Genomic DNA, 57,671 nt, shown 5'->3' on the forward strand with positions numbered 1-57,671 from the left:
GGGCGGGCCCGCGGCGCGTGCCGACGCGGCCAGGGCGGGGATGAGGGCGGCGAAGTCGGGCCGTCCCATGCGTGCGTGGGTGAGTCCGGCGCCGAGCAGGGCGTGGCCGTCCTGGTAGTGCCAGCCGCGCAGCTCGCTGATCCGGCCCAGGCCGACCAGGCCCGAGGGGCGCAGCAGCCCCTTGTTGACGGCTGACATGAGGTCCGTGCCGCCTGCCACGGGAACGGCGGCGGGCATGGCGCCGAGCGCCGCCACGGCCTCGTCGAGCGAGGCCGGCAACGTCACGGACTGCGTCGCCTGCGGTGCGTGCGTGGTCAACCCAGCTGCCCCTTCCCGGTGTCCCGGCTGTCCGGCTGTTTCGCCGTACGGTACGTGCTCAAAGCCTGGACGTGGCAACTCTGGCACATCTTCGGATCGGACCGACGCGAGGGTCCACGAAGGACGTATCCATCCCTGATCAGGGGAATGTTCCTGTTTCGGAATGCTTCGACCTGCTTCGGCATCGAGTGTGAATTGCGACTCTTCACCATGCCTTGCCGTCGATTGTTCCTCTTGTTCCTCCTGCTCCTCCGTGCTGCTCTGCCGCGCGGCGGACGCGGCCGGACGACACGGCCTGGTGCGGCGGCCGTTGCGGCAGGGCGAGTTCCGGACAAAAAACCGCCGGCCGGCACGCCCGTTTCGGGACGTGCCGGCCGGTGTCCGGTGCGGTCGGGATCACACGTTCGGGGGCACTCCGTCGATGGGCCGGCCCAGCACACCGGGGCGCTGCTGCCGGGGCAACGGGCCGCCCGGCGGCCGGTAGTCGACGCCGAGGGCGTCAAGTCGGGCGTAGTGCGTGGTCATCCGGCGCTCGAAGTCGGCGAAGTCCCGCTCGGCGGAGGCCGGCAGCGGTGACCAGGCGACCTCCGCGAACGCCGCCAGGCGCGGGAAGACCTGGTAGTCGATGCGGGCCCGGTTCTGCATCACCTCGGTCCAGACATTGGCCTGGGTGCCCAGGATGTGACGGGCCGCCTCCTCGGAGAGGCCCGCCGGTACGGGTTCGAAGCGGTAGACGTCCTCCAGGGTGCGGACGAAGCCGATGGGCATCGGCTCGTCGGGGCCGCCGTCCTGACGGTGGTCCAGGTACACATGCTGTTCGGGGCACATGACGACGTCGTGGCCGGCCTCGGCGGCGGCGATGCCTCCGCCGTAACCCCGCCAGGAGGACACGGCGGCGCCCGCCGGGAGGCCGCCCTCCAGGATCTCGTCCCAGCCGATCAGCCGGCGTCCGCGTGCGGTGAGCCAGGCGTCGAAGTGCCGGATGATCCAGGACTGCAGTGCGTCCTCGTTGGCCAGGCCGAATTCCTCGATCCGGGCCTGGGCGACCGGCGACTCCTTCCACTGCTCCTTGCGGCATTCGTCGCCGCCGATGTGGATGAACGGCGAGGTGGCGGCGGGGAAGAGGTCGAGGACCTCTTCGAGGACGTCCTCGAAGAAGCGCAGGGTGTTGTCGGTGGGGGCGAGTACGTTCGCGTTGATGCCCCAGGTGTCCCAGACGGAGAGGGCGGTGGTGTCGACGACGTCGGTGTTGCCCAGTTCGGGGTACGCGGCGATGGCGGCCTGCGAGTGGCCCGGGATGTCGATCTCGGGGACGACGCGGATGTGCCGCTCGGCGGCGTACGCGACGATCTCGCGGATGTCGTCCTGTGTGTAGTAGCCGCCGTGCGGGGTCTCGTCCCACAGCTCGGAGGCCCGGTGGCCGTGCTTCGTACGGGACCGCCAGGAGCCGATCTCGGTGAGCCGCGGGTAGCGCTTGATCTCGATGCGCCAGCCCTGGTCGTCGGTGAGGTGGAAGTGGAAGACGTTCAGCTTGTGCGCGGCGAGGAGGTCGAGATAGCGCAGGACGTCGTCCTTGGCCGTGAAGTGCCGCGCCACGTCGAGCATCATGCCGCGCCAGGCGAAGCGGGGGCCGTCCTCGATGTCCGTGGAGGGGATCGCGCGCCGCGCGCCGCGAGTGACGGGTGCGCGGCGGAAGGCCTCGGGGCCCAGGAGCTGACGGAGGGTCTGCGCGCCCCAGAAGACCCCGGCGGGGCTGCCGCCGGTGATCTCGACGCTTGTGCCGGTCCCGGTGCTCAGCCGGTAGCCCTCCGGCTCCAGTGCCGGGTCGATGCCGAGCCGGACGGTGTTCGTGGCGTGTTCGCCGCCCTCGGCGGCCGGCCGCGGGGCGAGCGGCAGGCCGAAGGCGGCGCCGAGCGTGGTGCGCAGCCAGCGTTCGGTGTTCTCCGTGCCGGGGGCCGCCGTGATGGTGGTGGACGGGTCGAACAGGAAGCCGGGCCGCCCTTCACCGCCCGCGCGCACGGGTGCCGGGACGAGGTGTGCGGGCGCCGGGGCCGGGGTCGGGTCCATGTCTTTGGCCGTGTCCATGGCGTCAGTCCTTTACCGCTCCGCCGAGTCCCGAGACCAGGCGGCGCTGTACGAGTACGAAGAAGACCAGTACGGGGATGGTCATCACCGTCGAGGCTGCCATGATCCCTCCCCAGTCGTTCTCATCGGGTTTGAAGAAGACCAGCAGCGCCATGGGAAGCGTCGACTGGGAGGTGTCGCTGATGATGAACGACTTCGCGAACAGGAAGTCGTTCCAGGTCGAGATGAACGAGAAGACGCTGGTCGCCACGAGGCCGGGGAAGACCAGCGGGAAGAGGATCTGCCACAGGAATCGGGTGCGGCTCGCCCCGTCGATGTACGCGGCCTCCTCCAGCGCCTCCGGGACGGCCTTCACGAAGCCGCGCAGCATCCAGATCGCGAAGGGCAGCGAGAAGGCGAGGTGCGGCAGGATCAGCGAGCCGAGCGTGTTCAGCTGGCCGAAGTCCCGCATGAGGAAGAACAGCGGGATGGTCAGTGCCTCGACCGGCACCATCTGCGCGACCAGGAACATGATCAGCAGTGTGGTGCGGAAGCGGAACCTGAACCGGGTGACCGCCGTCGCCGCCAGGAAGGCGATCAGCGCGGAGAGGACGACGACCGTTCCGGCGACGAGCAGGCTGTTGAGGAAGTACCGCCCGAAGTCGTTCTGTTCGAAGACCCTGCGGAACGAGTCGAGGGACGGCGACAGCGTCCACGGGCGGGGTTCGGCGGACTGGATCTCGCCCGCCGGTTTGAGGGCGGAGAGCACCATCCAGTAGAGCGGGAAGGCGACCGCGGCGGCGATCAGCAGGGCCGCGGCCTCGGCGGCCAGCCGGCCGGGCCGGCGGATGCGCAGCATGGTCCGTGCGCTCACAGTTCCTCCCCCTGGCGCCGCACCAGGCGCAGATAGACGAGCGTGACGGCCAGCAGGATCACCAGCATCACGACGCCGATCGCCGAGCCGAGGCTGTACTGCGAGGACGCGAACGCCTTCTGGTACGCGTACACGTTGAGCACCAGGTTCTGGCCGGCGATGCCGCCGCCGTTGGTCATGACGTAGATCTGGGTGAAGACCTTGAAGTCCCAGATGATCGACTGGATGGTCACGACGACGAGGATCGGCCGCAGCATCGGGGCCATGACCGACCGCCAGATCCGCCACTGCGAGGCACCGTCCAGCGCGGCCGCCTCCAGGACCTCGGTCGGGATCGCCCGGATGCCCGCGTACACCGTCACCATGACGAACGGGAACGAGCACCACAGGACTTCCAGGAGCACCAGCGCGAAGGCGCTGTAGCGCCCGTACGTCCAGGAGAAGTCGCCGAGCCCGAGCACCCGGTTGACCGGTCCGAAGTCCGGGTCGAAGAGGAACACCCAGACGGTGGACCCGGTGATCGCCGGGGTCGCCCAGGCGCCGAGCGCGGCCAGCATCAGCACGAGCCTCGGCAGGGCCCGGACACGGGTCAGCAGGACGGCGAGCGCGCAGCCGACCAGCAGGGTGGCCAGTACGCAGGCCGCGGCGAAGACCACGGTCGCCAGGAGCACCTGCCAGAACTGGCCGTCACCGAAGAGCGTCGCGTAGTTCCCGAAGCCCTGGAAGGTGGTCGGTTCACCGCCGCTGACCTGGGCCTGGGTGTACTCCAGGAAGGAGATCAGGCCGAGTTGGTAGATCGGGTAGACGAGCAGCCCGCCGAGGAGGACGAGTGCGGGCAGGAGATAGAGCCAGGGGGTCCAGCCGGAGCGGCGGGCGGACGGGGCCGGGCGGCGCCGCCGGAGCGGGCGGGTGGACGTACCGCCCGCTCCGGATGTGCCGGGCGCTTTGTACGCCGTACTGTTCGCGGCCATGATCAGCCCGCGTCGGCGAACGCGGCGTCCATCTTCTTCGCCGCGTCGTCCGAGGCCTTCGCCACGTCCTTGCGGCCGCTGACGATCTCCTGGAACATCGTCGGCAGGATCAGTGAGGAGTCGATCCCGCCCCAGCCCGGCGAGGCGGGGACGAACCTGGCGCCCGCGCCGAGCGTCCTGACGAACGGCTCGACGAACGGCTCCTTCTTCGCGGTCGCGGCCCGCACGTCGGTGTACGTCGGCAGGAAGCCCATCGCGTCGAACATCTTCGTCTGTGTCTGCTTGCCGGTCAGCGACTTCATCAGGTCCACGGCGAGGGTGCGGTGCGAACTGCTCTTCAGTACGCCGATGTTGTTCCCGCCCGCGAACGCGGGGGCGACCGAGCCCTCGGTGACACCGGGCAGCGGCACCACGGCGTACTTGCCCTTCACCGAACCCGCCTCGACGGCCGCGTGGCTGAAGTCGCCGCCGATCGCCATGGCGGCCTTGCCCGAGGCGAAGGCGGTGACGGTCGCGTTGCCGCCCATGGCCGCGCACTTGGCGGCCGGGCAGTTGTCGTCGCCGAAGAGCGAGGTGTATGCCTCGATGCCCTTGCGGGCCTTGTCGCTGTTGATGGCCGCCTTGTACGTACCGCCGTTCTCGTCGGCGAGTTCGCCGCCGGCCGCCCAGATGAAGGGCATCGCGCCGTAGGTGTACGCGCCGCCGACCGCCAGGCCGTACAGGTCCGGCTTCTTCTTGTGGATCTTCTTCGCGGTGGAGATCAGCTCGGCCTGGGTCTTGGGGGTCCCGATCCCCAGCTCCTCGAAGACGTCCGTGCGGTAGTACAGCGCCCGTACGCCGACGAAGAGCGGGGCTCCGTAGATCCTGCCGTCGACCGTCACGGACTGCTTGGCGGTCGGGTCGGTGTCCTTGGCCTCGTCCCAGGCGGCGAACTCGGCGCTCACATCGGCGAGTCCGCCGTCCTTGACGTATCCGGCGGTGTCGGTGTTGCCGTACTCGATGAGGTCCGGGGCGCTCTTCGGGTCGTTGAACGCCGCCTTGATGCGCTGGGCACGGGTGTCGACCGGTATGTACTCGATCTCGACCTCCGCGTCCTTGTGGGCCTTCTCGAAGTCGGCGACCGCCGCGTCGACGACCTGTTCCTTGGGCTTGTTGCCGACTTCCTGGAACAACCAGACCCTCAGCGTGCCGGTCTTCTCGTCCCCCTTGGCTCCGGTGTCGGAGGTCTGCGGCGCACAGCCGGTGGCGGTGAGACCCGCCAGCACAAGCGCCGCGGCCGGGGCGGCAATTCGGGCAGACAGCTTCATCCGGGATTCCCTACCGGTAGGCGTTGCAACATACGCAACGTGCGTTTCGTTCTGCACAACTGGCAGGAGAGTAGGTGCGCACGCAGACGCCGACAAGTGGTCTCTACCACTCTGTGACCCGGCGGAGCAGTCCGTGCAACGCGAAGGGCCCCTGGGGCGCGTGTCGAACGCGCGCCCCAGGGGCCCCGAGCAATGGTCGCCGGACGGCTCCGGCCCGCTTCCCGCTACTTCTTGTCCTTGCCGCCCTTGCCCTTGTCCTTGTCGCCACCGGCGCCCATGGACTCGTAGATCTCCTTGCACATGGGACAGACCGGGTACTTCTTGGGGTCGCGCCCCGGTACCCAGACCTTTCCGCACAGTGCGACCACGGGAGTGCCCTCCAGGGCACTCGCCATGATCTTGTCCTTCTGGACGTAGTGGGCGTAGCGCTCGTGGTCGCCGTCGCCGTTCGACACCTGCGGCGTCGGCTCCACGAGGGTTCCGGTACCTGCCCCGCGCTCGGGCTCGAGAGTGCTCATAACCGCCAAGGGTACCGACAGCCCGGAGCTTCAGTTCAGCGAAGGGTCGTCCGGATACGTGGCGATCATCGCCAGTTCGCTGCGCTGGCGGCGCAGGACCGCGCGCCAGAGGTGTTCCGGGCGCGGGGAGGAGACGTCCCCGGGTTCGGACTCGACCACGTACCAGGCGCCCTCGGTCAGTTCGGCCTCCAGCTGGCCGGGGCCCCAGCCCGCGTACCCGGCGAAGATCCGCAGCGAGCCGAGCGCCGCGGCCAGCAGCTCCGGCGGCGCCTCCAGGTCCACCAGGCCGATCGCCCCGTACACCCGGCGCCAGCCGAGCGGCCCCTCGTCGCCGGGGATGACGGCCACGCCGAGCGCCGAGTCGAGCGAGACCGGGCCGCCCTGGAAGACGACGTCCGGTTCGCCGGCCAGGCCCGCCCAGGGCATGAGGATGTCGCGGACGCCGACCGGGGTCGGGCGGTTCAGGACCACGCCGAGTGAGCCCTCCTCGTCGTGGTCGAGGAGCAGCACCACCGCGCGGTCGAAATTCGGGTCCGCGAGCGCGGGTGTGGCCACGAGCAGTCGCCCTGTGAGCGAGGACACCTCGGTCATGGCAGAAATGATCCCGCATCTTCGCTCCTCGCGGGGACCAAGTGGGCCGCCCGGTCGCCGGACGGGCCGCGGCGCAGCTCAGGGCGCACGGGTGCACGGGGAGCGCGCCTTGCGGAGGACCATGCGGACGGTAACCCTCCGCAAGACCGGGGAAGCAGAGCGTGTTGTGGCGGATTCATGACGTTCGTACACCCCCTCTTCTCTTACGGAATGGGGGCAGTGGGCCATTACTCTTTCGTTTGGCCCCTGCCCGACCACTCCGGAACGCGAGATTCATGACCGGCACAGACGATGTCCTGCTTGTCCACGGCGGAACCCCGCTGGAGGGCGAGATCCGCGTCAGAGGCGCCAAGAACCTGGTGCCGAAGGCGATGGTCGCCGCGCTGCTCGGCAGCGGGCCCAGCCGGCTGCGCAATGTGCCCGACATCCGCGACGTGCGGGTGGTCCGGGGGCTGCTCCAGCTGCACGGCGTGACGGTCCGGCCCGGTGACGAACCGGGCGAGCTGATTCTGGACCCGACCCATGTGGAGAGCGCGAACGTCGCCGACATCGATGCCCACGCGGGCTCGTCGCGCATCCCGATCCTCTTCTGCGGCCCGTTGCTGCACCGGCTCGGCCACGCCTTCATCCCGGGGCTCGGCGGCTGCGACATCGGCGGCCGGCCGATCGACTTCCACTTCGACGTGCTGCGGCAGTTCGGCGCGACCATCGAGAAGCGGGCGGACGGGCAGTACCTGGAGGCCCCGCAGCGGCTGCGGGGCACCAAGATCCGGCTGCCGTACCCGTCGGTGGGCTCCACCGAGCAGGTGCTGCTGACGGCGGTGCTCGCCGAGGGCGTCACCGAGCTGTCCAACGCGGCCGTGGAGCCGGAGATCGAGGACCTCATCTGCGTACTGCAGAAGATGGGCGCGATCATCTCGATGGACACCGACCGGACGATCCGGATCACCGGTGTCGACCGGCTGGACGGCTACACGCACCGGGCGATCCCGGACCGCCTGGAGGCGGCCTCCTGGGCGTCCGCGGCGCTGGCCACCGAGGGCAACATCTACGTACGCGGCGCACAGCAGCGCTCGATGATGACGTTCCTCAACACCTTCCGCCGGGTCGGCGGCGCCTTCGAGATCGACGACGAGGGCATCCGCTTCTGGCACCCGGGCGGCGCGCTGAACGCCATCGCCCTGGAGACGGACGTGCACCCCGGCTTCCAGACCGACTGGCAGCAGCCGCTGGTGGTGGCCCTGACGCAGGCCTCGGGCCTGTCCATCGTCCACGAGACGGTGTACGAGTCGCGGCTCGGCTTCACCTCCGCGCTGAACCAGATGGGCGCGCACATCCAGCTCTACCGCGAGTGCCTGGGCGGCTCCGACTGCCGCTTCGGCCAGCGCAACTTCCTCCACTCGGCGGTCGTGTCCGGCCCGACGCGGCTCCAGGGCGCGGATCTGGTCATCCCGGACCTGCGCGGCGGTTTCTCGTATCTGATCGCCGCACTGGCGGCGCAGGGCACGTCGCGGGTGCACGGCATCGACCTGATCAACCGCGGCTACGAGAACTTCATGGAGAAGCTGGAGAAGCTGGGCGCGAAGGTCGAGCTGCCGGGCGGGGCGCTGGTCTGAGACCGGGGCGCCGGACGGCTGCTGACGGGGGTTCGGGGCACTGCCCCGGGCCCCCGTTCCGCGTATTCGGGCTCCCGCTCCCCCGCCGGCCGGGGCCAGGTTCTCCCCTACCGGGCCGTAAAGGCCCAGAACGGGGCCTCTCGGGCCGGTACACCGAAGGGCGGTCACCCTGGTGGGGTGACCGCCCTTCGTCGCGCCTGTGGGGCTTACTTGCCCTTGGCGGCTTCCTTGAGCTTGGAGCCCGCGGAGACCTTCACGCTGTAGCCGGCCGGGATGTTGATCGGGTCGCCGGTCTGCGGGTTACGAGCGGTGCGAGCGGCACGGTGGGTGCGCTCGAAGGTCAGGAAGCCGGGGATGGTGACCTTCTCGTCGCCCTTGGCGACGATCTCACCGACGGTCTCGGCGAGCGCGGCCAGCACGGCGTCGGCGTCCTTGCGAGTCACCTCGGCGCGGTCGGCCAGGGCGGCCACCAGCTCACTGCGGTTCATGTTGTTACTCCCGTGTTCTTCTTGCCTGTGAGGCGTGAGATCGAAGCCGATGCTGCCAGGGCCCTCGGACAGTCCCCGGACCCGGGTCTGTCGTCAGACCCTCGCGCCCGATTACGCATCCTGCCCCCACCTGCGGCGGTAACGCCAATCCGGCACCCTCCGGAGTCACACGAAAAGCGCCACTGCCTCTTCGTGGTGACGTTCCGTCGACTCCCCGAAAACGTTCCGCAGCGGATGCGGGCCTTGGCGGGACGCGCCGCCCGCCCACCCTAAAGGGGCGTTTGGGGCACGGCGAACCGCGACGCGCCGTAGTCCGGACCGGCCCTGGTGTCTTTACGTCCGGACCGGGCCGGACCCCGCGGGGCCCGGCCCGGTCCGGACAGGAGGCCTCAGCCCTTCACGCCGCCGGCGGCCGCCTTCGCGGCGTCCCGGACGGCGCCGGCGACCGCGCCCGCGACCCGGTCGTTGAAGACCGAGGGGATGATGTAGTTCGCGTTCAGCTCGTCCTCGGCCACCACGTCGGCAAGCGCGCCCGCCGCGGCGAGCATCATCTCCGTGTTGACGGTGCGGGACTGGGCGTCCAGCAGACCGCGGAAGACGCCCGGGAAGACCAGCACGTTGTTGATCTGGTTCGGGAAGTCGGAGCGCCCGGTGGCGACAACTGCAGCCGTCTGACGTGCGATTGCCGGGTCCACCTCGGGGTCCGGGTTCGCGAGCGCGAACACGATCGCGCCCTCGGCCATGGCGGCGACATCGGCGCCGTCCAGCACGTTCGGGGCGGAGACGCCGATGAAGACGTCGGCGCCCGCGACGGCCTGCTTGAGGGTGCCGGTGACGGACTCCGGGTTGGTGTTGTCGGCGATCCAGCGCAGCGGCGAGTCGGCGTCGGCGGAGACCAGGTCCTCGCGGCCGGCGTGCACCACGCCGTGGATGTCGGCGACGACGGCGTGCTTGACGCCCGCGGCGATGAGGAGCTTCAGGATGGCCGTACCGGCCGCTCCGGCGCCGGACATGACGACCCGTACGTCCCCGATTCCCTTGCCCACCACGCGGAGCGCGTTGGTCAGCGCCGCCAGCACGACGATCGCGGTGCCGTGCTGGTCGTCGTGGAAGACCGGGATGTCCAGGGCCTCGCGCAGCCGGGCCTCGATCTCGAAGCAGCGCGGCGCGGAGATGTCCTCCAGGTTGATGCCCGCGAAGCCGGGGGCGATCGCCTTGACGATCTCGACGATGGCGTCGGTGTCCTGGGTGTCCAGGCAGATCGGCCAGGCGTCGATGTCGGCGAAGCGCTTGAAGAGGGCCGCCTTGCCCTCCATGACCGGCATGGCGGCCATCGGGCCGATGTTGCCGAGGCCGAGCACGGCGGAGCCGTCCGTCACGACCGCAACGGTGTTGCGCTTGATGGTGAGGCGGCGGGCGTCCTCGGGGTTCTCGGCGATGGCCATGCAGACCCGGGCCACGCCCGGGGTGTAGATCATCGAGAGGTCGTCACGGTTGCGGATGGGGTGCTTGGACGCCATCTCGATCTTGCCGCCGAGGTGCATCAGGAACGTACGGTCGGAGACCTTGCCCAGGACGACGCCCTCGATGTCGCGCAGACCCTCGACGATCTCGTCGGCGTGCGAGGTGGAGGTGGCCGCGATGGTGACGTCGATCCGCAGCTTCTCGTGACCGGAGGCGGTCACATCGAGGCCGGTGACCGATCCGCCGGAGGACTCCACGGCCGTGGTGAGCTGGGAGACCGCTGTGCCGCTCGCGGGCACCTCCAGCCTGACCGTCATCGAGTACGAGACGCTGGGCGCCGTTGCCATGGCCGAGTCCTTCGCTTTCCTTAGCTTCATTGCCGCGCGACCGGGGCGCTCGCCTCGGACACGCTTCCCGATCGTCGCACCTACTGGCCGGTAGCCGGTAATGACTGCCACTCTTCGGAAAGTAGTTTCCACCATACGAGATATGACCGCTTCAGCGGAACCCCCGAGCGGTCCCGGACACATCCGGTACCGGCCAGGTCCGTGAGATGGAGCACCTCCCGCGCGGGAACGGACTCCGCAAACAAGAACAGACCCGCGCCACCTGGAGGTGACGCGGGTCTGTCTTCTGGGTCGAGCGGCACCGACCCGCCATGCTCGCCTCGCGGCAAGTGGTCGCTCGTAGCGACGAAGGTTGGGCCCGGGGGCTTGGATCGAGCCGGTGCCGACACCAGGCTAACAAAGACCCCGAAGAAGTGATTCCCCGCAGCACAGGTTGACCCGGAAATCGGTCCGCCCCGCGGTCACCACCGCTTCCGCCCGGTTCCGGCTCAGTCCCTCAGCAGGTCCGGAACACCGTCCTCGTCGGGCAGGTCCCGCTCCCCCGAGACCACCGTGAGCTGCTGCGTCGCACGCGTCAACGCCACGTACAGCACCCGCAGCCCGGCCGGGGACTCGTCGGCGATCTCCGCGGGCGAGACGACCACCGTGGCGTCGTACTCCAGGCCCTTCGCCTCCAGGCTGCCCAGCGCCACCACCCGCTCGCCGAGCTCCGCGAGCCATTCGCGGGCCTGCGCCCGGCGGTTCATCGCGACGACCACGCCCACGGTGCCGTCGACCTCGGCGAGCAGCCGCCGCGCCTCCTCGCGCACCGAGGCGGCCAGATCGCCGTCCCGTACGGTCTCGAAGCGCGGCTTCACACCCGTGGAGCGGACCGCGGACGGTGACTCCATTCCGGGCATCGCCAGCGCCAGGACCTTCGAGGCCAGCTCAGCGATCTCCGCCGGGTTGCGGTAGTTGACGGTGAGGGTGAAGCGGCGGCGCGGGCGGTTGCCGAGCGCCTCGTCGCGCGCGCGGGCGGCCTCGTCCGGATCGGACCAGGAGGACTGCGCCGGGTCCCCGACGATCGTCCAGGTGGCGTGCCTGCCCCGGCGGCCGACCATCCGCCACTGCATGGGCGTGAGGTCCTGCGCCTCGTCGACGATGACATGGGCGTACTCCGTACGCTCCGCCGCCAGCCGTTCGGCGCGCTCGCGCTGGGTCTCCTCGCGCTGCGGCATCAGTTCCTCCAGACCGGTGAGCTGGTCCAGCGGGTCGAGCTCGCGCTTCTTCTTCGGCCGGTGCGGTGTGCCGAGCAGCGTCTGGAGCTCGTCGAGAACGGCCACGTCGTGCACGGACAGCGGCCCGTTCCCCTCGCGGTCGAGCCGCTTCAGGGAACGGGCGAGGCGGCGCACCTCGCCCTGGTTGAGGACCCGGCGGCCCCAGCGGCCGAGCCGCTTCTCGTCGGCCATCGCGGCGAGCACCCCGCGCGGGGTGAGCTCGGGCCACCAGGCGTTCAGGAAGTCGAGGAAGACCGTCTCGGTGGAGACGTCCTCGTCGAAGGAGGAGCGCAGTTCGGCGGCGAGTTCGGGGTCGGTGTAGCGGCCCCGGCCCGAGGACTTGTTCCACAGGGCGTCCAGGAGCATCCGGCGGGCGCGCGGGCGCAGCAGGTTGACCGGGGCGGTGCCGCCGAGGACGGACTGCCGGATGCGGTGCAGTTCGTCGGCGTTCAGCTCGACGCGGGCGCCGAACGCGACGACCCGCAGGCGGGTCGGGGTGGCCGGGGCTCCGGCTTCGTCCGCTTCGTCGCCGAAGGACAGCTGGCCGTCCCGGTCCGCCGTCCTGCGAGGGGTACCGGGCTGTTCCAGCGCGCCGCGGGAGGCCTTGCGCAGTACCTGGAGCATCCGCGAGGAGCCCTTGATCCGGGCGACGGCGGGCTCGTCGTAGGTGGTGGCGCCCTCCACACCGGCCGCCTCGTCGGAGAGCGAGCCGACGGCGCGGATCGCGACCTGCCCCTCCTCGCCCAGCGAGGGCAGCACGCCCTCGGTGTACGCGACCAGGAGCGGGGTCGGCGAGACGACGAGGATGCCGCCCGCGTAGCGCCGGCGGTCCTGGTAGAGGAGGTACGCGGCGCGGTGCAGGGCGACGGCCGTCTTGCCGGTGCCGGGGCCGCCGGAGACCTCGGTGACGGAGGCGGCGGGGGCCCGGATCACCAGGTCCTGTTCGGCCTGGATGGAGGAGACGATGTCCCGCATGGTGTGACTGCGGGCCTGGCCGAGCGCCGCCATCAGGGCGCCGTCGCCGATGACGGGCAGCTTGTCGCCGCCCAGGTACGCGGTCAGCTCGGGGCGCATCAGGTCGTCCTCGACGCCGAGGACCCGGCGGCCCTTGGAGCGGATGACCCGGCGTCGTACGACCCTGCCGGGCTCCTTCGGCGTCGACCGGTAGAACGGCGCGGCGGCCGGGGCGCGCCAGTCGATGACCAGCGGCGCGTAGTCCGAGTCGAGGACCCCGATCCGGCCGATGTGCAGCGTCTCCGCGATATCGGCCGTCAGGTCCTCGCGCACGGCGTCGTCGGCCGGTTCGACGGAGGTGTAGGCGCCGTCCGGGCCGCGTTCGCCGTCCTTGCCGAGCAGCAGGTCGATCCGTCCGAAGAGGAAGTCCTCGAACTCGCTGTTCAGCCGGTTGAGGTGGATTCCGGCCCGGAAGACCTGGGCGTCGCGCTCGGCGAGCGCTCCCGGGGTCCCGACCTGGCCGCGCTTGACGGCGTCATTCATGAGAAATTCCGCCTCGTGGATCTTCTCCTCAAGGCGGTGGTACACACGGTCGAGATGTTCCTGCTCGACACCGATTTCCCGGTCCCGCAACGAATCGACAGCGGCATCCTGCGCGGCCACCGAGGCCCCCTTCTGACGTGCATTGGGCAGCCGTCAACCTTATGCGAAGGGGGACCCGCCGCGCACCCGGCGCGCGTATCGAAATGGTCAGCCGCCGATCCCGGTCAGGCATCCACCTCGACCAGCCGCCTCCCGTCGGACGTACGCACCTCGAAGTGGTCGATGTCGCCCCGGTCCATGGCCGTGCCGCCCTGGACGTGGAGGGGGTGACGCGCGCCCGGGTACCGGGAGTCCTCGACGCCGTATCCCCCCTGCGGCACGGACCAGGAGGTGACGACTTCCTCCTCGCCGGTCTTCGACACCGCGATCAGGCTGCATTTCCGCGGGCCCGTGACGTTCCTGAGCTCCAGCACGGTGCTGGTGCCCCAGGGTTTTCCCGCCATGCCGATCGTGGCGTCGACCCCGGTGAGGGGGTCAGTGGCCCGCACCTCTTCGGGCATGCGGTCGGGGAGGGCGTCCTCGGCGGATCCGGTGGGGTACGGGCCGGCCGCCCGCGTCGACGGGCCGTCGTCGCCGCTCGCCAGGACCGCGAACACCGGGCCGCCGATGATCACCGCCACCGCCGCCGCCACCAGATACCCGGCCCGGCGCCTGCGCCGGGCCCGCGCGGCCGCCACCTCGCCGACCAGCCGCTCCAGCACGCGGGGGCCGGGCTGGTCCGGTACGTGCGGGACGAGGCGGGCGGCGGGCACGGCGGCCGGGGGCTCGGCGAGCGCCGCGAGCAGGGGTTCCAGGCCGGCCAGCTCGTCGAGCCGGCCGGCGCACGGCTCGCACTCGGCCAGGTGCGCCTCGAAGCCGGAGGCCTCGTCCTCGTCGAGGACCCCGAGGAGGTAGGCACCCGCGGCGTCGTGCCCGGAGGGGTCGTCGACGCGGTGGCGGCGGTGGGGGCCGCGGGGACGACGGGGCTCGCCGGGGCTGCGGGGGCGATCGGGGTCGCCTGGGCCGGAGGAGCCGAAGGGGTCGGCCGGGTCTGCGGGGCCGGAGCGGCCGGTCGGCCGGAGGCCGAAGGGCTCCCACTCGTGGTCGTCGTTCATGCCGTGATCCCCCTCTCCTCCAATGCGAGTTTCATCGAACGCAGTGCGTAGAAGACCCGGGACCGCACCGTCCCGCTCGGTATGCCCAGCACATCGGCCGCCTCACCGACCGTACGGCCCTTGAAGTACGTCTCGACCAGGGCTTCCCGGTGCGCGGGGGTCAGTTCGTCGAGCGCGTCGGAGAGCGTCATCAGCCAGAGCGCCCGGTCCATCTCGTCCTCGGCGGGCATGGCCTCCAGCGGCGACGGATCGACCTCGGGCGGCCGGGCCCGCCGGCTGCGGTGGCCGTCGATGACGATGCGCCGGGCGACCGTCACCAGCCAGGGGCGGACCGACCCGGTGGCGCCGCCCAGCCGCCCGGCGTTCTTCCAGGCGCGGATGAGCGTCTCCTGCACCACGTCCTCGGCGCGCTGACGGTCGCCGGCGACCAGGCGGAGCACGTACGCGAACAACGGCCCGGCGTGTTCGCGGTAGAGCGCCCGCATCAGCTCCTCGTCCGGGGCGCCGGAAGGCTCCGGCGGGGGTGCCGGGGGCGCGGGCGCCGGCGCCGACGGGGGCGGCCCGCCGCGATGCCGAGCCCTGTGCGGACGGTCGTCGGCCACGGCCGCATCCTTGCGCACCCGCACCTCCCGGTCGGCCCTGTGGAGCTCCTCGGTCATCGAATACGCGGGCGGACCGCGATCCGTTCAAACCGGCCCCGGATTCTTTACGACAGGCTCGCGTCCGGGACCGCGACGGCGCCCGCGACCGACACGGCCGCCACCCGGCGCCGGTGCCTGGCCACCCGCTCGCGGTTCCCGCACACCTCGCTGGAGCACCAGCGCCGCCGGTGTCCGCGTGAGGTGTCCAGGTAGAAGCGGCGGCAGTTGTCGGCCTCGCAGCGGCGGAGTCCGGCGCGTGCCACGGGGTCGGTGAGCAGCTCCACGGCATCGCGGGCGACGGCGGCGAGCAGCGCCCCGCACTCGGGGTCGGCGCTCAGCGCCCGCACCAGCTTGCCGCCCCTGCCCCGCACGGCCCGCAGCCCCGGTGGCGCCCCGGCGGCGAGCTCGTTGACCCGGTCCAGGGCGTTCCCGGCCCCGCCGCCGCCGAGCTCGGCCGTCAGCAGCCGGTCGACACCGCTCCGCAGCTGCCGGAAGCGCGCCACCCAGGTCTCGTCCACGGCGTCGAGCCGGGTGCCGCCCGGTACGAGTCCGGTGGCGAGCAGCCAGTCGGCGAGCCGCTCGGCACCGTCGAGCAGTTCGCATGCGCCGGTGGTCCCGATCCCCGTCGCCACCAAATCGAGGCAGGGCCGACCGGAGTCGAACCGCCAGTCGCACGAGCTCCTGTCGGCCGCCATGTGCATGTCACCGCCTCGGGGTCACCGGTGGGGTCTCCCCCAGGGTGCCCCTCACGGGCCCGGCCCGGAACCCCTGCTGCCCCACGGGTCGTCGCGCACGGCGGAGCCGTACGGTGTCCGGATGAACGACGCTCTCGCCACCACCACCCTCTCGGCCGGACCGCTGCTGCTCCGGCCCTGCGCTGATCGAGGCGTACCGCGATCCCGGGATGCGCGCCATGCTGCGGTCGCAGGTCACGGACGAGGCGGAGGCGGAGCAGTGGCTGCGGGTGCGGCAGGAGGGCCGGGAGTCCGGCAGTTACGTCAGCTTCGCGGTGGTGGACCGCGATCGCGGGGGCGAACTGGTCGGCAACGTGGCGCTCAAGCACTCCGCACCGGGCTCCGGGAGCGCGGAGGTCGGCTACTGGACCGCGGCGCACGCCCGCGGCCGCGGAGTCGCGGTCCAGGCGCTCGGGGCGCTCGGCGACTGGGCGTTCGAGGCGTTCGCCGGGGACGGGCTGACACGGCTGGACCTGCTGCACCGGATGGACAACGAGGCGTCCTGCCGGGTCGCGGAGAAGAGCGGATACGGCTTCGTGGAGGTGCTTCCGGCGCGGCCGCCGTGGCCGCTGGACGGGCACCGGCACGTGCGGCCGCGCGCCGGGGACGTGCCGCGTGCCCGCACTCTCCGCCCGTAGCCGTCCCTCCCCGGCCGGCCGGTCGCTCAGCCCGTGGGCGGGTTGTCGTGCAGGATCCGCTGGAAGATTCGGTGGTCGCGCCACTCGCCGTTGATGTGGAGGTAGCGCGGGGCCGTCCCGTACTGCTCGAAGCCGCACTTGGCGAGCACTCGCTGCGAGGCGAGGTTGTCCGTCATCGTCCCCGCCTCGACCCGGTGCAGACCCAGCCCGTCCCTGGCCACCTCGCAGATCCGCCGCACGGCGGCCGTGGCCAGGCCGCGGCCCGCGTACTCGACGTCGACCCAGTAGCCGAGCGTGGCGCTGCGGAACGGCCCGAGCACGATGGCGTTCAGGTTGAACCCGCCGATCGCGCGGTCCTCCTCGTCGGCCAGCACCCAGGGCATCGCCCGCCCCGCGTCGCGGTCCGCGAGCAGCCCGGCCAGCCGCTCCCGCTGCCCCTGCTCGGTGTAGAAGAAGTCGGGCCGCACGGGCTCCCAGGGCTGCATGTACGCGCGGCTGCGGGTCAGTGCGACGGCGAGGGAGGCGGCGTCGGCCCGGGTGACGGGGCGGAGCCGTACCTCCGCGTCGAGGCGGTGGATGTCTTGGGTCATCCGGGCACGCTATCCCGGCGCCCGTCCGGCCCCCTCACCGGCCCGCGCCCCCCTCACCGCTCCTCGTGCCGCTGCTTCGCCAGGACCACCAGCCGGTCGAAGGTGCGGATCAGCTCCACGCGTCTGTCCTTCTTGTAGCCCCGCTCGGGCTCCAGGCCGTCGATGGTCCGCTCCCACACGTCCATGAACGTCTTCTTCCAGCCCTCGGCCACCGCCGGCTCCGGCACGCTCGCGCCGACGTGGTTCTGCTCCGCGATCAGGCAGAGCAGCTCGATGTTGCACGGCACGGTGACGCCGTCGTACTCGTCGGGCTCCAGGCCGACCGGGTCGCCGGCCATCGCCTCCTCGATCTCCGAGACGAGCCGTCCGGTGACGCCCGACAGATGGTCCGCGGCCGTGTCGCTGTCGAAATTCCCGCTGCCCCAGGTACCCACGGGACCCCCTTCCGCTGGTCTTGCCCTGCCTCCCCCGTTCTACCAAGGGGCACTGACATTGATGCTGATACTCAGGTTCCGGTGGCAGCGGGTGCGGCAGCGGGCTCAGCGCCGGTCCCCGCCGTCCTCTGCCGTATCCAGGGCCAGCCGGTAGCCGCGTTTGACGACCGTCTGGATGAGGCCGGGCGCGCCCAGCGCCGTGCGCAGTCTCGCCATGGCCGTCTCCACCGCGTGCTCGTCGGTGCCGCCGCCGGGCAGTGCGCGCAGCAGGTCGGCGCGGGCCACCACCCAGCCCGGCCGGCGGGCCAGGGCGTGCAGCAGCGCCATTCCGGCGGGCTGCGCGGGGCGCGGCTCGCCGTCGACGAGCACGGCATGCCCCCGGATCTCGACCCGGTGTCCGGCGACCGGCAACACGGGTGCCCTGGCGGGGAGTTCCTGGCACAGCAGCTGGACGAGCGGCGCGATCCGGAAGCGTTCCGGCTGGACGGTGCCGATGCCGCGGGCCCGCAACGGCTGGGCGGTGACCGGTCCGACGCAGGCCACGAGGACGTCTTCGCGCAGCGCGCTCAGGAGTTCCGGGAGCAGCCCGCGTTCCTCGGCCCGGCCCAGCAGCGAGGCGGCGGCCGGGGCGCTGGTGAAGGTGAGCGCGTCCAGACCGCGGGCCAGGGTGGTGTCGAGCAGCCGGTCGAGCGGGGCGATGTCCTCGGGTCCCGTCCAGCGGTAGACGGGTACGGGGACGACCTCGGCGCCCGCGGCGCGCAGCGACTCGATGAAGCCGGGGAGGGGCTCGCCGTGCAGCTGGAGGGCGATGCGGCGGCCCGTCACACCCTCGGCCAGGAGCCGGTCCAGCACCTCGGCCATGGACTCGGAGGCGGGCGACCAGCTCTCGGTCAGCCCGGCGGCCCGGACGGCGCCCTTGACCTTGGGGCCACGGGCCAGCAGTTCGGCGCCACGCAGGACCGCCGGCAGCCGGTCGCCGAGGCCCCAGCCCGCGGCGGCCTCGATCCAGCCGCGAAAACCGACGGCGGTGGTGACGACGACCGTGTCGGGGACGGAATCGATGATTTCGCGGGTGGCGGCGAGGAGCTCGCCGTCGTCGGCGAGCGGCACGATCCGCAGGGCGGGTGCGTGCAGGACCGTGGCACCCCGTCGTTCGAGCAGCGCGCCGAACTCCTCCGCGCGCCGTGCGGCGGTCACCCCGACGGTGAATCCCGCGAGGGGCCCGTGCTCTTCGTCCTCGTGCGTGTCGCGCATATGGTCTTCCCGGCTCCCGTACCGCTGCTGCCCGATGATGCCGAGGGGCGAGCCTGCCAATGATGCGTGACAGGGCTGGTTCACCCGTATTTCCCGCCCGTTACGTCACCCGGCACCGGACGGCCACAATCCGGCCCCGGCACCGCCGGGCGGCGGCTTCCCCGCACGTGCCCGGCGGGACCCGTTCCGGCGAGAAGGTATACGCACGGTGCGCGGTCAGCCGGACTTCAGCATCAGCGCCACGTCCGGACCGGGAAGCCAGCTGTCACTCGGACGCACCATCCAGCCCTCCTGCGCACCCAACTGGTCCGCGGCCGCGCGCAGGGCGTCCAGGCCGGGGTGGCGCAGCCCCTTGCGCCAGACCAGCAGGAGCGGCGAAAGCGGCACGGGCCGTACCAGCGGACGCACCACGGTGCCCTGCACCGGAGGGAAATCGACCACGGCGAGCACCGGGTTCCGGTCCTTGGCCATGACCCGCTGGAATTCGGCCACGCCTATCGCGAGCGGGACGGGCGGCGCCAGTGCGATGCCCCACTCGGCGAAGAGCAGCCGGGCGAAGTCCGTCCACTCCTTCGTGCGCGGGTTCCCGTCGCCCGCGTAGACGGTCTCCCCGGCCAGGTCGTCGAGTGCGACGGCCTCGCGCGAGGCGAGCGGGTGGTCGTCGGGGAGCAGCACGGCCATCGGCTCGTACCGCACCGGCTGCACGCCGAGCCGTGCCCGTACCGCGGGGTCGAGTCCGGCGGCGCGGCCGAAGGAGACATCGAGCCGCCCGGCGAGGATCTCGTCCGCCGCCCAGGTCAGGCCGCTCTCGAAGCGCGCCATGAGCTCGCACTGCGGGGCCAGCTCGCGGGCGCGGGCGAGCACCCGGGCGGCCGCCATGCCGTCGGTGTTGAGGTCGACGAAGAGCGGCCGGGCCGCGGGGTCGGCGAAGGCCTCGACGAGCTCGGCGTGCGCGTCGAGCACCCGTCGCGCGTACGGCAGCAGCCGCTCGCCGTCGGCGGTGAGGGCGACCTGCCGGGTGGTCCGTACGAACAGCTCCGCGCCCAGCTCGCGCTCCAGCCGGCGGATGTCGCGGCTCAGTGCCTGCTGGGCGATGTAGAGCCGGGCGGCGGCGCGGGTGAAGTGCAGTTCCTCGGCGACCGCGACGAAGGCGCGGAGCAGCCGGGGGTCGGTGTGGGTGTCGGCGGTGTGCGTCTGGGTGCCGGGACCGGCAGCGGAGAAGGCCACACCAGAATTTACAACACAGATGCGTCAATCGGTACGGAGCAGGTGTTGGACCGCGGACACCGTGCGCCCCGACGCTTGATCCATGCCGTACGAGAGAACCCCCGCCGACCGTCCCCTGTTCACCGTCTCCGGTGACCTGCTGGTCATCGCCCCGCGCACCGCACCCGCCCGGCGGGCGTCCACCAACCCGTACCGCAGGCTGCTCGCCACTCCCGGCGCCCGCGCCTTCACCGCGGGCAACCTCCTGGCCAGGCTGCCCATGGGGATGTTCAGCGTCAGCGCGGTCATCATGATCGCCGGCTCGCGCGGCTCGTACGCCCTGGCCGGGGCCGTCACCGCGACCGGCCTCGCCGCCACGGCGGTGGTCGCCCCCTGGACGGCCCGGCTCGTCGACCGGTACGGACAGGCCAGGGTCGCGGTGCCCGCCACCGCGCTCGCCGCGCTCGGCTCGCTGGCCCTGCTGCTCTGCGTGCACTACGGGGCCCCGTCCTGGACCCTCTTCGCCTCCTACGCCGCCACCGCCACCACTCCCAACACGGGCGGGATGTCCCGGGCCCGCTGGGCCCATCTGCACCGGGGCGACCCGGCCGCCCTGCACACCGCGAACTCCTTCGAACAGGCCGCGGACGAACTCTGTTTCATGCTCGGCCCGGCCCTCGCCGCACTCCTGTGCGCGGCGCTCTTCCCGGAGGCCGGAACGCTCGTCGGGGCGGTCCTGCTGATGACCGGCGTACTGATCTTCGCCGCCCAGCGCGCCACCGAACCCCCCGTGGCCCCCCGCACCCACGCGGGCACCCCGCTGCGCACCCCGGGCATGCCGGCACTGCTCGCCGCCTTCCTCGCCACCGGCGCGGTCTTCGGCGCGATGGAGGTCGTCACGATCGCCCACGCCGGGGGCGCGATCCTGGCACTCCAGGCGGCCGGCTCGTGCGTGGCCGGACTGCTGTACGGATCGCTGCGCCCGGCCGCGGACATCCGGCGCCGACTGCTGGTCTGCCTGGCGGGAATGACGACACTGATGTCCCTGCCGCTGCTCGCCGCCGCCTCGACCGATTCCCCGCTCGCCCTCGCCGGCGCACTCCTGCTGGCCGGCGCGGCGACGGCCCCGACCATGGTGACCGGGATGACCCTGGTGCAACGCCTCACCCCGGAGAGCCAGTTGAACGAGGGCATGACGCTGGCCGTGACGGCACTGCTGGGCGGCATCGCGGCGGGTTCGGCGACCGGCGGCTGGATGGTGGAGCACACCGGACAGGTGACGGGCTATGTCGTACCGATCTGCGCGGCGGGCCTGGCCCTGACCGTCGCGACCATCGGGGTCCGGGTTCCCCGGGGCCGTTGACGGGCGTGGCCTCGGACGCGAGCAGACCCGGCCCATGCAGCCCAAGGCCACCTCATCGGCTTCCGCGTACTCCGGTTCGACGCGCGAGGTCGATGACCTCGGCGTGTCCATGGCCGTCGGCGTAGTCGATGACCGAGATGCGACCCGCGGCGGCGGCCGTGCGGATGGCGGGGTGGGAGAAGTCGTGTTGCAGGGCGGCTACGACGGCGGCCGGCAGCGCTCCGCTCGGGTCGCGGTAGCCGAGCGGCGGCAAACGGATCTTGCCGGCGTCGGGCAGCCGCAGCGCTGTGGCGATCCGGGCGTCGGCGTCGGCGTCGATGTGCTTGAAGCCCGCGCAGATGCACTGGTTGGCGTCGCCCGGCAGGATGCGCTGGAGTGCGACAGGACAGCAGGTCGCGCCTGTACCTCGTTCGCGTTGAGACCCGAAGCCTGAAGGCCACGGCTGCGTCGGGAACAGCCGGTCCGGTCGTCACGGTTGCATCGACCGAGGGACCGGCGCCGCACGGGCGGGGACACGGAGACCACGAGGTCGTCCGCCCCACCAGCATCCGGCCCCCGGGATCGCGGTACGCCCGCCGCGCGCTCGGACCAAAGCGTATTTCTGTGGAGGAATGTTTCATGGCTGACCGGCCCTTGACGCTCATGGCAGTGCACGCCCACCCCGACGACGAGGCCACCGGAACCGGAGGGGTCCTCGCGCGGTACGCGGCGGAAGGCATCCGCACCGTTCTCGTGACATGCACCGACGGCGGTTGCGGTGACGGACCGGGGGGTGTCAAGCCGGGCGCTCCCGGGCACGATCCGGCGGCCGTCGCCTTGATACGCCGTCAAGAACTTGAGGCGAGCTGTGACGTCCTGAAGGTCAGCGATCTGGAGATGCTGGACTATGCCGACTCCGGGATGATGGGCTGGCCGAGCAACGACGCCCCCGGATCCTTCTGGCAGACCCCCGTGGAGGAAGGCGCCGGCCGACTTGCGGAACTCATGCGGCACTACCGGCCCGATGTGGTCGTCACCTACGACGAGAACGGCTTCTACGGCCACCCCGACCACATCCAGGCCCACCGCATCACGATGGCGGCGCTGGAGATGACCGCGCTGACACCGAAGGTGTACTGGACGACGATGCCCCGCTCGATGATGCAGCGGTTCGGGGAGACCGTGCGCGAGTTTCATGAGGACATGCCGGAGCCGGATCCTGCCGAGGCCGCCGCGATGGCCGAGATCGGCCTCCCCGACGATGAGATCACCACGTGGGTGGACACCATCGCATTCAGCGGTCAGAAGTTCGATGCCTTGGCCGCGCACGCCAGTCAGGGCGAGAACATCTTCTTCCTCAGGATGGGCAAGGAAAGGTTCGGCGAATTGATGGGCATGGAGACCTTCGTACGTGTCAAGGACGCCACCGGCGCCGCCGTACCCGAGAACGATCTCTTCGCCGGACTGCGCTGATCCGCCCGTCCGCCCGGGGCCCGTCCGCCCGGGCCCCGGGCCCCGGGCCCCGGGGAAAGCTCATCGGCCGCACGGCGCGATCGAGCGGGTCACACACCCGGAGGCTTGTCCACGCGAGTTCCGCTCCGGCAGCCCGCGTCCAGGCACTCGCCGACGGCGTCGACGCGTGCCCGCACTACTGACCCGACACCGCAAACCACCCAGCACCCGCACAGGGGGGAGACCTGCGGGCTGCCGACTCGGAAGGCGCGCGACAGCCCAGATCACAGGACCGGCGGTCCGCTCCGATCAAGACGGACCGCCGAGGAAGCGACACGAAGCTGAGGCTCCGATGTCCGACACGCCATGAGACAGCGGAAGAAGCAGCAGGTCACAGCCCTGGCCCGATCCTCTGGATCAGCACCGGCACCTGTGCCCTCGGCCCCTGCCGGCCCGATCTCGTGGAGACGTACGGGCGGTGGGAACAGGACCCCTCGTTCCCGGTCGGGTACGGCCGGCAGAGCCCGGAGTCGCTGGAGGCCCGCACCGAGGGCATGGCGACGAGATCATCATCGACGCGATCGGAGTTCAGCGGGCCGTCTGCCGTGAAGAACCTGCTCGCCCCGCAGGCCGGGCAGACGACCGGGGGCCGGGCATGAAAAAGCCTCTGCCCTGCGAATGCTTCGCAGGGCAGAGGCTCACATGGGAATTGTGGAGATGGCGGGAATCGAACCCGCGTCCAACGGTGCAGAATCAGGGCTTCTCCGTGTGCAGTTCGCTGCGATTTTCTCGGCCCCGGAGATCACGCGAACAAGTCTCCGACGGGCTCAGCCACTGTTTGATTTCCTTCCAGGCCCCGTGACCGGGTCTAGAAGTTTAGATCCCTTGATGATGCCAGGATCCGGGTCGGGATCACCCCCGGGCTGACACTTCGCAAGTCGCTACTTAGGCAGCGAGGGCGAAGGAATCGCGCTTGGTGTTGGCGATTATTGGTTGCGACATATGGTTTACGAGATCATTGCCGCTTCCTCGACACGCTTCCCCTGCTTCGACATCCGCTGTCGAAACCGATCATCCCCATGTTGTTTTTTCAAATGCGCGCACCCGCTGTGGAGTGCAGTGCCATCGTACGTGACCAACGCGCGACGATGCCAGCCTATTCCTGCCGACGCCCGGCGGAGCCGGGTGCTACGCGCTCCGCTGGCGCCTGCGCGCCGCCGAGATCGCGCGGTTGGTCTCCCTCGTGTCCTGCTTCTCGCGGAGGGTCTGACGCTTGTCGTACTCCTTCTTGCCCTTGGCGAGCGCGATCTCGACCTTGACCCGGCCGTCCTTGAAGTAGAGCGCGAGCGGCACGATCGTGTGGCCCGTCTCGCCCGACTTCGACTCCAGCTTGTCAATCTCGGCCCGGTGCATCAGCAGCTTGCGCTTCCGCTTGGCCGAGTGGTTGGTCCAGGTCCCCTGCACGTACTCGGGCACATGGATGTTGTGCAGCCATGCCTCGCCGCGGTCGATCTGGACGAAGCCGTCCACCAGGGAGGCCCGGCCCAGCCGGAGCGACTTGACCTCGGTGCCCATGAGTACGAGGCCGCACTCGTAGGTGTCGAGGATGTGGTAGTCGTGCCGCGCCTTCTTGTTCTGCGCGATGAGCTTGCGCCCTGTGTCCTTTTCCTTAGCCATAGTGCGGCCATTTTCGCACTACGACCCACCCCCGAGGCCACTCAATACTGTCTCGGCCCGCTGCTCGGCCCCGGAGCCGACCGTGAGGTCCGGGGTGATGCCCCGACCGTCGACTCCCCTGCCCGCCGGGGTGCGGTAGTGGCCGACGGTCAGCTCGGCCACCGAGCCGCCCGGGAGCTTGCTGGGCATCTGGACCGAGCCCTTGCCGAAGGTCCGCGAGCCGACGGTGACGGCGCGGCCACGGTCCTGGAGGGCGCCGGTGAGGAGCTCGGCGGCGCTCATCGTGCCGCCGTCGACCAGGACGACGAGGGGACGGTCGGTGTCGCCGCCCGGCTGTGCGTACAGGGCGCGCTGCTCGCCGTGGACGTCGTACGTGGCGACCAGGCCGCCGTCCAGGAAGGCGGAGGCTGCGGTGACGGCCTCGGTGACCAGTCCGCCGGAGTTGCCTCGGAGGTCGAGGAGCACACCGGCGTCGGACGGGGCGGCCCGGACCGCGTCACGGACCTTGGTGCCCGAGCCCCTGGTGAACGAGTCGACCTCGATCAGGACGGCCCCGGAGGCGTCGGAGGAACCGGAAGGGGTGGAGGAGCCGGCACGGGGGTGGTCGATACGCCGCACGGTCACGGCCTCGGTGGTCAGTCTGGCCCGGCGCAGCGTCTCGGTCCGCAGGCCGGTGCCGCGCCCGATCCCCAGGACGACGGTGCTGCCCGCGGCGGCCTCCGTACGGTCTCCGCGCAGCAGGGCGACGACCTCCGCGACGGGGCGTCCGTCGACCCGGTGGCCGTCGACCGTACGGATCAGGTCGCCGGGCTCGATGCCGGCCCGGTCGGCGGGGCCACCGGGCTGGACCCGGGCCACCTCGACCCGTCCGTCGGCGGAGCGCCTCGCGGAGATCCCGACGCCGGTGTACGAGCCGTCCAGGGCCTGCTCGAACTCCTCGTACTGCCGCTCGTCGTACACCGCGCCCCAGCGGTCGCCGCTGCGGCTGACGACCTCCTCGGCCGCCTCCTTGCCGGACTTGCCGTCGGCCACGGCACGGGCGGCGGCGTCGGCCACCTCGTCGCGGTCGACGGTGGAGGCCACGGAACGGGTCGCGAACTCCTCGGACTTCGCGCTGCCGCGCGGCAGCGAACCGGTGACCGCCCCGGTGGCCAGCACACCCGCGAAAACCAATGTCAGGGCCGCCCCGCGGCGCACGCCGCGGGGCCCGAAACACTGCGTGGGGCCCGACATGTCGCCGAGTCTAGGACAACGCCCCCTGGTCGCACGGCCGGTTGGCCGCGCGCCCAGGGGGCGCATGTCACACCTTGAGGTACTTGCGGAGCGCGAAGAGCGCGGCAACGGCGGGCATCAGCAGGCCGATTGCCAGGACCAGGGGCAGCTTGGTGAAGACCGCGTCCCAGCCGATGAAGTCGATCAGATTCAGCTTGCTCTGGAGTTCCAGTCCGCCGTCGATCAGGAAGTACCGGCCGGCCAGCAGCATCACGCAGGCCAGGACGCCGCCGATGAGACCGGCGAACGCGGCCTCCATGATGAACGGCATCTGGATGTAGAACCCGGAGGCGCCGACGAGCCGCATGATGCCCGTCTCGCGCCGCCGGCTGAACGCGGACACCCGGACGGTGTTCACGATCAGCATCAGCGCGATGATCAGCATCAGCGCCATCACGAAGAGGGCGGCCACGTTCATGCCGTTCATCAACTGGAAGAGGTTGTCCAGGATGCTTCTCTGGTCCTGGACGGACTGCACCCCGTCCCGGCCGGCGAAGGCGGTGGCGACGACCTTGTACTTCTTCGGGTCGTGAAGCTTGACCCGGAACGACTCCTGCATCTGGTCCGGCGTGATGTTGCTCGCCATGGGCGAGTCGCCGAACTGGTCCTGGTAGTGCTTGTACGCCTGGTCGGCGGACTCGTAGGTGACCGTGTCGACGACGTCCATCTTGCCGAGGTCGTCCTCGATGTTCTTCTTCTGCTCCGCGGTGACAGCTCCCTTGGCGCACTTGGGCGTCGAGGTCACATCGCTCTTGCTGCAGAGGAAGATCGAGACGTTGACCTTGTCGTACCAGTAGTCCTTCATCGTGCTGACCTGCTCGCGCATGAGCAGCGCGCCGCCGAACAGGGCGAGCGAGAGGGCGACGGAGACGACGACGGCGAAGGTCATCGTGAGGTTGCGACGGAGGCCGACGCCGATCTCCGACAGGACGAACTGGGCGCGCATGGCGTCCTTTCAGTGCTCGATGCTCAGTGCTGGTAGCCGTAGACGCCGCGGGCCTGGTCGCGTACGAGACGGCCCTGCTCCAGCTCGATGACGCGCTTGCGCATCTGGTCGACGATGTTCTGGTCGTGGGTCGCCATGATCACGGTGGTGCCGGTCCGGTTGATCCGGTCCAGCAGCTTCATGATGCCGACGGAGGTCTGCGGGTCGAGGTTGCCGGTCGGCTCGTCCGCGATCAGCAGCATGGGGCGGTTCACGAACGCCCGCGCGATCGCCACGCGCTGCTGCTCACCACCGGAGAGCTCACCGGGCATCCGGTCCTCCTTGCCACCGAGGCCGACCAGGTCGAGAACCTGGGGCACCGCCTTGCGGATCTCACCGCGCGGCTTGCCGATGACCTCCTGCGCGAACGCCACGTTCTCCGCAACGGTCTTGTTGGGGAGGAGCCTGAAGTCCTGGAACACCGTGCCCAGCTGGCGGCGCATGTGCGGCACCTTCCAGTTGGACAGGCGCGCGAGGTCCTTGCCCAGGACGTGGACCGCGCCCTGACTTGCGCGCTCCTCGCGGAGGATGAGTCGCATGAAGGTGGACTTGCCGGAGCCGGATGAGCCCACCAGGAAGACGAACTCGCCCTTCTCGATATCGAGAGACACATCCCGTAGAGCGGGACGGCTCTGCTTCGGGTAGGTCTTGGAGACGTTGTCGAATCGGATCACGGATGCACCACGGTCGGCCGGGAGTAGGTGTGCGTGACCATACGCGAACCGGACTGACGCGTGCAGGCGCGCGTCCGAGGATGGGCGATTTATGGCGGAACGGTACCGGCCGGAAGCGGGGCCGAAGTACGACGGAACGGGTGATGTCCGGCGGGCCGCGCCGAAATCCGCGCGAGCTGGCACAGTGGTAGGGGGAACGGTTGCGTTTCCATGAGCGTTGTGCGGAGAGAAAGCGTATGCGGCTCCGCCGCGCGGGAGGAGGAAAGCGCATGACCTATGACCGATTGGTGTGCGCGAACTGCGCGGCGCCCGTCAACGAGGGCCGTTGCCCCGTGTGCCGGGCCAGCCGCGCGCGGCTGCAGCAGGAACAGGAGCAGGGAATGTTCGCCGGGCTGAATCCGGCGATGCTGGTGGCCCTGCTGGTGGTGCTGGGCGCGCTGGCACTGCTGGCGCACCAGACCGTGTAGCCGCCCGCCCCGTCTGCCGGCCCGCAGGCGCCGGTACGTGTACGCGGAGGGGCCCGGGACGCCGATCGGCGTCCCGGGCCCCTCTGTGTGCCTCTGTGTATCCGTGTGGCTGTGCAGCCGTTACCGCGGGTGACCCTTAGGCGACCGTACGGCCGTTCACGAGGCGCGGCAGCATCCGGAAGCCGATGCCTCCGGCGATCATCGTCGCGGCGCCGACCAGCAGGAACGTGGTCTCGGCGGCACCGGTCTCGGCGAGCTCGTCCTTGCCCTTGCCCTGCTCGACCGGCTGGTTGCCGACGGAGTCGGGGGTGGTGTTGTCCGCGCACTTCGCGCCGTCGAGGTCGACGGTGCAGGTGCCGGCGTCGTCGCCGCCGCCGGTCACGGAGCCGGTGGAGCCGCCGGTGCCGGTGGTGCCGCCGTTGCCAGAGGTGCCGGACGTGCCGGAGGTGCCGGAGGTGCCGGACGTGCCGGAGGTGCCGGAGGTGCCGGTACCGCCGTCGTTCCCGGTACCACCGTCGTTCCCGGTACCACCGTCATTGCCGGTACCACCGTCGTTCCCGGTACCACCGTCATTGCCGGTACCACCGTCATTGCCGGTACCACCGTCATTGCCGGTACCACCGTCGTTCCCGGTACCACCGTCGTTCCCGGTACCACCGTCGTTCCCGGTACCACCGTCGTTCCCGGTACCACCGTCGTTCCCGGTACCACCGTCGTTCCCGGTACCACCGTCATTGCCGGTACCACCATCGTTGCCGGTACCACCGTCATTGCCGGTGCCACCATCGTTGCCACCGGTCTCACCGCAGCGCGGGTCGATCGGGCTGCACTCGCCGTCGCCGTCCCCGTTATCGGCCCCGACCTCGGCCTTGGCCGACAGCCCGGCAACGTTGACATCGACGCCGACGGCCGAAGCCACACCGGCGGCGGTGAGCGAGGCGCCTGCGGCGATGACCGCACCGGCGGCGATCCGCGCGACGCGGACTCGCGTCTTCTTCGTCATGTGCTGCTACCCCCAGTAGCTGTTCTCGTCAGTGGAGCAGCCATATGCGGGCCCCGGCTCTCCGGAGTTCGCTCCGAACGGCGCCACACAGAGCCGTGGTCATGCCGCCCGCCCCCGTTCACACCCGTCCCAGACATACGCATGCTGCCCTAGCACCCTGTCCACAGTTAAGGACTACGTCAAGGCCGTTCCGTGCAATATGAACTGGTTTGTTCGCAGTTGACCTTCATTCGGAATCACGACTGTGACGCACTCGCCACAGCACCCGCGCAACCAGGAGCCCCAACTCCCCTTCGGCGGCGACCTCGTGGCGACTCCGGCCAAAACAGCGGTGCCGGAAACCCCGTGGGGTCTCCGGCACCGTCGTGAACGCTTGTTCCCGCTTACTTCTCCCGCTGCTTGCGCCAGCGGATGCCCGCCTCCAGGAAGCCGTCGATCTCGCCGTTGAAGACCGCTTCCGGGTTGCCCATCTCGAACTCCGTACGCAGGTCCTTGACCATCTGGTACGGGTGCAGGACGTACGACCGCATCTGGTTGCCCCAGGAGTTGCCGCCGTCGCCCTTGAGGGCGTCCATCTTGGCCTGCTCCTCCTGGCGGCGGCGCTCCAGGAGCTTCGCCTGGAGGACGTTCATCGCGGATGCCTTGTTCTGGATCTGCGAGCGCTCGTTCTGGCAGGAGACGACGATGCCGGTCGGGAGGTGGGTCAGACGGACCGCGGAGTCCGTGGTGTTGACGCCCTGACCGCCGGGGCCCGAGGAGCGGTACACGTCCACGCGCAGCTCGGACTCGTCGATCTCGATGTGGTCGGTCTGCTCGACCACCGGCAGCACCTCGACGCCCGCGAAGGACGTCTGGCGGCGGCCCTGGTTGTCGAAGGGCGAGATCCGGACGAGCCGGTGGGTGCCCTGCTCGACGGAGAGCGTGCCGTAGGCGTACGGCACCTGGACGGCGAAGGTGGTCGACTTGATGCCGGCCTCCTCCGCGTACGACGTCTCGTAGACCTCGGTCTTGTAGCCGTGCCGCTCGGCCCAGCGGATGTACATGCGCTGGAGCTTCTCGGCGAAGTCGGCGGCGTCCACGCCACCGGCCTCGGCGCGGATGTTGACCAGGGCCTCGCGGGCGTCGTACTCGCCGGACAGGAGAGTACGGACCTCCATCTCGTCCAGCGCCTTGCGGACGGACTCCAGCTCGGACTCCGCCTCGGCCAGGGCATCGGCGTCGCCCTCGTCCTGGGCGAGCTCGAAGAGGACTTCGAGATCGTCGATCCGGCCGCGGAGCGCCTCGGTCTTGCGGACCTCGGCCTGGAGGTGCGAAAGCTTGCTGGTGATCTTCTGCGCCGCCTCGGGGTCGTCCCAGAGGGAAGGCGCGGCCGCCTGCTCCTCGAGCGCGGCGATGTCCGCCCTCAGCGCATCCAGGTCCAGGACGGCCTCGATCGACCCCATGGTCGAGGAGAGGGACTTCAGCTCTTCGGAAATATCGACGACTGCCACGGGTCCAGCGTAACGGCTGTCGGCACGGACGTTCCTCGGGCCGTCCGATCACGCCCCGGCGAACCGGTGCGCCGGGGCCTCGCGGACCGCACGGGAACAGGGGCTCCGAGGGGTGTCCGAGCCGCCCGCGGACCGCCGGGGCCGTCCTTGCGGGGCCTCGGGTCAGGGCGTCGCCGGCGCCGAGTTCTCCGTGTCCTGCGTAGGTGCGCCCTCGTCGTCGCCGCCCAGTGCCAGCGCGCCGCCCACGCCCAGCGCCGCCACCAGCACCAGAGCGGCGGCGCCCAGGGCGAGGCGGCGCTTGCGGACGGCCGCGGACTTGTTGCGGGCCGAGCCGGGGCGGGGCGTGCCCGGGGAGCGGGGGGCCCTGGCGGTGCCCCGGGGGCCGCCGGAGAGTTCGTCGGGGGCCGGGACACGCATGCTGGTGTGGGTGTCGCGGTTGGAGTCGGCCGACGAGCCGGGGACCAGCGGGACCGCGCCGCGCCGGCGGGGTTCCTCGGGGGCGGGGGTGTACTGCTGCTCGTCGTACGTCTGGGGTTCCGGCTCGGTGTCCGGCTCGTCCACGTCGAGCGGCGGGATGCCGGCCAGCTGCGGGAGCTGCTCGCGCAGCCGGGCCGCGAGCTCGGAGGCGCGCAGCCGGGAGGCGGGGCCCTTGGCCAGGCACTGGACCAGGAGCTGCCAGAGCTCGTCGGGGATGCCGGGGAGCGGTACGACCGTCTCCGTGACGTGGCGGCGCAGGACGGCGCCGGGGTGTCCGCCGCCGAAGGGCGTGAAGCCGGCGAGGAGTTCGTACAGGACCGTGGCGAGGGCGTAGATGTCGACGGCGGCGCGCGGCGGCAGCCCCTCGACTATCTCCGGGGCCAGGTAGTCCGGCGTGCCGATGATCTTGGTGGCCTTGGTGCGGCGCGGGGTGTCGATCAGCTTGGCCACACCGAAGTCGGTGAGCAGCGCCGGGTGCGAGCCGCCGGGGCCGAGCGGGCCCTCCATGTCGAGCAGGATGTTCTCCGGCTTTACGTCGCGGTGGACCACTCCGGCGGCGTGTGCGGCGGCGAGGCCGTCGGCGACGTCCGCGATGATCGCCACGGCGGCCTCGGGGGCGAGACGGCGTTCGCGGTCGAGGCGGCTGCGCAGGTCGGTGCCGCGCACCAGGTCCATGACCAGTGCCAGGTCGTTGCCGTCCACCACGAGGTCGCGGACCGCGACGACATGGGGATGGTCGAGACCGAGCAGGGCGGTGCGCTCCTGTACGAAGCGGCCGACGAGTTCCTGGTCGGACGCCAGGTCCTCGCGGAGCAGCTTGATGGCCACCGGGCCCTCGGGCCCCTCGCCGAGCCAGACCGTGCCGGCGCTGCCGCGCCCCAGGATCTGGTGTGCGGTGTACCGGCTGCCGATATTCCGTGCCAAGACTGCTCCCTCAGCGGCTGGCGATGGACCGTCGCTCATGACCCCCGGTCGACAAAGTTACGCGTCGGCCGGGGGGTTGAGTGCCCGGGATGGTGCCAACCTTCACTTCCGCGGGCGATATGCGGTGGAAACTGGCCCGCGGAAGTCGATATAGCTACAGAGTTGATGGTGTCGCGGCCACTCAGGGGCCGGTGTTGCCGGTGCCGCTGCCGTCGCTGCCGCCGCCCAGTTTCGAGATCCAGTCGCCGACGGTGGAGACCGTGTCGCTGATCGCCTGCCAGTAGCTCTTGCCCTGGCCGATCCAGTCCTGCAGCGGGGTCAGTTCCCAGATCAGCCAGCCCGCGACGAACAGCAGCACCAGGGTGAACAGGCAGCCCTTGAGGCAGCCGAGGCCGGGGATCCTCATCGGGTTGGCGCTGCGCTGCCTCGGCTCGCGGGGCTGACGCGGGGCCGGCTGCTGGGGCGCCACCGGCTGCTGCGGGGGCGCGTACTGCTGGGGCTGGTGCTGCTGTTGGGGCTGGTACTGCTGCTGGCGGCGCTGGGGGTACTGCTGTTGCTGCGGCTGCTGCTGGTACTGCTGATGCTGCGGCGGCGGCTGACGCCGCTGCTGCGGCTGTGGCTGCTGGGGCTGGGCGCGCTGGGGGCGGCGGCGCAGCGGGTCCTGGTTCGGGTCGAGGTACTGGACCTGGGTCTGCTCGTTGCGGTCGCGGGCCGCCTGGAGCTGGGACTGCCAGGGGTGCGGCCCGTCGGGCTGCGGAGGGCCGTCCGGTCGCGGCGGCACGGGCGGCAGGACCGAGGTCGGGTCGGCGTGCCCGGCGGGGCCCTGGCCGGGGGCGTGCTGCATGACGCTGGTGGCGGCGTTCGGGTCGTACGAGCCGGCGTTGCTCGGCAGCACCTGCGTCGGGTCCGCCGCCCCGGGGGTCCCCGGAACGGCCGCGGGCGCCGGATCGGGCGCGAGCAGGGCGCCCACGCCGTCGGCCGCGGCGATCTGGGCGGAGCTGGCGTGCACGCCGATCCCGTCCGCGACGACGCGCAGGCCGCGGGCCAGGTTCTCGGCGCTGGGCCGCCGGTCGGGGTCCTTGCTCAGGCAGCGCTCTATCACCGTCCACAGCGGGGCCGGGACGGTGCTGGGGCGGCGGGGTTCCTCGCTGAGGTGCCGGTGCAGCACTTCGAGCGCGGTGCCGCCGGCGAACGGCGGGCGGCCGGTGACCAGCTCGTACAGCAGGATGCCCGCGCCGTAGATGTCGACGGCGGAGGTCTGCGGACGGCCCTCGGCGGACTCGGGCGCCACATAGGCGGGCGTGCCGACGAACTCGTGGGTGCGGGTGAGGCCCGGGGAGTCGGCCAGGCGCGCGATGCCGAAGTCGGTGAGCATCGGGTGCATCCGGCCGTCGCGCTCGTCGAGCAGGACGTTGGCGGGCTTCAGGTCGCGGTGGACGACGCCGTCGGCGTGGCTGGCGGCGAGCGCGTCGGCGATCTGCGCGGTGAGCAGTGCGGCGGCGACCGGGGTGAGCGGGCCGTTCTCGCGGAGGTAGCGGTGCAGGTCGGGGCCGTCGACCAGATCCATGACGAGGGCGAGGAGGTCGCCCTCGACGACCAGGTCGCGGGTGCGCACGATGTTCTCGTGGGTGAGCCGGAGCAGCACGGAGCGCTCGCGCAGGAACCGCATCACGACGTCCGCGTCGTTGGCGAGCTCCTCCTTCAGGACCTTGATCGCCACGGTCTCGCCGGGCTCGCCGGCGACGGCCGCCTCGGCGCCCGCGGTCTCCCGCTGGCGGGCACGCCAGACGGTGCCCGTGGCGCCGCGTCCCAGCGGCTCCTCCAGGAGGTACTTGCTGCCTACCGGCCGCACGTCATGCGCTCCCTGCAGATCGTGGTGATTGCGGTCCTCCCGGATCCGCCCGGGAGTTTCCGGCCCACTCTAGTGGGGTGGACGGCGGGGCCGGGCGGCTCCGTCCGGTTGCTTTCGCCGCCCTGTCCGCCGTTGGCCGGATGCCGCCCCGAAGGCGGTGGCCGGTTGCGGGACAAGACGCTCACATCGGGCCAATGGTTGCCGCACACATGTGCGACGCGCCGCCCGCGACGCTCTTCCGGAACCGTTCCGTCCTCGCGGACGAGGTTCCAAGCTGGCATTTATGGGCGCACAGCCGACGTTTCATGATCACTTAGCGGTGACCCCCGGGCGTGTTGTCGGTCGCAGGTGCGAGGATGCCTCCAGCACGACTGTGGGGTCGGGAGCCCCGCGGCACGTGACGAACCTGTACCGGACGACGCGTCCGTGTCGGGTGGGGGGAATCACAGGGCGTTTCCCCTGCCCGGCGCCCCGCGCAGAAGGGACCGCTGACGGCGATGCAGATCCGGCTGACCGTCCTCGCGCCGCGCAGCGGCCAGACCCCGGCGCGCGCGTGCGACGTGCTGGTCACCGCCCCGCCCGGAACGGCGCTCGCCACCGTGGCGTCCAACCTGGCCGCGGCAGTCCTGGGGCCCGACGGCTCGCTCGGCAGCGGTGCGGTGGTGCTGTTCGCCGGGCGTGAGCGGCTCGACGCCCAGCGGTGCGCGCTGGGCGAGCCTCCGCTGGTGGACGGCGCGGTGCTCTCGCTCCAGGTCCCGGGCGAGGACGAGGCGGTGGACGACGCCGTCCCGGCCCGGCTGCACGTGGTCGCGGGGCCGGACGCGGGCGGGGTCCATCTGCTGCACGGCGGACAGATCCGGATCGGCCGCTCCGCCGACGCGGACGTCCCGCTCGACGATCCCGACGTGTCCCGGCTGCACTGCGCGGTGACGGTCTCGCCGGACGGCCTGGTCTCGGTGGCGGACCTCGGCTCCACCAACGGCACCCTGCTCGACGGCACGGAGGTCCGCGACCGCCCGGTCCGGCTGAAGCCCGGTGCGCTGCTGCGGCTCGGCGAGTCCACGCTCCGGCTGACCTCCGGGGCGCCCGCGCCGACGCTGGCCACGGCACCGGACGGCGAGGGTCATCTGCGGGTGTCCGGCATGGTCGGCGCGGTGGGTGCCGACGACGGCTCGGGACACGGTTACGCCGCGCCCGCCTCCCACGCGCCCGCCTCCCACGAGGACCCCGGCGCCGGTCACGCGTACGGGGGCGAGGGCGACGGGCGGGCCGACGGGCACCGGCCGTCCGCCCCCGTCCCGGACGACGGGGCGCCCCGGCGGGGCGGGATAGGCGCCTGGGCCCGCAGACTCACGGGCAACCGGGGCGAACCCCTGCACGAGGCCGCGCCCGACGGGGCGGGGGCCGCCAGGCCGCCGTTCCCGGACACCCCCTCGACGGCGTCGGGGTCCGCCGCGCGGAGCGCCTGGCCCGACCCGGCGGCCGTGCTGCTGACCGCGCTCGGCCCGGGCCCCCGGCTGTGGGAGCGCGGCACCGCCCACCCCGAGGCGCTCGTGGTGCGCCTCGGGACGACGGACCGGGCCGAGCTGCCCGCGGTGCCGGTGACGGTGGGGCTGCGGGAGGCCGGCTCGCTCGGGCTCGCCGGACCGCGGACCCGGCTGGCCGGGCTCGCCCGTTCCACGGTGGCGCAGCTCGCCGCACTGCACTCCCCCGCCGATCTGGAGATCGTGCTGATCAGCACGGACCGCGCCCGCGGCGCGGACGAGCGCAGACGCGAGTGGGCCTGGCTCGGCTGGCTTCCCCATCTGCGTCCGACGCACGGCCAGGGCTGCCGGCTGCTTCTCGCGTACGACCGCGAACAGGCCACCGCCCGGGTCACGGAGCTGCTGCGCCGGCTGGACGAGGGCCCGCTCGGGCCCGGCTGGGCGAGCCTGGACCGGTCCACGGTCGCCGAGGCCGCGGAGCGGTACGCGGGTCCGTACACCGTGGTGATCGTCGACGGCGACCCCGGCTCGGCGGCGCTGCGCGAGAACACCGCCCGGCTGGCCGCCGCCGGTGCCGCGGCAGGCATCCATCTGATCTGTCTGGCCGAGACCCCGGCCGCCACGCCCACCTCACCGGTCGCGGCGACGTACGAAGCCGCCTGCCATGCCTCGATCGCGTTCCGCGAGTGCGGGGCGGTGGCGATGCTCAGCGGCGATGTGGCGACGGCCCTGCGGCTGCTGCGGACGGCGGACGGCCGGGCCGCGGGCCGCGGCACGGTCGCCGCGGTGGACGCGGTGTCGGCGCACTGGGCCGAGCGGTTCGGCCGGGCACTGGCCCCCTTGCGTACGGAGGGCTCCGCCACGGCCCACGGCCGGTCGGCGTCGGCCTCGCTCCCGACGACCGCCCGGCTGCTGGACGAGCTGGGCCTGGCCCGTGCCACCCCGGCCTCCCTGATGGCCCGCTGGGCCTCCACCGCGGACGACCAGCCGGGCGCCACGGTGCGCGGCTCGGGCCGCTGGACGGGCGGACCGGCGGGCGGTGGCGCGGGCGACGGCGCCGGGACGGAGAGCCGCGGTTCGGGGCGTACGGAGTACCCGCGCGGCGCGGGCCCCCGTGTGGGCGCCCAGCGCGTGGGCGGTTCGGCGGTTCCGGACGGCTACGTCCCCGGCTCGGGCCGCACCCCGTACCCCGGCAGCGAGAACGCCACCCACATCGGCACCCCGGTCCGCCCCCTCGCCCCCGGCGACGGCGGCCACGGCACCCCCGACCCGGACCGCACCCCGTATCCCGACTCCGGCCGCACCCCATATCCCGACTCCGGGCGCGGCTCGAACCGGGTCAGCGGGCCGCGCGGCGACGCGCCCCGGGTCGCCGCGCGAGGCGCCGGGAGCGCCGCCCCGGCCGGACGCACCGCCGCCGGGACGACCGCGGAGGCGGGCGCCGAGCCGGACACCGGCACATCCGCGGCCGTCGGGCGGCCCGTGGTGGTGCTCGGCGCCGGGCCCCGGGGCGCGGTCAGCGTGGATCTGTCGGAGGAGGGCCCCCACCTCCTCATCGAGGGACCGGCCGGCAGCGGGCGCACGGAGCTGCTGCGGGCCGTCGCCGCCTCGCTCGCCGCGGCCGCCCGGCCCGACCTGCTGGGCATCCTGCTGGTCGACGGCGCGGGCAGCGACCGCGGCGAGGGCCTTCGCCCCTGTACCGAACTGCCGCACGCGTTCACGCACCTGGTGGCCTCCGATCCGGTGCGGATGCGGGAGTTCGCCCAGGCGCTGGGCGGCGAGCTGAAGCGCCGGGCCGAGCTGCTCGGCGCGTACGACTTCACCGAGTGGCACCGCCGGCACGAGGTGGCGCGGCGGATGGTCGGCCAGCGCCCGTCGGCCGCCGCGGAACAGCGCGGTGACGTGGACGCCCCGATGAGCGGGACGCTCCGGCTGCGCCCCGCCGCCCGCTCCTCGGAGCCCGGGCCCTCCCCGCTGCCCCGGCTCGTCGTCCTGGTCGACGACTTCGACGCGCTGGTCGCCCCGGCGCTCGGCAGTCCCGGCCGCCCCGCCGCGGGTTCGGTGGTGCGGGCCCTGGAGGCCGTGGCGCGGGAGGGCGGCCGGCTGGGCGTCCACCTGGTCGCCGCGTCCGCCCGCCCGGACCGTACGGAGGACACGGACCTGGCGCACGGGGCCCGGCTGCGCATCGTGCTGGACGCGCCGGTGGTCCAGCCGTCCCCGGAGGACCCGGCGCCCGGACGGGGCAGGCTCGGGCATCCGGACGGCCGGGTGACCCCGTTCCAGGGCGGCCGGGTGACCGGGCGCATCCCGCGCACCGCCACGCTGCGGCCCACCGTCGTACCACTGGAATGGGAGCGGATGGGCGATCCGCCGACCCGGCGCCCGGTCCGCGAGCTGGGCAACGGACCGACCGATCTGGCCCTGCTGGCCAGTGCGCTGGAGTGGGCGGCCCGGTCGGTGAACGCCGAGCCGATAGCCCCGTTCGGGCCCGTCCACTCCTGAGGGAAACCGGGTCCGGACATCCACTGACATCACGTCACGAGCCCATCACGATCAAGGAGTTGACACGAGAAGCGGTATTGCGGCGCCCGTACACCGGGCGTAGGACTGTGCGCACACAACGATGTGAGAGACGGGGAAGCAATGCGCACAACCCTTCGGATCAGCAGGGCCGCCGCGGTGTTCACCGCCGTCGGTGCCCTGGCCCTCACCGGTTGCAGTGACGACGGCGGAAAAGACAAGTCGGGCAAGGGCTCGGGGAGCGGCAAGGGAAGCCCCTCCAGCGTCGTACTGCCCAAGCTGGACGGCGAGAAGCTCTCGGTCGCGGCCGTCTGGACCGGCGCCGAGCAGGCCAACTTCGTCAAGGTCCTCAAGGAGTTCGAGAACCGCACGGGCGCGAAGGTCACCTTCGTCCCGGCGCAGGACCCGATCGTCAACTTCCTCGGTACGAAGATCGCGGGAGGCCAGCCGCCGGACGTCGCGATGATCCCGCAGGTCGGAGCGATCCAGCAGGCCGCCCAGAAGAAGTGGGCGAAGCCGGTCGGCCCCGAGGCCAAGGCCCAGCTGAGCAAGAACTACTCGCAGGTCTGGCAGGACCTCGGCGCGGTGGACGGCACCCAGTACGGCGTCTATTTCAAGGCCGCCAACAAGTCCCTGATCTGGTACAACACCAAGGCCTTCGAGAACGCGGGCGCGGCCGAGCCGAAGACCTGGAAGGACTTCCTGAAGACGGCCGAGACGATCTCCGCCTCGGGTGTCACCCCGGTCTCCGTCGGCGGCGCCGACGGCTGGACGCTCACCGACTGGTTCGAGAACATCTACCTCTCCCAGGCCGGTCCGGAGAAGTACGACCAGCTGGCCCAGCACAAGATCAAGTGGACGGACCCGTCCGTCAAGGACGCGCTGACCACGCTCGCCGAGCTGTTCGGCAAGCCGTCGCTGATCGCGGGCGGCGCCGACGGCGCCCTGCAGACGGAGTTCCCCGCCTCGGTCACCCAGACCTTCACCGGCGGTGACCAGCCCAAGGCCGCGATGGTCTACGAGGGCGACTTCGTGGGCGTCAACATCGCGCAGACGAAGGCGAAGATCGGAACGGACGCCAAGGTGTTCCCGTTCCCGGCGGTCGGCGCCGAGTCCCCCGTCGTGACCGGTGGCGACGCCGCGGTGGCGCTGAAGGACGGCAAGGGCGCCCAGGCCCTGCTGACCTGGCTGGCCTCGACCGACGCCGCGCAGATCATGGCCGAACAGGGCGGGTTCATCTCCCCGAACAAGGCCCTGGACGCCTCCGCGTACCCGAACGAGGTGCAGCGCACGATGGCGAAGGCGCTGATCTCGGCCGGTGACGCGGTCCGGTTCGACATGTCCGACCAGGCGCCGCAGTCCTTCGGCGGGACGCCCGGCAAGGGCGAGTGGAAGACCCTCCAGGACTTCCTGAAGAGCCCGAAGGGCATCGCGGGGACTCAAGCGAAGCTGGAGTCCGACGCGGCCAAGGCGTACAAGAGCTGACGCGATGACGACAGCCGCAGCGGGGGGCGCCGACGCGGTGCCCCCCGCCGACAAGCAATCGTCCGCGGAGCCGTCGGTGCCCGCGCCCAGGAAGCCGTCCGGCCCGCCGCCCGGCGGCCCGGGGCGCAGCCGCCGGAGCGTGACCGGCACCCGCAGGTTCATCGCGGTCCTCTTCCTGGCACCCGCGCTGGTGCTGCTGGGCGCGCTCGTGGTCTATCCGATCGTGTACTCCGTCTACCGGTCGTTCCTCGACCAGGCGGGTACGGGTTTCGCCGGGCTCGACAACTACAAGGCGCTGTTCACGGACGACACCATCCGTACGGCGGTCAAGAACAACGCGATCTGGGTGGTGCTCGCGCCGACGGTCTCCACGGCCCTCGGGCTGATCTTCGCGGTGCTCACGGAACGGATCCGCTGGGGCACGGCGTTCAAGCTGGTCGTCTTCATGCCGATGGCGATCTCCATGCTCGCCGCCGGCATCATCTTCCGGCTGGTGTACGACGCCGCTCCGGAGCGCGGGGTCGCCAACGCCGTGTGGGTGGGGGTGCACGACACCTTCGCCGAGTCGGCGGGATATCCGAAGGCGCATCCGCTGCCCGTCCACCCGCTCAAGGCGGGCCCCGGCGGTTCGTTCGTCACCAAGGCGCCGGTACGGGCCGGGCAGCCGGTGCGGCTGCCGCTGGTCGGGGTGGTCCCGGCGAACATGCCGAAGGACGCGAAGCCCGCGAAGGCCGCCGCGGCGAAGGACGGCGAGATCGCCGGCACCGCCTGGCTGGACTTCACCAAGGGCGGCGGCGGCCGGCCCAATGTCATCGACGCCGAGGAGCTGGGGCTCAAGGGCCTCCAGGTCGAGGCGGTCAAGGACGGCAAGGTGGTCGCCACGGCGACGGCGGGCGCGGACGGTACGTTCACCCTGCCCGCGTCGGCCGACGGCGCCGGAATCCGGCTGCCCGCCTCGAACTTCGAGGAGCCGTACAACGGGGTCGAGTGGCTCGGCCCGACCCTCGTCACCCCCGGGATCATCGGTTCGTACGTCTGGATGTGGGCCGGGTTCGCGATGGTGCTGATCGCGGCGGGGCTCGCGGGGCTGCCCCGTGAACTCCTCGAAGCGGCCCGGGTGGACGGCGCGAACGAGTGGCAGGTGTTCCGCCGGATCACGGTGCCGATGCTCGCGCCCGTGCTCGTGGTGGTGCTGGTCACCCTGATGATCAATGTGCTGAAGATCTTCGACCTGGTCTTCATCATCGCGCCGGGCTCCTCGCAGGACGACGCGAACGTGCTGGCACTCCAGCTCTACCGGTCCTCGTTCGGCACGGACGCGGACCTCGGGATCGGCAGCGCCATCGCCGTACTCCTGCTGCTGCTGGTACTCCCGGTGATGTACGTCAACATCCGCCGGATCCGGAAGGAGGGGCGCCGATGACGACAGCGCCGACCACGGCCACGAGCACCCCGGCCGAAGACGTTCCGGTGAAGGCGGAGCGGTCCCTCGGCGCACGCGTCGCCGCCCGCGCCGGCGGCGGTGCGATGCGGATCTTCCTCGTCCTGGTGGGCCTGTTCTGGCTGATGCCGACGGTGGGGCTGCTGCTGTCCTCGCTGCGCGGCGCGGACGACATCGCGGCGACCGGCTGGTGGAAGGTCTTCACGGCCCCGTCGCAGCTCACCTTCGACAACTACGCCACGCTGCTGGACAATTCGACCATCACCCACTCCCTCCTCAGCACGGTCATGATCACCGTCCCGGCGACCGTCCTGGTCGTGGTGATCGGTTCACTGGCCGGATACGCCTTCGCGTGGATGGAGTTCCCCGGTCGCGACTGGTGGTTCCTGGTGGTCGTGGGGCTGCTGGTGGTCCCGGTGCAGGTCGCCCTGGTCCCGGTCTCCAAACTCTTCGGCGCGGTCGGGATCTTCGAGACGACCTTCGGCGTGGTCATCTTCCACACGGCCTTCGGCCTGCCCTTCGCGATCTTCCTGCTGCGGAACTTCTTCGCGGAGATCCCGAGGGAGCTGCTGGAGGCGGCCCGGCTGGACGGGGCGGGCGAGATCCGGCTCTTCACCCGGGTCGTGATGCCGCTGGGCGGTCCGGCGATCGCCTCGCTCGGGATCTTCCAGTTCCTCTGGGTGTGGAACGACATGCTGGTCGCGCTGATCTTCGCCGACTCGGACTCACCGCCGATCACGGTGGCCCTCCAGCAGCAGGTACGGCAGTTCGGCAACAACATCGACGTGCTGGCGCCCGGCGCCTTCGTGTCGATGGTGATTCCGCTGGCGGTCTTCTTCGCCTTCCAGCGCCAGTTCGTCTCCGGCGTGATGGCGGGCGCGGTGAAGTGAGCCGCGAACAGTAGCCGGTCGTCGGACGGGCTTGAGGGCAGGCCCGTCCGACGGCGCGGTCAGCGTTGCTGGCCCGCCATCACCGTGACGAGGCCGACGACCACGAGCAGCGAGCCGCCCCAGGTCCACATCGAGGTCCGCTCGTGCAGCACGGTCGCCCCGGCCAGCACGATCAGCAGATACCCGAGGGCGTTGAACGGGTACGCGATGGACAGCGGCACCTTGGCCAGGGTCGCCATCCAGGCGAGGGCGGAGACCGCGAAGACCACCAGGCCCAGGACGACCCAGGGGCTGGTCGCGGCGCGCAGGGCGACGGATCCGCCGCCGTGTCCCGCGGCGGCCGCGGCGCTCTTCATCCCGTGCTTGAGCATGATCTGGCCGCCCGCCGACGAGAACACGGCGAACAGCAGCAGCGTCAGACTGGGGAGGGTCAAGACCTTGCTCCTGACTGCGGCTCCCTGGGACTGCGGCTCCGGGGAGGGGGCGGGACGGGGGACGGCGGCCTCAGACGCCGACCCGGTCGGCAGGGACGTACTGTCGGTTGAGGATGTCCTGTACATCGACGTGCTCTCCAGCGATGATCGTCTCGGCCGCATGCGGGGTGAGCAGTGCGACGTGCTGATAGCCGAACAGCGTCGGCCGGATCCGGGTGAGCAGTTTCGACACTCCGCCCAGGACCGCGGGGAGCGGTCCGCCGCCGAGCAGCGCCCAGAACGGGGCCCCGGTCGACGCGATGTGGAGGACGTCGTAGCCCGACTCCCTGACGGTGCGGCGCAGGCTGGCCCGGGTGAAGAAGCGCAGATGCGTCTCGTCGAGAATGCCGCGCCGGTCGTAGCCGAAGACTCCGAACGCGACCCGCAGCCGTGAGTACCAGTGGCTGAAGTTCGGTACGGAGAGCAGCACACGGCCGCCGGGCCGCAGCACCTCGGCGACCTCGGCGAGCACCCGCTCGGGGCGTGAGAGGTGCTCGATGACATCGCCGGCGACCACGTAGTCGTAGCCGACGCCGATCTCGGCCGGCAGCCCGTCCTCCAGGTTGGCGAGGTGGAAGCGGGTGCACTTCTCGCGTACGCCGGGTACCTCGACGTAGTCCACGCCGGTCACCTCGTGGCCGAGGGCTTCGAGGCGCTGGGCGAACAGGCCGCCGGAGCAGCCGAGGTCGAGGACCCGGCCGGGCGGGAGGCTGCGCATCTTCTCCAGGATGACGGCGTGCGAGGAACCGTCGCCCTCCTTGAACGCGTACTCGACGGGCTTGGGGATCCAGCCGCAGGTGCCGAATCCCTTGACGGCGAGCCGGTATTCGAGGACGTCCTTGACGACGTCCTTCGCGTACTTCATGCCGTTGACGTAGCAGATCTCGTCGCCGTAGTAGGTGGGGACGGGGATCTCCTTGATCCGCATCCCCTCGTTGAGCAGTTGGACGATGATCTGGGTGTCGAAGTCGAACGCGTCGGTGTTCCGGTGGATCGGCAGTTTCTTGAGCGCCGCGACGCTGTAGGCGCGGTACCCGGAGTGGAATTCGGAGAGCTGCGAGCCGAGCAGGGCGTTCTCCAGCCGGGTGAGAATGCGGTTGCCGAGCCATTTGTACATCGGCATGCCGCCCTTGAGCGCGGATCCGGATTTCATCATCCGTGATCCGAAGACGGCCTCGCATTCGCCGCGTTCGATGGGTGCGACCATGTCGGGCAGGAATTCCGGGGCGTACTGTCCGTCGCCGTGCAGCAGCACGATGATGTCGAGTCCGTGCTCGGCGGCCAGTGCGTATCCGGCCTTCTGGTTCCCGCCGTATCCGAGGTTCTTGGTGTGCCGCATCACCACGGTCCGCGGCATTCCTTCCGTCTGCGACCAGCGGCAGCCCGCGGTGAAGGTCGCGTCATGGCTCGCATCGTCGAGAATGAGGATTTCGGCGACCTTGGACCGGAAGTCCTCCGGAATGCGGTCGAGGGTCTTCTCCAGCGTCGTCTCGGCGTTGTACGCGACCACCAGGATGCCGATCCTGGGGCTCGGGCTTTCCTTCACGGGGCGTTCTCCAGTTGCGCTCGGTGCTCGGTACGTGGTGCTTGCTTCTCGGAGGCGGTCAGTTGACGGCGGAACCGGTGGGCTGCGAGGTACGGGGCGCGGTGACCGTGCCGCACCCGGCGGGGGGCTGTCCGGGCGGGCCCGGCCGGGTGGCGAGGATCTTGCGGATCCCGCTGAAGACGCCCACGGCGAGAACCACCCAGCCGGCCTCGGCGAGATGCAGCACCGTTTCGCTCCAGCGCACGGCGGAGCGTCCGTGGTAGCCGAGGACCGCTGTCAGACCGAGCAGGCAGCCGTACGCGGCGCCCTCCCAGAACCCGACGACGAACAGCCCGGCGGCGGCCCAGGTCAGGTACTGGAGCGCGGACGCGGTGGAGAGCAGCAGCAGCAGGCTCATCGTGACGCCGACGACGACCGGCAGCTGCGCGGGCCGCAGCCACGCGAGCCAGACCCCGGCCGCCACACAGGCCAGTACGAACAGGAAGTGGCCGTCGCCCTCGATGAAGGTGATGAAGGACTGCGGCAGGCCTGACAGGTCGGCGAACCGGACGAGCCCCCAGAGCCGGTAGCCGCCGCCCGCGTACTCCAGGACGTTCTCCTTGAGGTTCTCCGGCACGGTCATCAGGACCGGCCCCCAGACGAGGGCGATCAGCGCGGCGAACCCGGCGGAGAAGCGGACGAAGGCCGGCCGGCCGGCCCGCAGCGCGACGAGGAACAGCGCCGGGATCACCACCACGGGGATGAACTTGACGCTGATCGACAGCGCGGCGGCCAGCCCGGCGGCCAGCGGCGCCTTCCGGTCCACCAGCAGATGGGCGGCGGCCAGGGCGAAGGTGATGGCGACCGCGTCGGTGTTGCCGTGATAGCCGGAGGTGGCGATCAGCACGGGGCTGGCGGCCACGCCCACTCCGCAGGCGACGGCGGCGCCGGTCGAGGCGCGCCGCCGCACGATCTCGAAGACGAGGAGCGCGCAGAAGAAGTCGGCGATCGAGGCGGGCGATCTGATCAGCGTCCCGAAGGGGATGCCCATTTCGGAGAGTTTGTTCAGACCGAGCAGCATCCAGCCGGCCAGTGGCGGATGGTTGTAGACGGGAAGTCCGGGAAGCGGCTGCTCATAAATCCGAATGGGCCCGTAACGCACGATCGCCTTTGCGAAACCACGAAAGATTCGCACATCGGCCGGGCCCGGCTTGTTCGCCGCGATCAGCATTCGGGTGACAAGACCCGCGGCCGCGGCAATGAGCACCATCGCTCTTGCGCGTGGCACGTCCCAGGTTTCGCATCGCATTCGGATACCCATGAAAACAGAACGTAGCAACCCGAAGACGTCGAGCGACGCACCGATGGCCACACTTAGAAGGACTATTACTTGAATGCGCCGCACCTGTGCGCAAACACTCGCACCCCTGAACCACTCGAACGGTTCAGGGGTGCTGTGGGGATTCCGGTGTTCTCGCCCGGCCGGCGGCGGTACCGGCCGACGGTGCGGATTACAGCATTCGGTCGACCACGGCCGCCGCCGCGTTCCCGTCGTCCAGGTCGCAGAAGTCCCGGCGGAATGCCTCGTACGCCTGCGCGTGTCCCGCGACGGAGCGTTCCGGGTCGCGCAGCGCCTCGACCAGGCCGGTGGAACCGGGGATCAGCGGGCCGGGGGCGCGGGCCTCGAAGTCGAAGCAGAAGCCGCGGGTGTCGCGGTAGTGCGCCAGGTCGTGGGTGTGGAAGAGCATCGGGCGGCCGGTCCGGGCGAAGTCGAACATCAGCGAGGAGTAGTCGGTGACCAGGGCGTCGCTGATCAGCATCAGCTCGCCGGCGTCCGCGTGGCGCGAGACGTCCCGGACGAAGCCGCTGCCGCTGTCCGGGACGCGGTCGGCCACCAGGTAGTGGCGGCGCACCAGCAGGACGGTGTCCGCGCCGAGTTCGCGTTCGGCGGCGGCCAGGTCGAGTCGCAGGCCGAGGGCGTAGCGGCCGTCGCCGAGCGGCTGGTCCTCGCGCAGGGTCGGCGCGTACAGCACGACCCGCTTGCCCTCGGGGAGCGCGAGCCGTTCCCGTACCGCCGCTGCGACCTTGGCCCGGTCCGGGGCGTGGAAGAGGTCGTTGCGGGGGTGGCCGCACTCCAGGATCTCGCCCCGGTAGCCGAACGAGCGCCTGAGCACGGGGGTGGCGAAGCTGTTCGGGGAGACCAGGAAGCTCCACTGGCGGGCGCGCTGCTCAAGGGCGGCGGTGCGTACGGCGTCGGCCCGGGCGGTGCCCGCGAGGTCGAGGCCGATGCGCTTGAGCGGGCTGCCGTGCCAGGTCTGGACGACGCACTGGCCCTGGCGCCGCTCGAACCACTGGGGGAGCTGGGTGTTGGTGACGACGTACCGGCTGCGGGCCAGCGCCTCGTGCCAGGCGGCGGAGCCGTGCTCGACGGCCGTGGCGCCCGACGGGATCCGGGCCTGCTGGTCGCGCACCACCCACAGGTGCTCCAGCTCGGCGCCCCGCCGGGCCATTTCCTCGTGGATCGCGCGCGGTGAGTCGGAGTACTGGCGGCCGTCGAAGCTGCTGTACAGCACCGTGTCGCGCAGTGGCGCGGTGCGCCGCGTCCGGTACGTCCCGCGCAGCAGCCGTTCGCCGCGCGGGCCGCGTTCCCCGGCGGTGAGCACCGGGGCGCTGTCGATCAGCAGTTGGTCGTGGAAGCGCCGTTCGACGGTGTACGTGCGGCCGGCGAGGGTGCGGGCGGCGGGCAGGGTGCGGTGGGCGGCGGCCGGGATGCGCAGCGGGGCTCCGTCCGTCCCGCCCCGCTCGCGGAGGAGGAGGTACCAGTGCCCCTGGCCCAGCGGCAGGTTCCCGCCGGGGCCCTCGACGGCGTCCGGCCGCAGCGCGGCCCTGAACCGGCGGGCGTCGGCGGGCCCGGAGAAGGTGAGGGGGAATGCGGCCTCCTCGCCGTGGCCGCTGTGCCTGGCCACCAGCTCGACCTGCTGTTCCGGGAGGCCGGGGAAGCTGCCCTCCAGGAGGAGCTGTCCGTCCTCGGTCCAGGTCGCCAGATCGACGGCGGGCTGCACGGTGCGGTCGGTGATCAGCAGATCTCCGCGGGAGCCGGTGGTGAGGCCCAGTTCGCGCCGCTCGTCGCCGTCCCCGGCCAGCGGGTAGCGGCCGGGCAGGACCGGCCCCGGCACGTCGACCGGCGTCCGGCGCCCGTCCGGCCCGACGAGACGCAGGCTGTACGGGATCCGGGCGCGGCCCGGTCCCTGTGCCGTGTCCGGCCGGCCGTCGGCGAAGGCGTCGAGCGGGATGTCCGCGGTGAACCTGCGCCACCCCGCCGCCGAGGGCACGGTCCCCTCGTGCACTGTCACCGGGCGGTCGATGGTGGTGCCGGAGGGCTGGTGGGTGAGGGCGAGTCGCAGCGGCCCCTTGCCGAGGCGGTCGCGGATCATTCCGTCGATGACCACGGCGGCGGCCCCGTCGCCGGTGTCGCCCGCGCGGTGCGTCTCGAAGCGGGCGTCGATCCGCTCGGCGTGCAGCACCAGCCTGCCGCCGTCGAAGGCGGGCACGATCCGGTGGTCGCCGTCGGGACGGTGCACGGGCGGCGGTGCGGCCGCCTCGTCGGTGGCGAGTCCGGAGCGGCGCAGCGTGCCGGATCCGGCGATGCCGATCTCCGGGCGCCAGGTGAGCCGTTCGACGCCGCTGTCCGGGTCGATGCGGAGCCTGGCCGGGTCGACGACGGTCTCGAAGCCCGACCGGTCGTAGTCGTGCAGGCTCTGCCGGGACCGGGCGGTGGCCTCCGGCTCGTCGACCGTGCGCAGCCGCAGCGGCACCACGTGCCGGCGCCCGGCCCGCAGCCAGCCGGCCCGGAACTCGGGGGCGCGCGGGCCGGCGGGCAGGTTGCGGATGTACGCGTACCCCTTGAGGTGCAGCCTGCCGCCCTCCCAGCGGGCGTCCCGCAGCCGGGCGGTGAGCGGCAGGTCCCGCTCGCCCAGCCGCAGCACCGGCCGCGGCACCGGCCGGGTGAGGGCCGGGTAGGAGGCGCTGCGGCGGCGCAGGCCCCGCACCTCGAAGGCGCCCGGCTCGGCCTTGTCGAAGGCGAGCAGGTCCAGCAGCTCGCCGGTCCGCCGTTCGCGCACGAGGTGCCACATCAGCCGCAGCCGCAGCGGCAGCGCGTCGAGGACGGCCGGGTCGACCTGGTCGGTGAACTCGTTGGCGTACGTGAGGAAGGCGCGCCGGTACTCCTCGTCACCGCCGGGCAGCGCCTCCATGAAGTGCCAGAGGTCGTTGGCGAGCACATGCGCCTCGTACTGCCGTTTGTCGGCGGCGTCGCGGTGCTCGTCGAGGAAGGCGGAGACGCCCAGCACGTGCGAGACCCGGTCCTGGACGCCGCGGACGAGGGCGCGGCGGGTGGTGACCGGGCCCGGCCGGTCGCGCCAGTGGTAGACGGGGTCCTTCAGCACGTCGACGGAGCGGGCCAGGAAGTGGGCGGGCAGGACGACGGGGATGTCCTCGTGGAGGGCGCCGACCGGGAAGGCGAAGGCGTGCTCGTCCCAGAAGGACCGGCGGAAGACCTTGTTGCAGGCGGTCCGGTCGGCGGCCAGGTCCCAGTCCCGGGAGATGTGGGTGCGCAGCCGTGTGGTGGCCATGGGTCTGCGGAGGCCGGGCGACTGCTGGAGGCTGCCGGAGGCCCGCAGCCGCAGCACATTGCCGGAGGCGAGGTCCGAGCCCGTCTCGTCCAGGGCGCCGACGAGGAGTTCGTACGCGCGGGGCGGGAGCATGTCGTCGCTGTCGGCGAAGGCGAGATGGCGAGCGCCCGGATCGCAGTTGCGGACCCCGGTGTTGCGGGCGTGCCCGGGCCCGCCGTTCTCCTGGCTCACCAGCCGGAACCTGCCGTCCTGCCCGGCGAAGGCGGCGGCCAGGGCCGCGCTGTCGTCGGTGGACCCGTCGTCGACCATCACCACCTCCAGGTCGCCCATGGTCTGCTCCGCGAGGGACTTCAGGCAGTCCGTCAGATAGAGCTCGACGTTGTGGACGGGTACGACGACACTCAGCCGTGGCGGCATGTTGGGCACGTCCGTTCATCGGGGCCTGGTTGTCCGTAGGTCTCAACCCCGTGACGGGGCGGGGGTCACCGGCAGCGGTCTCTCCCGAACGGGTGAGATCGGCCGCGCCCCGGTTGCCGCCGGGTCCCGATCACGCCGAATCCCGTGTTCATCCGTTCGGGGCAGTCCCGGTGACCCGGGGCCTCCGCCCCGGTTGACCGGTCATGAAGCCGCGCCTCAGTGTCGTCGTCCCGGTCCACAACGCCGAGGACCACCTGGAGGACTGCCTGCGCTCGGTGGCCGAGCAGGCGGTCACCGACATCGAGGTGGTCCTCGTGGACGACGGTTCGACGGACGGCAGTACGGCCATCGCCGAGGACTTCGCCGCCCACGACCGCCGCTTCCGTCTCGTGCGCCGCCCCAACGGCGGGCCGGGCGCGGCCCGCAACACGGGCGTGCGGCACACCATGCCGGGCGTGCCGTACCTGGCGTTCGCCGACAGCGACGACATCGTCGTCCACGACGGCTACGCGCGGATGCTGGCCTCGCTGGAGTCGACCGGCTCCGACCTCGCGACCGGCAATGTGTGGCGGCTGGACGAGCGGGGGCGGCGGCAGGCCTCGCAGTACCGGTGGCTGACCCACACCCGGACGCGCACCCACATCGGCCGCGATCCCCGGCTGCTCGCCGACCGGTTCGTCTGGAACAAGGTGTTCCGGCGCTCCTTCTGGGACCGGCACGCCTTCGCCTTCCCGGAGGGGAGGCTCTACGAGGACGCCCCGGTGGTGATCCCGGCGCACTACCTGGCCGGCTCGGTGGACGTGCTGCACGAGCACGTCCACTACTGGCGGGTGCGGGAGGGTTCGGTCGTCCGGCGGTGTACGGATGTGCAGGACGTACGGGACCGGATCGCGGCGTGCGAGCAGGTCAGCGCGTTCCTGGCGGGCCGGGGCGGGGTGGCGAACGGCGGTGCGCGGCGCCGCTACGACCTCTCGTGCCTGCGCGACGACCTCGTGTGCTTCCTGGAGGGGCTCGCCCCGGGCGGGCCCGGGTACCGGGAGGCGTTCATGGCGGACGCCGGAGCGTTCCTGGACCGGATGGAGCGGATGGACGGGGCGGGCCGCGCGGACCGGGCCGTGGCCCACGATCTGCCGGTGGAGCTGCGGATCAAGTGGCAGCTGGTGAAGGAGCGCCGGCTCCCGGAGCTGCTGGAGGTGCTCGCCTTCGAACGGGCCAACGGCGCGGGGACGTTCACCGTCTGCGGGGTGCCGGGGCGGCGGCAGGCCGGTTTCCCCGGCATCCCGGACACCGCCCGGCTGTCCCGAAGCGATCTGCCGGCCGTGGCACGGCTGCTGGACGCGCGGTGGGGCGAGGACGGGAAGCTGCGGCTGCGCGGTTACGCGTACCTCCGGAATCTGCCGGCCGCGACGCCGCGCCACGCGCTGAAGGTGGGCATGGTGCGCACGGTCCACGGACAGCAGCTGCGGACGGTGCCGGTCCGCGGGGTGTCCGCGCCCGAGGCGACCGTCGACTCCGGTCAGCGGGTGCACGGTTACGACCACTCCGGCTTCGAGATGCTCGTCGACCCGCGCCGGCTGCGGCCCGGCGGCTGGCTGGTGGGCATGATGGTGGCCGCCCAGGGCACGGTCCGCCGGGTGGCGGTGCGCGCCGTGGAGGCGGGGGCCGTCCAGCCGCTCGTCCACGACCTGGGCGACGGACGGCGGGCGGTGCTCGACTTCCGGGGCGGCCGGCTCCGGCTGAACCTGGCGCAGCTGCCCGCCCGTTGCGAGACCCACCGCTTCGGCGAGGACCTGGAGCTGACCGGCAGGCTGTACGGGGACGCCCGGCCCAAGGCCCTGGTGCTGACCTGCGACGGGGTGGCGGACCAGGAGTTCGGCCACCCCGTCGAGTGCCGTCCGGACGGCCGCTTCACGGTACGGGTCCCGCTCGCCGACCTCGCCGGGATGGCGGCCGCGCCACCGGCCCCGCACCGGGCGCCGCGCGAGGTCGAGCCGGAGCCCGGCGGGCGGTGGCGGGCGCTGCTGGTCCTGGCCGACGGGGAGCGGGTGCCGCTCGCGGCGGCCGGGGAGTCGGTGCCGCCGGTCGTGGCCGACGCGGCGGGCGAGCTGGTGCTGGACCTGAGCGGGCAGCCGTTCGTGGACGGGGCCGTGTGGACGCCGGACGGTGCGCTGCGGTTGGAGGGGGTGACCGGCGCCGGTACGGGCCTGCGGCAGGACGCGGGCCCGGACCGGCTCGTTCTGCGGCACGAGGGGCTGCGCGAGACGGTGTCGGTGCCCGTGACCTACGACGAGCGGCGCCCGGGGGTGCGGGCGGGAAGGGGCGCGGGGGCGCGCGGGACGGCGTACGGGGGGTGCCGCTTCTCCGCGTTCCTGGCGCCCTCGGTGGCCGCCGGGCTGCACGAGGGCCGCTGGGAGGCGTATCTGGGCGGCCGGCCGGTCCGGGTGCTGACCGCGCTCGCCGCCCGGCTGCCGCTGCGCGGGAGCGTCCCGGTCGCGGCGGCGCCCGTGCCCGGCCGGGAGTTCGCCCTGGGCCGCCGGTTCGGCGACCGGCTGACCGTGCTGGCCGGGCCGGTGCTGGCGCCCGCCGAACGCGGTGCGTACCGCCGGGCCGAACTGCGCGGCAGCCACTACCCGGCCCGGCGCGCGATGCCGCTGCGGGACGCGGTCCTCTACACGGGCGGCGACTCGCCGCGCGCCGTCCACGCCGAACTCCTGCGCCGGGGCGTGGAGTCGGAGCACCTCTGGGTCACCGACGGCGTCCACGGCCATGTCCCGTCCACCGCCGTCCCGGTCGTCGAGCACAGCGCCGCCTGGTACGAGGCGCTGGCGCGGTCCCGCCGCATCGTCACCGCCGACCAGCTGCCCGAGTGGTTCGAGCGGCGGCCCGGCCAGACCGTCGTGCAGACCTGGCACGGCGCCCCGCTCGGCCGCTTCGGCACGGATCTGGCCGGCACCCTGTACGCCGACCACCAGGAGCTCGCCACGCTGGCGCACCGCTCGGCCCAGTGGTCCGTCCTGGTCTCCCCCAGCCGCCACTCCACCCCGCTGCTGCGGCGCGCGCTCGGGTACGGGGGCGAGGTCCTGGAGGCCGGCTCCCCCGCCAACGACCTGCTCTTCTCGGCCGACCGCGCCAAGACCGCGGAGCGGGTGCGGCGCAGGCTCGGCATCCCGGACGGCCGCCGGATCGCGCTGTACGCGCCGACCTACCGCGAACAGCTGGCCCGCCCCCCGGGCGCCGACGGTGAGCGGCCCCGCTACCGCTGGGACCCGGCGCTCGACCCGGCGGTGCTGGTGCGGTCCGTCGGTGAGGCCCACACGGTGCTGGTGCGCCGCCATCCGCGGGTGACCGGGAGCGTGCCCGAGCGGCCGGGCGTACGCGATGTGTCGGCGCACCCGGACACCGCGGAGCTGCTGCTGATCGCCGATGTGCTGATCACGGACTACGCGGGCCTGATGTTCGACTTCGCGCACACCGGCCGCCCCATGCTCTTCCATACCTACGACCTGGCGCACTACCGCGACACGGTGCGCGGTTTCTGCCTGGACTTCGAGGCCCGGGCGCCGGGCCCGCTGCTCGCCGGCGCGGACGGCATCGCCGCGCTCCTGCGCGACGCCGACACCCTGGCCGCCGCGGCGGCCCGGCACGCGGAGGCGTACGAGAGCTTCCGCCGGGACTTCTGCGACCTGGACGACGGCGGGGCGGCGGCCCGTGTCGCGGACCGGCTGCTGGCCGAGGGGTAGGGCCGGTCGTTCCGATCCGGCATCATCCGAACGAGAGACCCTAGCCCGCCTTGAGGGCGGCGACGGCGGAGGCCGCCAGGTCGTCCAGGTACCTCTTGGGCAGCGGGGCGCGGACGACGGCGAGCCGCCAGTAGAGCGGGCCGACGATCAGGTCCAGTGCCCGGTCCGGATCGCTGCCCCCGGGCAGCTCGCCGCGGGCCACCGCGTCCCGTACGACGACGGCGGCGATGCCCTGCTGCGGGTCCAGCAGGGCGGCCTTGATCGTGTCGGAGATCTCCGGATTGCGGGCCGCCTCGACCAGCAGGTCCGGGATGACCTGCGAGGCGACGGGGTGGCGCAGGGCGTAGGAGGCCAGTTCGAGCACGGCCCGGACGTCCCCGTACAGCGAACCGGTGGCCGGGGCCGGCATGCCCTGGACCGCGACGGCGGACACCAGGTCGAGGACCAGGGCCAGCTTGGACTTCCAGCGGCGGTACACGGCTGTCTTGCCGACGCCCGCGCGCCGCGCGATCCCCTCCATCGACATCCGGGCGAAGCCCACCGCGGCCAGCTCCTCGAAGACGGCGCCCCGAATCGCATCGGTGACGTCCTCGCGCAGCACGGCGGCTCCGGCGGGGACACGGCGGCGGGCTCCCGGGTCGGTGGTCATGGCCGAATCATAGTCCGTAGCGACGGAACGGTTGCGTTGCGACGTAAATGCGTCCTACCCTCGGCGTTGCGACGATACGGTCCCGTTCCGTCGGTCGTCGCTCCCCTGCCCTCCCGTCGAAAGCGATCGTGGTGAGCCAGACAGCAACCCCGCCGGCCCCGGCCGACACCCCAGCCGGTGCGGCCCTCCCGGTGTACGCGCCGGGCGAGCTCGCCGCGCTCGCCGCCCGGCACGGACTGACGATGAGCGGGGCCCGGCCCTCGCTGGTGGCGTACGTGCGGCAGCTGTGGGGGCGCCGGCACTTCATCACGGCGTTCGCCACCGCCAAGCTGACCGCCCAGTACAGCCAGGCGAAACTGGGCCAGATCTGGCAGATCATGACCCCGCTGCTGAACGCGACGGTCTACTACTTCATCTTCGGCGTCCTGATGAACACCAAGCGCAACGTCGAGGACTTCGTGCCCTTCCTCGTCACCGGCGTCTTCATCTGGACCTTCACCAGCAGCTCGATCACCGCGGGCACCCGCGCGATCAGCGGCAACCTGGGGCTCGTCCGGGCGCTGCACTTCCCACGCGCCTCGCTGCCGATCGCCCTGGCCCTGCAACAGCTCCAGCAGCTGCTGTTCTCGCTGGGCGCGCTGGTGCTGATCCTGGTCGGGTTCGGGCAGTTCCCCAAGCCGTCCTGGCTGCTGGCGGTCCCCGCGCTGTTCCTCCAGGCGCTGTTCAACACCGGTGTCTCCATGGTGGTGGCGCGGCTGGCCGCCCGGACACCCGACATCGCCCAGCTGATGCCGTTCGTCCTGCGCACCTGGATGTACGCGTCCGGGGTCATGTGGAGCGTGGACACCATGCTCAAGGGCGACCGGGTTCCGCACTTCGTGATGGTGATGCTGGAGTGCAATCCGGCCGCCGTCTTCATCGACCTGATGCGGTTCGCGCTCATCGACAGCTTCGGCGCGTCCCACCTCCCGCCGCATGTGTGGGCGATCGCCGCGGGCTGGGCGCTGGTGTGCGGCGTGGGCGGATTCGTGTACTTCTGGCAGGCGGAGGAGCGGTACGGACGTGGCTGATCACATGACCGACATCGACGAGCGGGTCCCGACCGTCGTCGTGGACGACGTCCACATCACGTACAAGGTCAACGGCGCCCGCACCGGAAAGGGCAGCGCCACCTCGGCGCTCAGCCGGATCGTCTCGCGCCGGCAGGCCCCCGGGGTGCGCGAGGTGCACGCCGTGAAGGGGGTGAGCTTCGCCGCGTACAAGGGCGAGGCCATCGGCCTGATCGGCTCCAACGGCTCGGGGAAGTCGACCCTGCTCAAGGCCATCGCCGGTCTGCTGCCCGCCACGAAGGGCCGGGTGCACACCCAGGGCCAGCCCTCGCTGCTCGGGGTGAACGCCGCGCTGATGAGCGATCTGACCGGCGAGCGCAACGTGGTGCTCGGCGGTCTCGCGATGGGCATGACCCGCGCCCAGATCCGCGAGCGCTACCAGGGGATCGTCGACTTCTCCGGAATCAACGAGAAGGGCGACTTCATCACCCTGCCGATGCGTACGTACTCCTCCGGCATGGGCGCCCGGCTGCGCTTCTCCATCGCGGCCGCCAAGAGCCATGACGTCCTCCTCATCGACGAGGCGCTGTCCACCGGCGACGCCAGGTTCCAGCGGCGCAGCAAGGAGCGGATCATCGAGCTGCGCAAGGAGGCCGGCACGGTCTTCCTGGTCAGCCACAGCAACAAGTCGATCACCGAGACCTGCGACCGGGCGATCTGGCTGGAGGCCGGGACGCTGCGGATGGACGGTCCGGCGGACGAGGTCGTGGCGGCGTACGAGAAGTTCACCTCCGGCAAGAAGTAGGGCATCGCGGCAGGGGCGACGAACGGCCCGGGGATAAACTCCCCTGCCGCACCACGGGGTTGCGCTCGAACCGCTCAGGGGGGCACATGCAGGACGGTGTACCGGGACCGCTGCGGGCGGACGACCCGCGGGAGATCTCCGGCTATGCCCTGCGGGCCCGGGTGGGCGAGGGCGGGATGGGCACCGTCTGTCTCTCGCACACCCGCGGCGGCCAGGCCGTCGCCCTGAAGGCGATCCGCCGGGAGTACACGCGGGACGCGCAGTTCCGGTTGCGGTTCGCCCGCGAGGTGGCCGCGGCCCGCCGGGTCTCCGGGTACCACCTGCTGCCCGGCGTCCACTGACGCGCGGCCCGCGCATCCCGGCAACGCGAAGGGGAGGCGGCCACCGGAAGACCCGGCGACCGCCTCCCCTCCCGACGGGCTAGGCGTGCGTACGGAGCAGCGTGCGCATCGTCCTCATCGCGACCGACAGGTTCGCCAGGTCGAAGGCGTCCGAGCCCTGGATCTCGTCGAGGGTGGAGCGGGACCGCGTCAGGATCGCCGCGTTCTTCTCCTCCCAGGCCTGGAACCGCTCCTCCGGCGTCGAGGTGCCGTTGCCCACCGCCAGCACGTCCGCGGTGAGCGCGGCGTGCGCGGCGTACAGGTCCTCGCGGATGGAGGCGCGGGCCATGGACTGCCAGCGGTCGGCCCGCGGCAGCTCGATGATCCGGTCCATCAGCTGGGTGATGCCCAGCCGGTCCGCGAGGTCGTAGTACACCTCGGCGACGGAGAGCGGGTCCTTGCCCGTGCGCTCCGCGATCGCCACGATGTCCAGCGCCGGGAAGGCGGAGGAGAACCCGGCGACCCGCTGGGCCAGCTCGCCCGGCACGCCCGCCTCGGTGAGCTCGTCCAGGATCGACTGGTACCACTCCAGGTCGGCGCCCATCAGCATCTTGGGCAGCTCGGCCCAGACCTGGTCGACGCCCGCCTTGAAGAAGTCGATCGTCGCGGCGATCTCCAGCGGCTGCGGCCGGTTGCCGAGCAGCCAGCGCGAACCGCGCTCGACGAGCCGGCGCGAGTGCAGCCGGATCCGGGTCTGCACGTCGGCGGCGACCTCGTTGTCGAGCGCCTCGACGGCGTCCCACACCTGGCCGAGACCGAAGATCTCGCGGGCCACGAACTGCGCCCGCACGATCTCCTCGATCGAGGCGCCGGTCTCTTCCCGCAGCCGGTGCAGGAAGGTCGAACCACCGCTGTTCACGGTGTCGTTGACCAGGACCGTGGTGATGATCTCGCGCCGCAGCGCGTGCCCGTCGACCGCCTCGGGGAACTGCTCGCGCAGTTGCTCCGGGAAGTAGGCGTGCAGCAGCTTCTGCAGGTGCGGGTCGTCCGGCAGGCTGGTCCGGATCAGCTCCCGGGCCGCGGTGATCTTCGTGTACGCGAGCAGCACGGCCAGCTCGGGCTGGCTGAGCCCCTTGCCGGCGTTGAGCAGCTCACGGATCTGGCGGTCGTTGGGCAGGAACTCCAGACCGCGGTCGAGGTCACCGTCCCGGCCCAGCCGGCGCATGAAGCGCTGGTGGGCGTGGAGCAGCGAGGGGGACTGGGTGGTGGCGTTGGCGAGCGCGACGTTCTGCGCGTAGTTGTTGCGCAGCACCAGACGGCCGATCTCGTCGGTCATCTCGGCGAGCAGCTTGTTGCGCTGCTTGACGGTCATGTCGCCGTCCCGGACCAGGCCGTTGAGCAGGATCTTGATGTTCACCTCGTGGTCGGAGGTGTCCACGCCGGCGCTGTTGTCGATCGCGTCGGTGTTGATGTGGCCGCCGCCCCGGGCGAACTCGATCCGGCCGAGCTGGGTGGCGCCGAGGTTGCCGCCCTCGCCGACGACCTTGGCCCGCAGGTCCTCGCCGTTGACCCGGATCGCGTCGTTGGCCTTGTCGCCGACGTCCGCGTTCGACTCGGCGGAGGACTTGATGTACGTGCCGATGCCGCCGTTCCACAGCAGGTCCACGGGGGCCTTGAGGATGGTCTGCATCAGATCGGCGGGCGTCATCTTGGTGACACCCGGCTCGATGCCGAGCGCCTCGCGGATGTGCGCGTTGATCGGGATGGACTTGGCGCTGCGCGGGTGGACGCCACCGCCCGCGGAGAGCAGGTCCTTGTTGTAGTCGGCCCAGGAGCTGCGGGGCAGCTCGAACAGACGGCGGCGCTCGGCGTACGAGGTGGCGGCGTCCGGGGACGGGTCGATGAAGATGTGCCGGTGGTCGAAGGCCGCGACGAGCCGGATGTGCTCGGAGAGCAGCATGCCGTTGCCGAACACGTCACCGGACATGTCACCGACGCCGACGACGGTGAAGTCCTCGGTCTGGGTGTCGTGGCCCAGCTCGCGGAAGTGCCGCTTGACGGACTCCCAGGCGCCGCGGGCGGTGATGCCCATGCCCTTGTGGTCGTAGCCCGCGGAGCCGCCGGAGGCGAAGGCGTCGCCGAGCCAGAAGCCGTACCCGACGGCGACCTCGTTGGCGATGTCGGAGAAGCTCGCGGTGCCCTTGTCGGCGGCGACGACCAGGTAGGTGTCGTCCTCGTCGTGCCGGACGACGTCCGTGGGCGGCACGACCTCGCCGGCCACCATGTTGTCGGTGATGTCGAGCAGCGCCGAGATGAAGGTGCGGTAGGAGGCGATGCCCTCGGCCATCCAGGCGTCACGGTCGACGGCCGGGTCCGGGAGCTGCTTGGCGACGAAGCCGCCCTTGGCGCCGACCGGCACGATGACGGTGTTCTTCACCATCTGCGCCTTGACCAGGCCGAGGATCTCCGTACGGAAGTCCTCGCGCCGGTCCGACCAGCGCAGACCGCCTCGGGCGACCTTGCCGAAGCGCAGGTGCACACCCTCGACGCGCGGGGAGTAGACCCAGATCTCGAAGGCCGGGCGGGGCGCCGGCAGGTCCGGGATGGACTGCGGGTCGAACTTCATCGAGACGTAGCCGTGCGGCTTGCCGCTGTCCGCGCGCTG

45 protein-coding genes and 1 other RNA gene (2 of these 46 only partly in view) are annotated in these 57,671 nt (G+C 71.7%); 14 read left to right on the forward strand and 32 right to left on the reverse strand.

The annotated features are described in order from the left end of the window. The 7 genes from ACWCPY_RS10400 to ACWCPY_RS10430 form a co-directional block, all read right to left on the reverse strand. Nucleotides 1–318 carry the beginning of an FAD binding domain-containing protein gene (locus ACWCPY_RS10400; protein WP_451263906.1) on the reverse strand. The gene continues 579 nt to the left of window position 1, outside the view, so the window shows 318 of its 897 coding nt (coding positions 1–318); it begins with the start codon at nt 316–318; its stop codon lies beyond the left edge, outside the window. A 396-nt stretch (nt 319–714) separates the two neighbouring features. Next, nucleotides 715–2,403, reverse strand: coding sequence for a beta-N-acetylhexosaminidase (locus ACWCPY_RS10405; protein WP_451263907.1), 1,689 nt, complete (start codon nt 2,401–2,403; stop codon nt 715–717). Nucleotides 2,404–2,407: 4 nt separating this feature from the next. Beyond that, nucleotides 2,408–3,256, reverse strand: a complete 849-nt coding sequence (locus tag ACWCPY_RS10410; RefSeq protein ID WP_451263908.1) for a carbohydrate ABC transporter permease — start codon at nt 3,254–3,256, stop codon at nt 2,408–2,410. Further along, nucleotides 3,253–4,227 carry a carbohydrate ABC transporter permease gene (locus tag ACWCPY_RS10415; protein ID WP_451263909.1) on the reverse strand — a complete coding sequence of 325 codons (975 nt, stop codon included), beginning with the start codon at nt 4,225–4,227 and terminating at the stop codon, nt 3,253–3,255. The genes ACWCPY_RS10410 and ACWCPY_RS10415 overlap by 4 nt, the downstream gene beginning before the upstream one ends. A gap of 2 nt (nt 4,228–4,229) precedes the next feature. Further along, nucleotides 4,230–5,534: an extracellular solute-binding protein gene (locus ACWCPY_RS10420; protein WP_451263910.1), complete on the reverse strand. Its 1,305-nt coding sequence runs from the start codon at nt 5,532–5,534 to the stop codon at nt 4,230–4,232. A gap of 224 nt (nt 5,535–5,758) precedes the next feature. Then, nucleotides 5,759–6,052 carry a DUF3039 domain-containing protein gene (locus ACWCPY_RS10425; protein WP_072484142.1) on the reverse strand — a complete coding sequence of 98 codons (294 nt, stop codon included), beginning with the start codon at nt 6,050–6,052 and terminating at the stop codon, nt 5,759–5,761. A gap of 30 nt (nt 6,053–6,082) precedes the next feature. Continuing rightward, nucleotides 6,083–6,643 (reverse strand): YqgE/AlgH family protein, encoded by a 561-nt coding sequence (locus ACWCPY_RS10430; RefSeq protein ID WP_072484143.1) that lies wholly within the window; start codon nt 6,641–6,643, stop codon nt 6,083–6,085. Nucleotides 6,644–6,918: 275 nt separating this feature from the next. Between ACWCPY_RS10430 and murA the strand changes: the two genes are divergently transcribed. After that, entirely contained in the window at nt 6,919–8,259 is a 1,341-nt protein-coding gene (gene murA / locus ACWCPY_RS10435) for a UDP-N-acetylglucosamine 1-carboxyvinyltransferase (protein WP_362205375.1), read from the forward strand. Nucleotides 8,260–8,465: 206 nt separating this feature from the next. On the opposite strand, the gene ACWCPY_RS10440 is transcribed toward murA, so the two are convergent. The 6 genes from ACWCPY_RS10440 to ACWCPY_RS10465 form a co-directional block, all read right to left on the reverse strand. Next, nucleotides 8,466–8,747 (reverse strand): HU family DNA-binding protein, encoded by a 282-nt coding sequence (locus ACWCPY_RS10440; protein WP_003968811.1) that lies wholly within the window; start codon nt 8,745–8,747, stop codon nt 8,466–8,468. Nucleotides 8,748–9,136: 389 nt separating this feature from the next. After that, nucleotides 9,137–10,558 carry a malic enzyme-like NAD(P)-binding protein gene (locus tag ACWCPY_RS10445; protein ID WP_451263911.1) on the reverse strand — a complete coding sequence of 474 codons (1,422 nt, stop codon included), beginning with the start codon at nt 10,556–10,558 and terminating at the stop codon, nt 9,137–9,139. Nucleotides 10,559–11,046: 488 nt separating this feature from the next. Further along, nucleotides 11,047–13,431, reverse strand: coding sequence for a HelD family protein (locus tag ACWCPY_RS10450; RefSeq protein ID WP_451263912.1), 2,385 nt, complete (start codon nt 13,429–13,431; stop codon nt 11,047–11,049). A 104-nt stretch (nt 13,432–13,535) separates the two neighbouring features. Then, a complete protein-coding gene (locus ACWCPY_RS10455) occupies nt 13,536–14,465 on the reverse strand; it encodes a zf-HC2 domain-containing protein (protein ID WP_451263913.1) in 930 nt (309 codons plus the stop codon). Further along, a complete protein-coding gene (locus tag ACWCPY_RS10460) occupies nt 14,462–15,124 on the reverse strand; it encodes a sigma-70 family RNA polymerase sigma factor (RefSeq protein WP_451263914.1) in 663 nt (220 codons plus the stop codon). The genes ACWCPY_RS10455 and ACWCPY_RS10460 overlap by 4 nt, the downstream gene beginning before the upstream one ends. 47 nt (nt 15,125–15,171) lie before the next feature. Next, entirely contained in the window at nt 15,172–15,801 is a 630-nt protein-coding gene (locus tag ACWCPY_RS10465; protein WP_451263915.1) for a CGNR zinc finger domain-containing protein, read from the reverse strand. Nucleotides 15,802–16,019: 218 nt separating this feature from the next. Between ACWCPY_RS10465 and ACWCPY_RS10470 the strand changes: the two genes are divergently transcribed. Next, complete coding sequence (locus ACWCPY_RS10470) at nt 16,020–16,478, forward strand: GNAT family N-acetyltransferase (protein WP_451263916.1); 459 nt, start codon at nt 16,020–16,022, stop codon at nt 16,476–16,478. Between the two features lie 26 nt (nt 16,479–16,504). On the opposite strand, the gene ACWCPY_RS10475 is transcribed toward ACWCPY_RS10470, so the two are convergent. From ACWCPY_RS10475 to ACWCPY_RS10490, 4 genes are all read right to left on the reverse strand, one after another. Next, a complete protein-coding gene (locus ACWCPY_RS10475) occupies nt 16,505–17,068 on the reverse strand; it encodes a GNAT family N-acetyltransferase (protein ID WP_451263917.1) in 564 nt (187 codons plus the stop codon). 53 nt (nt 17,069–17,121) lie between these two features. Further along, nucleotides 17,122–17,502, reverse strand: a complete 381-nt coding sequence (locus tag ACWCPY_RS10480; RefSeq protein WP_451263918.1) for a DUF4259 domain-containing protein — start codon at nt 17,500–17,502, stop codon at nt 17,122–17,124. Nucleotides 17,503–17,607: 105 nt separating this feature from the next. Beyond that, nucleotides 17,608–18,756, reverse strand: a complete 1,149-nt coding sequence (locus ACWCPY_RS10485; protein WP_451263919.1) for a uroporphyrinogen-III synthase — start codon at nt 18,754–18,756, stop codon at nt 17,608–17,610. A 216-nt stretch (nt 18,757–18,972) separates the two neighbouring features. Then, the gene (locus ACWCPY_RS10490) at nt 18,973–19,983 is read right to left on the reverse strand and encodes a LysR family transcriptional regulator (RefSeq protein WP_451263920.1); all 1,011 of its coding nucleotides are present in this window, start codon (nt 19,981–19,983) and stop codon (nt 18,973–18,975) included. A gap of 82 nt (nt 19,984–20,065) precedes the next feature. Here ACWCPY_RS10490 and ACWCPY_RS10495 point away from each other — a divergent pair, with 82 nt between their 5' ends. From ACWCPY_RS10495 to ACWCPY_RS10505, 3 genes are all read left to right on the forward strand, one after another. Then, nucleotides 20,066–21,325 (forward strand): MFS transporter, encoded by a 1,260-nt coding sequence (locus tag ACWCPY_RS10495; RefSeq protein WP_451263921.1) that lies wholly within the window; start codon nt 20,066–20,068, stop codon nt 21,323–21,325. A 34-nt stretch (nt 21,326–21,359) separates the two neighbouring features. After that, on the forward strand, nt 21,360–21,758 hold the full coding sequence (locus ACWCPY_RS10500) for a hypothetical protein (protein ID WP_451263922.1): 399 nt from the start codon (nt 21,360–21,362) through the stop codon (nt 21,756–21,758). A gap of 185 nt (nt 21,759–21,943) precedes the next feature. Beyond that, entirely contained in the window at nt 21,944–22,777 is an 834-nt protein-coding gene (locus tag ACWCPY_RS10505; RefSeq protein WP_451263923.1) for a PIG-L family deacetylase, read from the forward strand. A 688-nt stretch (nt 22,778–23,465) separates the two neighbouring features. Here ACWCPY_RS10505 and ssrA read toward each other — a convergent pair. From ssrA to ftsE, 5 genes are all read right to left on the reverse strand, one after another. Continuing rightward, nucleotides 23,466–23,835: a transfer-messenger RNA gene (gene ssrA / locus ACWCPY_RS10510) on the reverse strand. A 109-nt stretch (nt 23,836–23,944) separates the two neighbouring features. Beyond that, nucleotides 23,945–24,433 carry an SsrA-binding protein SmpB gene (smpB, locus tag ACWCPY_RS10515; protein WP_124723236.1) on the reverse strand — a complete coding sequence of 163 codons (489 nt, stop codon included), beginning with the start codon at nt 24,431–24,433 and terminating at the stop codon, nt 23,945–23,947. Between the two features lie 18 nt (nt 24,434–24,451). Next, nucleotides 24,452–25,666: a S41 family peptidase gene (locus tag ACWCPY_RS10520; RefSeq protein WP_451263924.1), complete on the reverse strand. Its 1,215-nt coding sequence runs from the start codon at nt 25,664–25,666 to the stop codon at nt 24,452–24,454. A gap of 67 nt (nt 25,667–25,733) precedes the next feature. Further along, nucleotides 25,734–26,651 carry a permease-like cell division protein FtsX gene (gene ftsX, locus ACWCPY_RS10525; protein WP_451263925.1) on the reverse strand — a complete coding sequence of 306 codons (918 nt, stop codon included), beginning with the start codon at nt 26,649–26,651 and terminating at the stop codon, nt 25,734–25,736. Nucleotides 26,652–26,674: 23 nt separating this feature from the next. After that, the gene (gene ftsE, locus ACWCPY_RS10530; protein ID WP_072484165.1) at nt 26,675–27,364 is read right to left on the reverse strand and encodes a cell division ATP-binding protein FtsE; all 690 of its coding nucleotides are present in this window, start codon (nt 27,362–27,364) and stop codon (nt 26,675–26,677) included. Nucleotides 27,365–27,633: 269 nt separating this feature from the next. On the opposite strand from ftsE, the gene ACWCPY_RS10535 reads away from it, so the two are divergent. Next, on the forward strand, nt 27,634–27,831 hold the full coding sequence (locus ACWCPY_RS10535) for a hypothetical protein (protein WP_451263926.1): 198 nt from the start codon (nt 27,634–27,636) through the stop codon (nt 27,829–27,831). A gap of 136 nt (nt 27,832–27,967) precedes the next feature. On the opposite strand, the gene ACWCPY_RS10540 is transcribed toward ACWCPY_RS10535, so the two are convergent. The 4 genes from ACWCPY_RS10540 to ACWCPY_RS10555 all read right to left on the reverse strand — a co-directional run bounded on the left by ACWCPY_RS10540 (nt 27,968) and on the right by ACWCPY_RS10555 (nt 33,577). Further along, nucleotides 27,968–28,834 carry an LPXTG cell wall anchor domain-containing protein gene (locus ACWCPY_RS10540; RefSeq protein ID WP_451263927.1) on the reverse strand — a complete coding sequence of 289 codons (867 nt, stop codon included), beginning with the start codon at nt 28,832–28,834 and terminating at the stop codon, nt 27,968–27,970. Nucleotides 28,835–29,217: 383 nt separating this feature from the next. Then, nucleotides 29,218–30,324, reverse strand: a complete 1,107-nt coding sequence (prfB, locus tag ACWCPY_RS10545) for a peptide chain release factor 2 (protein ID WP_072489181.1) — start codon at nt 30,322–30,324, stop codon at nt 29,218–29,220. A gap of 162 nt (nt 30,325–30,486) precedes the next feature. Continuing rightward, nucleotides 30,487–31,725, reverse strand: coding sequence for a serine/threonine-protein kinase (locus ACWCPY_RS10550; protein ID WP_451263928.1), 1,239 nt, complete (start codon nt 31,723–31,725; stop codon nt 30,487–30,489). Nucleotides 31,726–31,906: 181 nt separating this feature from the next. Further along, on the reverse strand, nt 31,907–33,577 hold the full coding sequence (locus ACWCPY_RS10555) for a serine/threonine-protein kinase (protein ID WP_451263929.1): 1,671 nt from the start codon (nt 33,575–33,577) through the stop codon (nt 31,907–31,909). Between the two features lie 497 nt (nt 33,578–34,074). On the opposite strand from ACWCPY_RS10555, the gene ACWCPY_RS10560 reads away from it, so the two are divergent. From ACWCPY_RS10560 to ACWCPY_RS10575, 4 genes are all read left to right on the forward strand, one after another. Further along, nucleotides 34,075–37,563: an FHA domain-containing protein gene (locus ACWCPY_RS10560; protein WP_451263930.1), complete on the forward strand. Its 3,489-nt coding sequence runs from the start codon at nt 34,075–34,077 to the stop codon at nt 37,561–37,563. A 141-nt stretch (nt 37,564–37,704) separates the two neighbouring features. After that, the gene (locus ACWCPY_RS10565) at nt 37,705–39,066 is read left to right on the forward strand and encodes an ABC transporter substrate-binding protein (RefSeq protein WP_451263931.1); all 1,362 of its coding nucleotides are present in this window, start codon (nt 37,705–37,707) and stop codon (nt 39,064–39,066) included. Nucleotides 39,067–39,070: 4 nt separating this feature from the next. Then, entirely contained in the window at nt 39,071–40,489 is a 1,419-nt protein-coding gene (locus tag ACWCPY_RS10570) for a carbohydrate ABC transporter permease (RefSeq protein WP_451263932.1), read from the forward strand. Next, the gene (locus ACWCPY_RS10575) at nt 40,486–41,397 is read left to right on the forward strand and encodes a carbohydrate ABC transporter permease (RefSeq protein ID WP_451263933.1); all 912 of its coding nucleotides are present in this window, start codon (nt 40,486–40,488) and stop codon (nt 41,395–41,397) included. Before ACWCPY_RS10570 ends, ACWCPY_RS10575 begins: the two co-directional genes overlap by 4 nt. A 59-nt stretch (nt 41,398–41,456) precedes the next feature. Here the strand turns inward: ACWCPY_RS10575 and ACWCPY_RS10580 are convergent, their stop codons facing one another. The 4 genes from ACWCPY_RS10580 to ACWCPY_RS10595 all read right to left on the reverse strand — a co-directional run bounded on the left by ACWCPY_RS10580 (nt 41,457) and on the right by ACWCPY_RS10595 (nt 48,443). Further along, on the reverse strand, nt 41,457–41,831 hold the full coding sequence (locus tag ACWCPY_RS10580; RefSeq protein WP_256260352.1) for a DMT family transporter: 375 nt from the start codon (nt 41,829–41,831) through the stop codon (nt 41,457–41,459). A gap of 70 nt (nt 41,832–41,901) precedes the next feature. After that, a complete protein-coding gene (locus ACWCPY_RS10585; RefSeq protein ID WP_451263934.1) occupies nt 41,902–43,416 on the reverse strand; it encodes a methyltransferase domain-containing protein in 1,515 nt (504 codons plus the stop codon). A 58-nt stretch (nt 43,417–43,474) separates the two neighbouring features. Further along, nucleotides 43,475–44,557, reverse strand: a complete 1,083-nt coding sequence (locus tag ACWCPY_RS10590) for a glycosyltransferase family 39 protein (protein ID WP_451263935.1) — start codon at nt 44,555–44,557, stop codon at nt 43,475–43,477. A 349-nt stretch (nt 44,558–44,906) separates the two neighbouring features. Then, complete coding sequence (locus ACWCPY_RS10595; RefSeq protein ID WP_451263966.1) at nt 44,907–48,443, reverse strand: bifunctional glycosyltransferase/CDP-glycerol:glycerophosphate glycerophosphotransferase; 3,537 nt, start codon at nt 48,441–48,443, stop codon at nt 44,907–44,909. Between the two features lie 203 nt (nt 48,444–48,646). Here ACWCPY_RS10595 and ACWCPY_RS10600 point away from each other — a divergent pair, with 203 nt between their 5' ends. Then, nucleotides 48,647–52,183, forward strand: a complete 3,537-nt coding sequence (locus tag ACWCPY_RS10600; protein WP_451263936.1) for a bifunctional glycosyltransferase/CDP-glycerol:glycerophosphate glycerophosphotransferase — start codon at nt 48,647–48,649, stop codon at nt 52,181–52,183. Nucleotides 52,184–52,223: 40 nt separating this feature from the next. On the opposite strand, the gene ACWCPY_RS10605 is transcribed toward ACWCPY_RS10600, so the two are convergent. After that, on the reverse strand, nt 52,224–52,832 hold the full coding sequence (locus ACWCPY_RS10605) for a TetR/AcrR family transcriptional regulator (protein WP_451263937.1): 609 nt from the start codon (nt 52,830–52,832) through the stop codon (nt 52,224–52,226). 128 nt (nt 52,833–52,960) lie between these two features. Here ACWCPY_RS10605 and ACWCPY_RS10610 point away from each other — a divergent pair, with 128 nt between their 5' ends. The 3 genes from ACWCPY_RS10610 (at nt 52,961) to ACWCPY_RS10620 (ending at nt 55,027) form a co-directional block, all read left to right on the forward strand. After that, on the forward strand, nt 52,961–53,902 hold the full coding sequence (locus ACWCPY_RS10610; RefSeq protein ID WP_451263938.1) for an ABC transporter permease: 942 nt from the start codon (nt 52,961–52,963) through the stop codon (nt 53,900–53,902). Between the two features lie 4 nt (nt 53,903–53,906). Next, nucleotides 53,907–54,686 carry an ABC transporter ATP-binding protein gene (locus ACWCPY_RS10615; RefSeq protein ID WP_266733791.1) on the forward strand — a complete coding sequence of 260 codons (780 nt, stop codon included), beginning with the start codon at nt 53,907–53,909 and terminating at the stop codon, nt 54,684–54,686. 86 nt (nt 54,687–54,772) lie between these two features. Further along, nucleotides 54,773–55,027 carry a hypothetical protein gene (locus ACWCPY_RS10620; protein ID WP_451263939.1) on the forward strand — a complete coding sequence of 85 codons (255 nt, stop codon included), beginning with the start codon at nt 54,773–54,775 and terminating at the stop codon, nt 55,025–55,027. A 79-nt stretch (nt 55,028–55,106) separates the two neighbouring features. Here ACWCPY_RS10620 and ACWCPY_RS10625 read toward each other — a convergent pair whose 3' ends face one another. Beyond that, nucleotides 55,107–57,671 carry the 3' portion of an NAD-glutamate dehydrogenase gene (locus ACWCPY_RS10625; RefSeq protein WP_451263940.1) on the reverse strand. It continues 2,430 nt past the right edge of the window, so 2,565 of the gene's 4,995 nt are visible here — the last part of the coding sequence; its start codon lies off the right edge, out of view — the gene reads right to left on this strand; the stop codon is at nt 55,107–55,109.

It is taken from the genome of Streptomyces sp. NPDC002403 (assembly GCF_053593015.1).

What these genes read in the sequence shown, in the direction of transcription:
- ACWCPY_RS10405 (WP_451263907.1), bottom strand. Translation starts at nt 2,403, where the DNA reads ATGGACACGGCCAAAGACATGGACCCGACCCCGGCCCCGGCGCCCGCA.
- ACWCPY_RS10415 (WP_451263909.1), bottom strand. Translation starts at nt 4,227, where the DNA reads ATGGCCGCGAACAGTACGGCGTACAAAGCGCCCGGCACATCCGGAGCG.
- ACWCPY_RS10420 (WP_451263910.1), bottom strand. Translation starts at nt 5,534, where the DNA reads ATGAAGCTGTCTGCCCGAATTGCCGCCCCGGCCGCGGCGCTTGTGCTG.
- ACWCPY_RS10425 (WP_072484142.1), bottom strand. Translation starts at nt 6,052, where the DNA reads ATGAGCACTCTCGAGCCCGAGCGCGGGGCAGGTACCGGAACCCTCGTG.
- ACWCPY_RS10430 (WP_072484143.1), bottom strand. Translation starts at nt 6,643, where the DNA reads ATGACCGAGGTGTCCTCGCTCACAGGGCGACTGCTCGTGGCCACACCC.
- murA (WP_362205375.1), top strand. Translation starts at nt 6,919, where the DNA reads ATGACCGGCACAGACGATGTCCTGCTTGTCCACGGCGGAACCCCGCTG.
- ACWCPY_RS10440 (WP_003968811.1), bottom strand. Translation starts at nt 8,747, where the DNA reads ATGAACCGCAGTGAGCTGGTGGCCGCCCTGGCCGACCGCGCCGAGGTG.
- ACWCPY_RS10445 (WP_451263911.1), bottom strand. Translation starts at nt 10,558, where the DNA reads ATGGCAACGGCGCCCAGCGTCTCGTACTCGATGACGGTCAGGCTGGAG.
- ACWCPY_RS10455 (WP_451263913.1), bottom strand. Translation starts at nt 14,465, where the DNA reads ATGAACGACGACCACGAGTGGGAGCCCTTCGGCCTCCGGCCGACCGGC.
- ACWCPY_RS10460 (WP_451263914.1), bottom strand. Translation starts at nt 15,124, where the DNA reads ATGACCGAGGAGCTCCACAGGGCCGACCGGGAGGTGCGGGTGCGCAAG.
- ACWCPY_RS10465 (WP_451263915.1), bottom strand. Translation starts at nt 15,801, where the DNA reads ATGGCGGCCGACAGGAGCTCGTGCGACTGGCGGTTCGACTCCGGTCGG.
- ACWCPY_RS10470 (WP_451263916.1), top strand. Translation starts at nt 16,020, where the DNA reads ATGCTGCGGTCGCAGGTCACGGACGAGGCGGAGGCGGAGCAGTGGCTG.
- ACWCPY_RS10475 (WP_451263917.1), bottom strand. Translation starts at nt 17,068, where the DNA reads ATGACCCAAGACATCCACCGCCTCGACGCGGAGGTACGGCTCCGCCCC.
- ACWCPY_RS10485 (WP_451263919.1), bottom strand. Translation starts at nt 18,756, where the DNA reads ATGCGCGACACGCACGAGGACGAAGAGCACGGGCCCCTCGCGGGATTC.
- ACWCPY_RS10495 (WP_451263921.1), top strand. Translation starts at nt 20,066, where the DNA reads ATGCCGTACGAGAGAACCCCCGCCGACCGTCCCCTGTTCACCGTCTCC.
- ACWCPY_RS10500 (WP_451263922.1), top strand. Translation starts at nt 21,360, where the DNA reads ATGCAGCCCAAGGCCACCTCATCGGCTTCCGCGTACTCCGGTTCGACG.
- ACWCPY_RS10505 (WP_451263923.1), top strand. Translation starts at nt 21,944, where the DNA reads ATGGCTGACCGGCCCTTGACGCTCATGGCAGTGCACGCCCACCCCGAC.
- smpB (WP_124723236.1), bottom strand. Translation starts at nt 24,433, where the DNA reads ATGGCTAAGGAAAAGGACACAGGGCGCAAGCTCATCGCGCAGAACAAG.
- ACWCPY_RS10520 (WP_451263924.1), bottom strand. Translation starts at nt 25,666, where the DNA reads ATGTCGGGCCCCACGCAGTGTTTCGGGCCCCGCGGCGTGCGCCGCGGG.
- ftsX (WP_451263925.1), bottom strand. Translation starts at nt 26,651, where the DNA reads ATGCGCGCCCAGTTCGTCCTGTCGGAGATCGGCGTCGGCCTCCGTCGC.
- ACWCPY_RS10535 (WP_451263926.1), top strand. Translation starts at nt 27,634, where the DNA reads ATGACCTATGACCGATTGGTGTGCGCGAACTGCGCGGCGCCCGTCAAC.
- ACWCPY_RS10540 (WP_451263927.1), bottom strand. Translation starts at nt 28,834, where the DNA reads ATGACGAAGAAGACGCGAGTCCGCGTCGCGCGGATCGCCGCCGGTGCG.
- ACWCPY_RS10560 (WP_451263930.1), top strand. Translation starts at nt 34,075, where the DNA reads ATGCAGATCCGGCTGACCGTCCTCGCGCCGCGCAGCGGCCAGACCCCG.
- ACWCPY_RS10565 (WP_451263931.1), top strand. Translation starts at nt 37,705, where the DNA reads ATGCGCACAACCCTTCGGATCAGCAGGGCCGCCGCGGTGTTCACCGCC.
- ACWCPY_RS10570 (WP_451263932.1), top strand. Translation starts at nt 39,071, where the DNA reads ATGACGACAGCCGCAGCGGGGGGCGCCGACGCGGTGCCCCCCGCCGAC.
- ACWCPY_RS10575 (WP_451263933.1), top strand. Translation starts at nt 40,486, where the DNA reads ATGACGACAGCGCCGACCACGGCCACGAGCACCCCGGCCGAAGACGTT.
- ACWCPY_RS10595 (WP_451263966.1), bottom strand. Translation starts at nt 48,443, where the DNA reads ATGCCGCCACGGCTGAGTGTCGTCGTACCCGTCCACAACGTCGAGCTC.
- ACWCPY_RS10600 (WP_451263936.1), top strand. Translation starts at nt 48,647, where the DNA reads ATGAAGCCGCGCCTCAGTGTCGTCGTCCCGGTCCACAACGCCGAGGAC.
- ACWCPY_RS10605 (WP_451263937.1), bottom strand. Translation starts at nt 52,832, where the DNA reads ATGACCACCGACCCGGGAGCCCGCCGCCGTGTCCCCGCCGGAGCCGCC.
- ACWCPY_RS10615 (WP_266733791.1), top strand. Translation starts at nt 53,907, where the DNA reads ATGACCGACATCGACGAGCGGGTCCCGACCGTCGTCGTGGACGACGTC.
- ACWCPY_RS10620 (WP_451263939.1), top strand. Translation starts at nt 54,773, where the DNA reads ATGCAGGACGGTGTACCGGGACCGCTGCGGGCGGACGACCCGCGGGAG.